Origin of the sequence: Roseomonas sp. CECT 9278 (assembly GCF_918698155.1) — a bacterium.
In the GTDB taxonomy this organism is placed as follows: Bacteria; Pseudomonadota; Alphaproteobacteria; order Acetobacterales; family Acetobacteraceae; genus Neoroseomonas.
The window spans coordinates 1-57,671 of record NZ_CAKKLX010000029.1; the positions used below are offsets into that span (position 1 = coordinate 1).

45 protein-coding genes and 1 pseudogene (1 of these 46 running past the window's edge) are annotated in these 57,671 nt (G+C 70.8%); 34 read left to right on the top strand and 12 right to left on the bottom strand.

The genetic code is table 11. The annotated features are described in order from the left end of the window. Positions 1–181: 181 nt before the first annotated feature. Complete coding sequence (gene lnt / locus LQ222_RS17460; RefSeq protein ID WP_230168119.1) at positions 182–1,768, top strand: apolipoprotein N-acyltransferase; 1,587 nt, start codon at positions 182–184, stop codon at positions 1,766–1,768. 118 nt (positions 1,769–1,886) lie between these two features. After that, positions 1,887–2,342 (top strand): helix-turn-helix domain-containing protein, encoded by a 456-nt coding sequence (locus tag LQ222_RS17465; RefSeq protein WP_230168120.1) that lies wholly within the window; start codon positions 1,887–1,889, stop codon positions 2,340–2,342. A 16-nt stretch (positions 2,343–2,358) separates the two neighbouring features. Here LQ222_RS17465 and LQ222_RS17470 read toward each other — a convergent pair whose 3' ends face one another. Both LQ222_RS17470 and secA read right to left on the bottom strand, forming a co-directional pair. Beyond that, a complete protein-coding gene (locus LQ222_RS17470; RefSeq protein ID WP_230168121.1) occupies positions 2,359–2,823 on the bottom strand; it encodes a hypothetical protein in 465 nt (154 codons plus the stop codon). Next, the gene (gene secA, locus LQ222_RS17475) at positions 2,823–5,567 is read right to left on the bottom strand and encodes a preprotein translocase subunit SecA (protein WP_230168122.1); all 2,745 of its coding nucleotides are present in this window, start codon (positions 5,565–5,567) and stop codon (positions 2,823–2,825) included. Before secA ends, LQ222_RS17470 begins: the two co-directional genes overlap by 1 nt. 235 nt (positions 5,568–5,802) lie before the next feature. Between secA and LQ222_RS17480 the strand changes: the two genes are divergently transcribed. Together LQ222_RS17480 and argJ are read left to right on the top strand one after the other, a co-directional pair. Then, on the top strand, positions 5,803–6,750 hold the full coding sequence (locus LQ222_RS17480) for a peptidylprolyl isomerase (RefSeq protein ID WP_230168123.1): 948 nt from the start codon (positions 5,803–5,805) through the stop codon (positions 6,748–6,750). Between the two features lie 107 nt (positions 6,751–6,857). Continuing rightward, on the top strand, positions 6,858–8,096 hold the full coding sequence (gene argJ / locus LQ222_RS17485) for a bifunctional glutamate N-acetyltransferase/amino-acid acetyltransferase ArgJ (protein WP_230168124.1): 1,239 nt from the start codon (positions 6,858–6,860) through the stop codon (positions 8,094–8,096). A 117-nt stretch (positions 8,097–8,213) separates the two neighbouring features. Here the strand turns inward: argJ and LQ222_RS17490 are convergent, their stop codons facing one another. Beyond that, positions 8,214–9,425, bottom strand: coding sequence for a CaiB/BaiF CoA-transferase family protein (locus LQ222_RS17490; RefSeq protein WP_230168125.1), 1,212 nt, complete (start codon positions 9,423–9,425; stop codon positions 8,214–8,216). 131 nt (positions 9,426–9,556) lie between these two features. Here LQ222_RS17490 and LQ222_RS17495 point away from each other — a divergent pair, with 131 nt between their 5' ends. Next, entirely contained in the window at positions 9,557–10,537 is a 981-nt protein-coding gene (locus LQ222_RS17495; protein WP_230168126.1) for a tripartite tricarboxylate transporter substrate binding protein, read from the top strand. A 36-nt stretch (positions 10,538–10,573) separates the two neighbouring features. Here LQ222_RS17495 and LQ222_RS17500 read toward each other — a convergent pair whose 3' ends face one another. From LQ222_RS17500 to LQ222_RS17520, 5 genes are read right to left on the bottom strand one after another with little or no spacing between them, the layout of a single operon-like run. Beyond that, positions 10,574–11,542 (bottom strand): ABC transporter ATP-binding protein, encoded by a 969-nt coding sequence (locus LQ222_RS17500; RefSeq protein ID WP_230168127.1) that lies wholly within the window; start codon positions 11,540–11,542, stop codon positions 10,574–10,576. Beyond that, positions 11,535–12,413 carry an ABC transporter permease gene (locus LQ222_RS17505; protein ID WP_230168128.1) on the bottom strand — a complete coding sequence of 293 codons (879 nt, stop codon included), beginning with the start codon at positions 12,411–12,413 and terminating at the stop codon, positions 11,535–11,537. The genes LQ222_RS17500 and LQ222_RS17505 overlap by 8 nt, the downstream gene beginning before the upstream one ends. Then, complete coding sequence (locus LQ222_RS17510; RefSeq protein WP_230168129.1) at positions 12,410–13,351, bottom strand: ABC transporter permease; 942 nt, start codon at positions 13,349–13,351, stop codon at positions 12,410–12,412. The genes LQ222_RS17505 and LQ222_RS17510 overlap by 4 nt, the downstream gene beginning before the upstream one ends. 19 nt (positions 13,352–13,370) lie before the next feature. Next, on the bottom strand, positions 13,371–14,912 hold the full coding sequence (locus LQ222_RS17515; RefSeq protein WP_230168130.1) for an ABC transporter substrate-binding protein: 1,542 nt from the start codon (positions 14,910–14,912) through the stop codon (positions 13,371–13,373). 22 nt (positions 14,913–14,934) lie between these two features. Then, positions 14,935–15,972, bottom strand: a complete 1,038-nt coding sequence (locus LQ222_RS17520) for an ABC transporter ATP-binding protein (protein ID WP_230168131.1) — start codon at positions 15,970–15,972, stop codon at positions 14,935–14,937. Positions 15,973–16,043: 71 nt separating this feature from the next. On the opposite strand from LQ222_RS17520, the gene LQ222_RS17525 reads away from it, so the two are divergent. Further along, on the top strand, positions 16,044–17,393 hold the full coding sequence (locus LQ222_RS17525; RefSeq protein ID WP_230168132.1) for a formimidoylglutamate deiminase: 1,350 nt from the start codon (positions 16,044–16,046) through the stop codon (positions 17,391–17,393). Between the two features lie 5 nt (positions 17,394–17,398). Here the strand turns inward: LQ222_RS17525 and LQ222_RS17530 are convergent, their stop codons facing one another. Continuing rightward, positions 17,399–18,202, bottom strand: coding sequence for an IclR family transcriptional regulator (locus LQ222_RS17530; protein ID WP_230168133.1), 804 nt, complete (start codon positions 18,200–18,202; stop codon positions 17,399–17,401). 159 nt (positions 18,203–18,361) lie between these two features. On the opposite strand from LQ222_RS17530, the gene LQ222_RS17535 reads away from it, so the two are divergent. From LQ222_RS17535 to LQ222_RS17630, 20 genes are all read left to right on the top strand, one after another. Continuing rightward, positions 18,362–20,431, top strand: a complete 2,070-nt coding sequence (locus LQ222_RS17535) for a hydantoinase/oxoprolinase family protein (RefSeq protein WP_230168134.1) — start codon at positions 18,362–18,364, stop codon at positions 20,429–20,431. Then, a complete protein-coding gene (locus LQ222_RS17540) occupies positions 20,428–22,071 on the top strand; it encodes a hydantoinase B/oxoprolinase family protein (RefSeq protein WP_230168135.1) in 1,644 nt (547 codons plus the stop codon). The genes LQ222_RS17535 and LQ222_RS17540 overlap by 4 nt, the downstream gene beginning before the upstream one ends. Positions 22,072–22,115: 44 nt before the next feature. Continuing rightward, entirely contained in the window at positions 22,116–23,636 is a 1,521-nt protein-coding gene (locus LQ222_RS17545) for an ABC transporter substrate-binding protein (protein ID WP_230168136.1), read from the top strand. Positions 23,637–23,640: 4 nt separating this feature from the next. Then, positions 23,641–24,594 carry an ABC transporter permease gene (locus LQ222_RS17550; protein WP_230168137.1) on the top strand — a complete coding sequence of 318 codons (954 nt, stop codon included), beginning with the start codon at positions 23,641–23,643 and terminating at the stop codon, positions 24,592–24,594. Beyond that, a complete protein-coding gene (locus LQ222_RS17555; protein WP_230168138.1) occupies positions 24,594–26,447 on the top strand; it encodes a dipeptide/oligopeptide/nickel ABC transporter permease/ATP-binding protein in 1,854 nt (617 codons plus the stop codon). The genes LQ222_RS17550 and LQ222_RS17555 overlap by 1 nt, the downstream gene beginning before the upstream one ends. Beyond that, a complete protein-coding gene (locus LQ222_RS17560) occupies positions 26,444–27,421 on the top strand; it encodes an ABC transporter ATP-binding protein (protein ID WP_230168139.1) in 978 nt (325 codons plus the stop codon). The genes LQ222_RS17555 and LQ222_RS17560 overlap by 4 nt, the downstream gene beginning before the upstream one ends. A gap of 22 nt (positions 27,422–27,443) precedes the next feature. Continuing rightward, the gene (locus LQ222_RS17565; protein ID WP_230168140.1) at positions 27,444–28,139 is read left to right on the top strand and encodes an SDR family NAD(P)-dependent oxidoreductase; all 696 of its coding nucleotides are present in this window, start codon (positions 27,444–27,446) and stop codon (positions 28,137–28,139) included. Then, complete coding sequence (locus tag LQ222_RS17570) at positions 28,136–28,411, top strand: (2Fe-2S)-binding protein (RefSeq protein ID WP_230168141.1); 276 nt, start codon at positions 28,136–28,138, stop codon at positions 28,409–28,411. The genes LQ222_RS17565 and LQ222_RS17570 overlap by 4 nt, the downstream gene beginning before the upstream one ends. Next, complete coding sequence (locus tag LQ222_RS17575; protein WP_230168142.1) at positions 28,408–29,790, top strand: FAD-dependent oxidoreductase; 1,383 nt, start codon at positions 28,408–28,410, stop codon at positions 29,788–29,790. Before LQ222_RS17570 ends, LQ222_RS17575 begins: the two co-directional genes overlap by 4 nt. After that, on the top strand, positions 29,787–30,905 hold the full coding sequence (locus LQ222_RS17580; RefSeq protein WP_230168143.1) for an FAD-binding oxidoreductase: 1,119 nt from the start codon (positions 29,787–29,789) through the stop codon (positions 30,903–30,905). Before LQ222_RS17575 ends, LQ222_RS17580 begins: the two co-directional genes overlap by 4 nt. 39 nt (positions 30,906–30,944) lie before the next feature. Continuing rightward, positions 30,945–31,823, top strand: a complete 879-nt coding sequence (locus LQ222_RS17585; protein ID WP_230168144.1) for an N-formylglutamate amidohydrolase — start codon at positions 30,945–30,947, stop codon at positions 31,821–31,823. Positions 31,824–31,978: 155 nt separating this feature from the next. Further along, entirely contained in the window at positions 31,979–33,232 is a 1,254-nt protein-coding gene (locus LQ222_RS17590) for a sarcosine oxidase subunit beta family protein (RefSeq protein ID WP_230168145.1), read from the top strand. A gap of 1 nt (position 33,233) precedes the next feature. Further along, a complete protein-coding gene (locus LQ222_RS17595; protein WP_230168146.1) occupies positions 33,234–33,509 on the top strand; it encodes a sarcosine oxidase subunit delta in 276 nt (91 codons plus the stop codon). Further along, complete coding sequence (locus LQ222_RS17600) at positions 33,506–36,442, top strand: sarcosine oxidase subunit alpha family protein (protein ID WP_230168147.1); 2,937 nt, start codon at positions 33,506–33,508, stop codon at positions 36,440–36,442. Before LQ222_RS17595 ends, LQ222_RS17600 begins: the two co-directional genes overlap by 4 nt. Next, positions 36,429–37,019, top strand: a complete 591-nt coding sequence (locus LQ222_RS17605) for a sarcosine oxidase subunit gamma (RefSeq protein WP_230168148.1) — start codon at positions 36,429–36,431, stop codon at positions 37,017–37,019. The genes LQ222_RS17600 and LQ222_RS17605 overlap by 14 nt, the downstream gene beginning before the upstream one ends. After that, complete coding sequence (locus LQ222_RS17610) at positions 37,016–38,029, top strand: ABC transporter ATP-binding protein (RefSeq protein ID WP_230168149.1); 1,014 nt, start codon at positions 37,016–37,018, stop codon at positions 38,027–38,029. The genes LQ222_RS17605 and LQ222_RS17610 overlap by 4 nt, the downstream gene beginning before the upstream one ends. After that, complete coding sequence (locus LQ222_RS17615; RefSeq protein ID WP_230168150.1) at positions 38,022–38,981, top strand: ABC transporter ATP-binding protein; 960 nt, start codon at positions 38,022–38,024, stop codon at positions 38,979–38,981. The genes LQ222_RS17610 and LQ222_RS17615 overlap by 8 nt, the downstream gene beginning before the upstream one ends. Beyond that, positions 38,978–39,931, top strand: coding sequence for an ABC transporter permease (locus LQ222_RS17620; protein ID WP_230168151.1), 954 nt, complete (start codon positions 38,978–38,980; stop codon positions 39,929–39,931). The genes LQ222_RS17615 and LQ222_RS17620 overlap by 4 nt, the downstream gene beginning before the upstream one ends. Further along, the gene (locus tag LQ222_RS17625) at positions 39,928–40,803 is read left to right on the top strand and encodes an ABC transporter permease (RefSeq protein WP_230168152.1); all 876 of its coding nucleotides are present in this window, start codon (positions 39,928–39,930) and stop codon (positions 40,801–40,803) included. The genes LQ222_RS17620 and LQ222_RS17625 overlap by 4 nt, the downstream gene beginning before the upstream one ends. A 27-nt stretch (positions 40,804–40,830) precedes the next feature. Further along, the gene (locus LQ222_RS17630) at positions 40,831–42,447 is read left to right on the top strand and encodes a peptide ABC transporter substrate-binding protein (protein WP_230168153.1); all 1,617 of its coding nucleotides are present in this window, start codon (positions 40,831–40,833) and stop codon (positions 42,445–42,447) included. 109 nt (positions 42,448–42,556) lie between these two features. Here the strand turns inward: LQ222_RS17630 and LQ222_RS17635 are convergent, their stop codons facing one another. Together LQ222_RS17635 and LQ222_RS17640 are read right to left on the bottom strand one after the other, a co-directional pair. Then, positions 42,557–43,684 carry an FAD-binding oxidoreductase gene (locus LQ222_RS17635; protein WP_230168154.1) on the bottom strand — a complete coding sequence of 376 codons (1,128 nt, stop codon included), beginning with the start codon at positions 43,682–43,684 and terminating at the stop codon, positions 42,557–42,559. Further along, complete coding sequence (locus LQ222_RS17640; protein WP_230168155.1) at positions 43,681–45,015, bottom strand: (2Fe-2S)-binding protein; 1,335 nt, start codon at positions 45,013–45,015, stop codon at positions 43,681–43,683. The genes LQ222_RS17635 and LQ222_RS17640 overlap by 4 nt, the downstream gene beginning before the upstream one ends. A gap of 230 nt (positions 45,016–45,245) precedes the next feature. Here LQ222_RS17640 and LQ222_RS17645 point away from each other — a divergent pair, with 230 nt between their 5' ends. The 8 genes and pseudogenes from LQ222_RS17645 (at position 45,246) to LQ222_RS17680 (ending at position 56,787) form a co-directional block, all read left to right on the top strand. After that, complete coding sequence (locus tag LQ222_RS17645; protein ID WP_230168156.1) at positions 45,246–49,157, top strand: hydantoinase B/oxoprolinase family protein; 3,912 nt, start codon at positions 45,246–45,248, stop codon at positions 49,155–49,157. Then, positions 49,154–50,746 (top strand): ABC transporter substrate-binding protein, encoded by a 1,593-nt coding sequence (locus tag LQ222_RS17650; protein ID WP_230168157.1) that lies wholly within the window; start codon positions 49,154–49,156, stop codon positions 50,744–50,746. The genes LQ222_RS17645 and LQ222_RS17650 overlap by 4 nt, the downstream gene beginning before the upstream one ends. Then, a complete protein-coding gene (locus LQ222_RS17655) occupies positions 50,743–51,750 on the top strand; it encodes an ABC transporter permease (protein WP_230168158.1) in 1,008 nt (335 codons plus the stop codon). Before LQ222_RS17650 ends, LQ222_RS17655 begins: the two co-directional genes overlap by 4 nt. Further along, on the top strand, positions 51,750–52,640 hold the full coding sequence (locus tag LQ222_RS17660) for an ABC transporter permease (protein WP_230168159.1): 891 nt from the start codon (positions 51,750–51,752) through the stop codon (positions 52,638–52,640). The genes LQ222_RS17655 and LQ222_RS17660 overlap by 1 nt, the downstream gene beginning before the upstream one ends. Beyond that, positions 52,637–53,623 (top strand): ABC transporter ATP-binding protein, encoded by a 987-nt coding sequence (locus LQ222_RS17665; RefSeq protein WP_230168160.1) that lies wholly within the window; start codon positions 52,637–52,639, stop codon positions 53,621–53,623. The genes LQ222_RS17660 and LQ222_RS17665 overlap by 4 nt, the downstream gene beginning before the upstream one ends. Next, positions 53,620–54,579 (top strand): ABC transporter ATP-binding protein, encoded by a 960-nt coding sequence (locus LQ222_RS17670; RefSeq protein ID WP_230168161.1) that lies wholly within the window; start codon positions 53,620–53,622, stop codon positions 54,577–54,579. The genes LQ222_RS17665 and LQ222_RS17670 overlap by 4 nt, the downstream gene beginning before the upstream one ends. A gap of 133 nt (positions 54,580–54,712) precedes the next feature. Next, the gene (locus LQ222_RS17675) at positions 54,713–55,954 is read left to right on the top strand and encodes an FAD-binding oxidoreductase (protein ID WP_230168162.1); all 1,242 of its coding nucleotides are present in this window, start codon (positions 54,713–54,715) and stop codon (positions 55,952–55,954) included. Between the two features lie 74 nt (positions 55,955–56,028). Continuing rightward, positions 56,029–56,787: pseudogene (locus tag LQ222_RS17680) on the top strand (IS5 family transposase). A 99-nt stretch (positions 56,788–56,886) separates the two neighbouring features. On the opposite strand, the gene LQ222_RS17685 reads toward LQ222_RS17680, so the two are convergent. Further along, positions 56,887–57,671, bottom strand: the 3' portion of a protein-coding gene (locus tag LQ222_RS17685; RefSeq protein ID WP_230168163.1) for an MFS transporter. Its footprint extends 388 nt past the window's final position; only the last 785 of its 1,173 coding nucleotides appear in the window; its start codon lies off the right edge, out of view — the gene reads right to left on this strand; its stop codon occupies positions 56,887–56,889.

Consider the following 57,671-nt stretch of genomic DNA (forward strand, 5'->3'; position numbering starts at 1 on the left):
GGCATGGTGCGCCCTTCCAACAGGTCCCACCCCTGAGCCCCTCCCCCCCACCAGCCCTTCACTCTCCGCGGGTCCGGGGGCACGTATGCCCCCGGCGGGTGGGTCCGGGAGGGCAGAGCCCTCCCGGTTCGCCCCGCGCCAAGCCGCCCCCACCCCTTCACGCCTGCTAGGACCGCCGCGCATGTGGGATCGTTTCCTGGGTCATCTCGCCGCGCGGCGGGGGTGGCGGATGTGGGTCACGGCGGTGGGGCTGGGGGCCTTGGCGGCGCTGGCCTTGCCGCCGGTGCATGCGGTGCCGGTCCTGTTCGTGGCGATCCCTGGATTGCTGGCGATGTGCGGCGCGCAGGGCGGGTCGCGCCGCGCCTTCTGGATAGGCTTTGCCTGGGGGTGGGGGTTTTTCGCCGCCGGGCTGTACTGGATCACCCATGCCATCCTGACCGAGGTGGATCGGTTCTGGTGGCTGGTGCCGATCGCGGTGCCCGCGCTGGCGCTTCCGCTGGCGGTGTTCGTGGCGCTGCCGGCGGCGGTGGCGGTGCGGGTGCCGGCCGGCTGGGCTCGCGTGCTGGTGTTCGGCGGCGCCTTCGTGCTGTGCGAATTGCTGCGCGGCTGGGTGTTCACCGGTTTCCCGTGGAACCTGCTGGGCACCGTCTGGGCCTTCGAGGCGCTGCCGGTGCAGGGGGCGGCCTGGGTCGGCGTGCATGGCTTGTCGCTGGTGACGGTGCTGGTCGCGGCGACCCCGCTGCTGGGCTGGCGGGCGATGGCAGGCGGGGCCGCCGTGCTGGCCGGCTTCGCGGTGTTCGGCGCGCTGCGCCTGTGGCCGGCGGAACCCGCACCGCAACCGGCCGGCATCCTGATCGTTCAAGGCAATGTGGCGCAGGAGGTGAAGTGGCGTGAGGACCAGCGCATCCCGATCCTGCGCCGCTACATCGAGGGCACCCGGGATGCCGCCCTGGCTGCGTTGCGCGAACTGCCCCCTGAATCTAACCTGATTGTAATATGGCCCGAGACTGCCGTTCCGTTCCTGCTCGCCGACGATCCCGAGGTGCGGCAGCTGGTCGCGGGGGCCTTGCCGCAGCGCGCCATGCTGCTGACCGGCACGGTGCGGGCGGAGCGTGGGTTCGACGGGCGGGCCCGGCGCGTGTTCAATTCCCTGGTCGCGATCGACCCGGCGGGGGAGGTCCGTGGCCTGCAGGACAAGATGCACCTGGTGCCCTTCGGCGAATACATGCCGCTGTCGGGCCTGCTGCCGGTGCGCCTGGTGCAGGGCGGCATGGATTTCACGCCGGGCGATTCGCGCCGCGCGGTGCGTGCGGGATGGGTGCCGGCCTTCGGTGCGCTGATCTGCTACGAGGTGATTTTTCCCGCAGCGGTTGTGCCGGCCGACCGTCCGGCCTGGTTGGTCAATGTCACCAACGACGCGTGGTTCGGGATCTCGGCGGGCCCGTGGCAGCACCTGGCGGCGGCGCGGTTGCGGTCGGTCGAGGAAGGGCTGCCGCTGGCACGCGCGGCACAGACGGGTGTCTCGGCGGTTTTCGATGCACGCGGGCGGGAGGTTGCGCGCACGGAACTGGGTGAAACCGCGGTGTTGCAGGCGCCATTGCCCGCCCCGCGCGAGGCGACGCCCTTCGCGCGGCTTGGTCTTGTGATCCCGATCACTTTTTCGATGGGCGTGATCGCTCTGGGGTGGTTGTCGGGGCGAAGGGCGTCGCGCGGTGGGCGAGGCGCTGTTGGTGATCCGCTGCCGGACCGTCTCAAAAAACGAGAATAAGAAAAAGAGTTGACGAAAGATGAAGCGCCGCCTATTCCTGTGACACTCCAGGGGCGTTAATCCCTGACTTACCGTTATGCGAAGGGCGCGTGTACAAATGCGGGCTGCGGAGGGCCGGATGGCGAGTGATGAGACCGTAGAGCGCGTCGAGCGCGAACACCGGGCCAGCCCGATCGACGTGCATGTCGGCACGCGTGTGCGCCTGCGCCGGACGCTCCTGGGCATGAGCCAGGAGAAGCTTGGCGAGGCGCTCGGCCTGACCTTCCAGCAGATCCAGAAGTATGAACGTGGGGTGAATCGTATCGGTGCCAGCCGGCTGTTCGACCTGGCGCGCGTGCTCGACGTGCCGATCGGCTTCTTCTTCGACGACATGTCGCCCGAGCTCGGCGGCAATGCCGCCAATCGTTCGCGCGGCGCCGCCTTCGGCTTCGCCGAGGGCCAGGAGGGCTTCGAGGACGATACGCTGCATCGCCGCGAGACGCTGGAGCTGGTGCGCGCCTATTACCGCATCACCGACCCGTCGGTCCGCAAGCGCGTCTTCGACCTGATCAAGACGCTGTCGCCGAACGAATAGCCTGGCGCGCCGCGGGTCACACCCCGCGCGCGCAATGCAGCACCACCGTCGGGCGGCCTGGGGTGATCTGCAGGTCGATCTCGTCCGGCCGTGTCCAGCCGAGCGTGATGGTGCCGCTGGCCGGGTCCAGCCCGCGTTCCTGGGGCGCGCCGAACAGGCGTTCGAGCCGTGCCCGCACCGCATCCGCCTGCGCCGGGTCGCCCTGCGCCGACACGCAGACCAGGCCGCCATTGCGTGCATCGAAGGCGAAGGCGACGGTCAGCCGCAAGGCGCCCGACGCGAATTCGCCCGAGGCGCGGTATTCCATGCGCGCATTCGGCACCGGCCGTCGTTCGGCCAGCGGCAGCGCCCGGACGGCCCCGCGGGAGGCGGCCAGCACCTGCTGCTGGGTCATGCCCCAGCGCGTGAATTCCCAATGCGCCGCGGCGGGCTGGACCAGGCCCAGGAGCAGGGCGCCCGCAAGCAGGCTCCGCCCCCGCATCACGCCCGCCCGTGGCAGACCTTGAACTTCTTGCCCGACCCGCAGGGGCAGGGGGCATTGCGCGCGGTGCGGTGCCAGGTCGTCGGATCGTTCGGGTCCACGCCCTCGGCGACCGGCCGCGGCGCCGCGGTCCCGATCGCCATCGGCACCGCTTCATAGGTCGTGCCGCCGGCGCCGGCCATCTCCAGCTCCGCCGCCGCCATGTCCGGGTCGGGGTGGCGCATGTCGAGGAAGCCGATGCCCTCCGGGGAGGGCGGCGGGGCATCGGGGCGGAGCTCGATGCGCAGCAGCAGCGATGTCACGCGCTCGCGCAGGTCGCCCAGCATGCCGTTGAACAGCGCGAAGGCCTCGGACTTGTATTCGTTCAGCGGGTCGCGCTGGCCGTACGCACGAAGCCCGATGCCCTGGCGCAGATGGTCGAGTGCGAGCAGGTGTTCCTTCCACACCTGGTCGAAGACCTGCAGCAGCAGCGACTTCTCGACCTGGCGCATGATCTCGGGGCCGACATTGGCGGCGCGCGCGGCATACGACCGGTCGGCCGCTTCCTCGAGCCGTTCGCGCACCGCGTCGTCGTCGATGCCTTCTTCCTTGGCCCAGTCGGCGACCGGGACATCGAGGTTCAGCACGTCCTGCACCTGGCGCTGCAGCGTCTCGAGGTCCCATTGCTCGGGATAGGCGTTCTCGGGGATGCAGCGGGCGACCAGGTCGCCGATCGTCTCGCGGCGCATCTCCTGCACCGTCTCGGCGACGTCGTCGGCCATCATGAAGGCGCGGCGCTGGGAATACACTTCCTTGCGCTGGTCGTTCATCACGTCGTCGTACTTCAGAAGGTTCTTGCGCATGTCGAAGTTGCGCGCCTCGACCTTCTTCTGCGCCTTCTCCAGCGCCTTGTTGATCCAGGGATGGACGATCGCCTCGCCTTCCTTCAGGCCGAGCCGGGTCAGCATCCCGCCCATGCGGTCGGAGCCGAAGATCCGCATCAGGTCGTCTTCGAGCGACAGGAAGAAGCGCGAGGCGCCGGGGTCGCCCTGGCGGCCCGACCGGCCGCGCAGCTGGTTGTCGATGCGCCGGCTCTCGTGGCGTTCCGTGCCGATCACGAACAGCCCGCCCGAGGCCTTCACGGCCGGGCGCACCGCCTCGACCTCGTTCTTGTGCTTGATGATGGCGGCATCGTAGGCCTCGCCCTCATTGGTGCCGGCCTCGTGGCGGGCCAGCATCTCGTAGTTGCCGCCGAGCTGGATGTCGGTGCCGCGGCCGGCCATGTTGGTCGCGATGGTCACCGCGCCCGGGCGGCCGGCCTGGGCGACGATGCCGGCCTCCTGCTCGTGGTAGCGGGCGTTCAGCACCTGGTGCGGCACGTTCTTCAGCTTGAGCAGCGAGGAGATCAGTTCCGACTTCTCGATGCTCGTGGTGCCGACCAGCACCGGCTGGCCGCGGTCGCGCGCCTCGGCGATCAGCGCGGCGACGGCCTCGTATTTCTCGGCGGCCGAACGATACACCTCGTCGTCGGAATCCTCGCGCGCCACCGGCACGTTGGTCGGGATCTCGACCACCTCGAGCTTGTAGATCTCGGCGAATTCGTCGGCCTCGGTCGATGCCGTGCCGGTCATGCCCGACAGCTTCGGGTACAGCCGGAAATAGTTCTGGAAGGTGATGGAGGCGAGCGTCTGGTTCTCCGGCTGGACGGTCACGTGCTCCTTGGCTTCCAGCGCCTGGTGCAGCCCGTCCGAATAGCGCCGGCCTTCCATCATGCGGCCGGTGAATTCGTCGATGATGACGATCTTGTCGTTGCGCACCACGTATTCGACGTCGCGCTTGAACAGCGTGTGGGCGCGCAGGCTCTGGTTCAGGTGGTGCACCACCGTGACGTTGCCGATGTCGTACAGGTCGCCCTCGGTCACCAGGCCGGCCTGCTTGAGCATTTCCTCGACGCGCTCGCTGCCGTCCTCGGTCAGCGTGACGGTGCGCTGCTTCTCGTCCTTCTCGTAGACCGCCGCGTCGCGCACCAGCTCCTTCACCACCTCGTCGACCTTGCGATACAGGTCGGAGGAATCCTCCGAAGGCCCGCTGATGATCAGCGGCGTGCGGGCCTCATCGACCAGGATGGAATCGACCTCGTCGACGATGCCATAGGCGAAGTCGCGCTGGACCATGTCCTCCAGCCGATACTTCATGTTGTCGCGCAGGTAGTCGAAGCCGTATTCGTTGTTGGTGCCGTAGGTGACGTCGCAGGCATAGGAATTGCGGCGCTCGTCATCGGTCAGCCCGTGCACGATGGTGCCGACCGTCAGCCCCAGGAACTTGTAGATCCGCCCCATCCACTCGGCGTCGCGGGTGGCCAGGTAGTCGTTCACCGTGACCACGTGGACGCCCTTGGCGGGCAGCGCGTTCAGGTAGACCGGCAGCGTCGCGACCAGGGTCTTGCCCTCGCCGGTCTTCATCTCGGCGATCTTGCCTTCGTGCAGCACCATGCCGCCGATCATCTGCACGTCGAAATGGCGCAGGCCGAGGACCCGCCGCGCGGCCTCGCGCACCGTGGCGAAGGCCTCGGGCAGCAGGTCGTCCAGGGTCTCGCCCTTGGCCAGGCGCTCGCGGAACAGCGCGGTCTGGTTGGCCAGCGCCTCGTCCGTCAGGGCCTGCATCTGCGGCTCGAGCGCGTTGATGGCCGGCACCCGCGCCTGGTAGCGCTTCAGCGCGCGGTCGTTGGAAGTACCGAAGATGGCGGCAGCGAGGCGGGCGAACATCGGGGGTGTCGGTCTCCGTCGGGCGGGCGGCCCGGGCGAGCATCGCCCCACGACAGGGGCATGGACTCGGATCGCGCCGCGCCCGGCCGGACCGAGCATGTCCAGGCGGGTCGCGGCGCGGCCCCGGCAGAGATAGGCGGGCACTCCCCCCGGGTCAACGCCGGCCGGGCTTTCCCTGCCTTGTGGCGCCGTGACGCTTCGGCCATCTTCGGGCCTTCCCCAGACCCGAGACCACATGATGCCGCCGCGCCGCCCTGCCCTTCCGCTCCGTGCGGCCCTTGCCCTGGCGATCACCGCCTGGGCCGTGCAGCCGGCGGGGGCGCAGCAACCGGCCCCGGCCCCGGCGGCATCGCCGGCCACCCCGGCCGATACCGTCGTCGCGCGGGTGGATGGCGAGGCGATCACGCTGGCGGACCTGGCCGCCGCGGCGCGCGACCTGCCCGAGGAAGTCCGCGGCGCACCGCCGCAGATGCTCTATCCCCTGCTGCTCGACCAGATGATCGCGGGCCGTTCCGTGACCGCCGCCGCACGCCGCGCGCGGCTGGACCAGGATGCCGAGGTGCGCGCCCGCATTCGCCGGGCCGAGGAACAGGAACTCCAGCAGGCCTGGCTGTCGCGCGAGATCGCGTCCCGCGTCAACGACGCCGCCATCCGCGCCCGCTACGACCGCGAGGTCGCCGGCCGCCCGGCCGAGGAAGAAGTCCGCGCCCGCCACATCCTGGTCCCCACCGAATCCGAGGCGCGCGCCGCGCTGGCCGAGGTGCGCGGCGGCGCCGACTTCATGGCGGTGGCGCAGCGCCGGTCCACCGGCCCGGGCGCGCGGGAGGGCGGCGACCTCGGCTTCTTCCGCCGCGCCGACATGGTGCCCGAATTCGCCGAGGCGGCGTTCCGGCTGCAGCCCGGCCAGGTCAGCGAGAACCCGGTGCAGTCCCCCTTCGGCTGGCATGTCATCAAGGTCGAGGAACGCCGCACCGCCGCCGCCCCGCCCTTCGAGGAAGTGGCCCAGGCGATCCGTCAGCAGCTGATGGAGGCCGAGGTCACCGCCGCCGTCGAGCGCGCCCGCGGCGAGGCGCGGGTCGAGCGCTTCAACCTGGATGGCTCCGCTCCGCGCGCCATCGACGCCGCCGAACCGCCCGCGCCGGCCGGCCCGCCCGCACGACCGGGTGCGCCGGCCCGGCGCTGAAGCGCCCTGGAGATTGCCGGCACCGGCCCGCGCCGGCGCCGCGTAGCGCAACGGCCGCTGGTTGCGGCCGCTGACCAAGACCACGACGCACGAAACGAGGAACCGCCATGGCTGGCCAGGCCCACCCCGTCTCCCCCCTCGCGCTGCCCATGCCCGAGATGCCGCCGGTGCCCGGCGTGCAGGTCGCCACCGGCATGGCCGAGATCCGCTACCGCGCGCGCGAGGACGTGATGGCCATGGCCTTCCCGGCCGGCACCACGGCGGCGGGGGTGTTCACCAAGAACCGCTGCCCGGGCGCGCCGGTCGAATGGTCGCGCGCCGCGCTGAAGGGCGGCCGCGCGCGCGGGCTGGTGGTGACCTCGGGCAATTCCAACGTCTTCACCGGCAAGGCCGGGCGCGAGACCTGCGCGCGCACCGCCGAGGAAGCCGCCCGCATCCTGGGCTGCAAGCCGAAGGAGATCTTCCTCGCCAGCACCGGCGTGATCGGCGAGCGCCTGCCGACCGAAAAGCTGGTCGGCGCGCTGCCGGCGGTGTTCGGCGCGGTGGCGGAGGCCGGCTTCGGCCACGCCGCGCGCGCCATCATGACCACCGACACCTTCCCCAAGGCCGCCACGCGCACCGCCATGATCGGCGAGACCAGCGTGACCATCGCCGGCATCGCCAAGGGGTCGGGCATGATCGCCCCCGACATGGCGACGATGCTGTCCTTCCTGGCGACCGACGCGAAGATTCCTGCCGCCGCCCTGCAGGCGCTGCTGAAGAAGGGCTGCGACAGGTCGTTCAACTGCGTGACGGTGGATTCCGACACCTCGACCTCCGACACCGTGATGCTGTTCGCCACCGGCGTGGCGAAGCACCCGCGCGTGCCGGCCGAGGGCGGCCCGGTGCTCAAGGACTTCGCCCGCGCACTGAACGAGGTGCTGATGGACCTCGCGCTGATGGTCGCGCGCGACGGCGAGGGCGCGCAGAAGCTGATCCGCATCGACGTGACCGGCGCCGTCACGGCGCGTTCCGCGCACCGCATCGGCATGTGCATCGCCAATTCGCCGCTGGTGAAGACCGCCATCGCCGGCGAGGACGCGAATTGGGGCCGCATCGTCATGGCCGTGGGCAAGGCCGGCGAGCCGGCCGATCGCGACAAGCTGTCGATCGCGGTCGGCGGCACCTGGATGGCGCGCGACGGCGGCGTGGTGGATGGCTACGACGAGACGCCCGTGGTGGCCCACATGAAGGGGCGCGAGGTCGAGATCACGGTCGATATCGGCCTCGGCCGCGGCAAGGCCACGGTGTGGACCTGCGACCTGACGCATGGGTACATCGACATCAACGGGTCGTACCGGAGCTGAGGCCGTCGCGCGCCGCGTCCCGCGCGGGCGGCGCGCTGCCATGGCGGATGCGGGCGCGCCGGATCGGCTGACCAGGCCCGGCAGCGCACGCCGCCGCCGCCGTGAACCCGGGCGCTGCTATTCCCCCTGTGCGATCCGCCCGGTCACGCCGAGCGCCGCGAGCTGCGCGATCTCCTCCGCCGTGTAGCCGGCCTCGTGCAGCACATCCGCGCCGTCGGCGCCAAGGCGTGGTGCCGGGCGGCGTTCGCCGGCCGGGCTGGCGGACCAGCGCGGACCGATCGCCGGCCGGCGCAGGCGGCCTTCCGTCGGGTGGTCTTCTGCCTCGAAGAAGCCGGTGGCGCGCAGGTGGGGGTCGTCGAACAGCGCGGCGATCTCGTTCACCGGCATGGCAGGGATGTCGGCCGCGATGAAGAAGTCCATCCACGCCGCCGTGTCGCGCTGCGCCATGATGCCGGCGACCATGTCGAGGATCTCGTCGATATGTGCGATGCGCGCGCCGTGGTCGGCGAAGCGCGGATCGGTCGCGACCAGGTCGGGCATGCCGAGCCCGGCGCAGAAGGCGCGCCAGTGCTTGTCGGTATAGACCATCGCGCAGATCCAGCCGTCCCGCGTGCGATAGGGCCGCCGGCCCGGCGAGAGCATGCGCGCATAGCCGCCCTGGTCGAGCGGCGGGTCGAAGCTCAGCCCGCCCAGGTGGTCGCCGAGCACGAAGGGCAGCATCGTCTCGAACATCGGCACGTCGACGCGCTGGCCCTGGCCGGTCTTCTCCCGGTGCAGCAGCGCGGCCGAGATCGCGCCGGCGGCCGCGAGCCCGACCACGCGGTCCACCAGGCCGAGAGGCACGTAGCCCGGCGTGCCGCCATGGATGCGCGCATTCAGCGCGGCGACGCCGACCGCGCCCTGCATCAGGTCGTCATAGGCGGACAGCGCGGCATAGGGTCCTTCCTGCGCGAAGCCATAGACGCCGGCATAGACGATGCGCGGATTGACGCGCGCCACCGCCGCGTAGCCCAGGCCGAGCCTTTCCATCGAATGCGGGCGCAGGTTGTAGACCAGCACGTCGGCGCGCTCCGCGAGCCGCAGCGCGGCCGCGAGGCCCTGAGGCTTCTTGAGGTCGAGCACCAGGCTGCGCTTGCCGCGATTGGTGTTGAGGAAGATCGGCCCCATCCCGGCATTCCGCGCCGGGCCGATGTGGCGGACGATGTCGCCCTCCGGCGGCTCGACCTTCACCACCTCGGCGCCCATGTCGGCCAGGGTCTGCGTCGCGTAGGGCCCCATCAGCGTCGAGGTGAGGTCGAGGACGCGGATCCCGGCGAGCGGACCAGCCATGGGCGTCAGGCTCCGGCCCGCGCTGGCGGCGGGCGATGTGTTCACGACAGTGGACAACAGGAACACGCAGGCGAAAACTTCGTCAAACGCGCCCGGCTGCCGGCCGGCGGGGAGGAGACGAGATGACAGCCATGCGGTTCGATCGGCGCGCGATGCTTGGTGTGGCGGCGGGCATGGTGGCAGCGCCCGCGCTGGCGCAGCCCGCCTGGCCGCGGCAGCCGGTCCGCATCATCGTTCCCGCCGCGGGCGGTGGTTCGTCCGACCCCGTCGCGCGCTTCGCCGCGCAGGACTTCCAGCGGCGCTTCGGCCAGCCCTTCGTGATCGAGAACCGCCCCGGCGCCTCCGGCAATGTCGGCATGATGGCGGCGGCACGCGCGCCGAATGACGGGCACACGCTGCTGTTCAGCTGGGCCGGGCCGCTCGCCACCAACATGGCGCTGTATCGCAACCTGACCTTCCATTCGCAGCGCGACTTCGACCCCATCGCGCGCTTCGGCGCGATCCCGAATGCGCTCGTGGTCGGGAAGAATTCGCCGGCGGCGACGCTGGCTGACCTGGTGGCCATGGCGCGGGCCAATCCGGGCGGCGTGAGCTACGGGTCGACGGGCAGCGGCAGCTCGATGCACCTGGCCGGCGCGATGCTGGCGGCGGCCACGGGCACGCAGTTGACGCATGTGCCCTATACCTCGCCTGCCGCCGCCACCACGGATGCCATTGCCGGGCGGCTGAGCGCGATGTTCCTCGGCGCGCCAGGGACAGTGCCGCTCAGCCGTGCGGGCGAGATCCGCGTGCTTGCCGTGCTGGCGGACAAGCGCGCGGATGTGCTGCCCGACGTGCCAACCGCCGCCGAACAGGGCTATCCGAGCGTGGTGATGGGCACCTGGTTCGCCTGGCTGGCGCCCAAGGGCGTACCGGCGGCGGTCGTCACGGCGTTGAACGGGGCGGTGAACGAGATGCTCGACGGCCCGGGGCGTGCGTGGCTGGTGCAGCAGGGCCTCGATGTCGCGGATGGCGCGGCGGGCGGGTCCCCGGCCGATCTGGAGCGCTTCCTGGCGACGGAGATCGAGCGCCATGCGGCGCTCGTGCGCTCGGCGAACATCACGGTCGACTGACCGTTGGCGCCTGCGCGTGGCGATGCGCGGCGCGGCTCAGCCGTGCAGGTGGCAGGCCACGCCGCCGCCGCCCGCCGCGGCGGTCCAGCGCGGCGCCGTGGTCGAGCACACCGGCATCGCCTGCACGCAGCGGGGATGGAAGGGGCAGCCCGGCGGCGGATTCGCCGCGGACGGAATTTCGCCGACGATGCGCGGCAGCACGCCACGCTGCGCTGGGTCCGGCACCGGCGAGGCCTCGCGCAGCATCTTCGCGTAGGGATGCAGCGGGTCGGCCAGCACGCGGGCCGAGGGCCCTTCCTCGACGATGCGGCCGAGATACATCACCGCGACGCGGTCGCAGAACCAGCGGATCACCGAGAGGTCGTGGCTGACGAACAGGAAGGACAGCCCGCGGCGTTCGCGCAACTGCTTCAGCAGCAGCAGCACCTGCGCCTGCACCGAGACATCGAGCGCGCTGACGGGTTCATCCGCGACGATCAGCTCAGGCTCCAGCGTGAGCGCGCGGGCGATGCCGATGCGCTGGCGCTGCCCGCCGGAGAATTCATGCGGCAGGCGATCGAGCGCGCCGGGCGGCAGGCCGACCTCATCGAGCAGCGCGGCGGCCCGGTCGCGTGCCTCGCGCCCGGTCGCGATGCCATGGACGCGCATCGGTTCCATCAATGCCGAACCGATGGTCTGCCGCGGATCGAGCGAGGAATAGGGGTCCTGGAAGACGATCTGCATCTTCCGCCGCAGCGCCTTCAGCGCGGCGCCGCGCGCGGCGCGCACATCCTCCCCGCGATACATGACCTGGCCGGCATCGGGTTCGATCAGGCGAAGCAGGGCGCGCGCCGCGGTGGACTTGCCGCAGCCGGATTCGCCGACCAGGCCGAAGGCCTCGCCCGGCGCGATGGTGAAGGAGACGTCCTCGACCGCGCGCACGGTCACGGTGCGCGGGCGCGGGAAGCCCTTGCGCTGCACGAAGTGCTTGCGCAGGCCCTGGACGGAGAGCAGCGGCTCACTCATTGCGCAGCTTCGGGTCGGTGGCGTCGCGCAGGCCGTCGCCCACCATGTTGAGGCCCAGCACCAGCAGCAGGATCGCGAAGCCCGGGAAGACAGCGAGCCAGGGACTGTCCAGGATGTTCTCGAACCCATCGCGGGTCATGCCGCCCCAGGTCGGCGTCGGCGGCTTCACGCCGAGGCCGATGAACGACAGCGAGGCCTCCACGCGCACCGCCGTCGCCATCCACAGCGAGGTCATCACCATCACCTCCGGCAGGATGTTCGGCAGGATGTGGCGGAACAGGATGCGCAGGTGGGAATAGCCGAGCGCGTGCCCGGCTTCGACGAAGGCGCGCTCCTTCAATGCCATGGTCGGCGCGCGGGCGATGCGCGCGAAGGGCGCGATGGCGGTCAGCGCGATCGCGACCACCAGGTTCACCAGGTCAGGCCCCAGCAGCGCCACCACGATCAGGCCGAGGATGAGCGAGGGGAAGGACAGCAGCACGTCCATCACCTGCATCACGAACAGGTCGAAGCGCCCGCCGATATAGCCCGAGACCATGCCGATGGTGCCGCCGATCACGCAGGCCACCGCGATGGCGCCGAGCGAGACTGTCAGCGAGATGCGCGCCCCCCACAGCAGGCGCGAGAGGATGTCGCGCCCGAACTGGTCGGTGCCGAGCGGATACTCGCCGCCCGGCGGCGCGAGCCGGCTGATGATGTCCTGCTCGGCCGGGTCATGCGGCGCGATCCAGGGGGCGAGGATCGCGGCCGCGAGGATCAGCAGGCAGATCACCGCGCCGACCAGCGTGGTGGGGTTGCTGCGCGCCTTGCCCAGCGCCTTGCGCCAGCCGGGCACGCGCGGGGCGGTGGGGGCTTCGGCGGTCGCGCTCATGCCTGCTTCACCCGCGGGTCCATCACGCCGTAGAGCAGGTCGGTGACCAGGTTCACCACCACGATCAGGAAGCAGTAGATCACCATCAGCCCCTGCAGCATGGAATAGTCGCGCTGGTTCAGCGCGCCGACGATGATCTTGCCGAGGCCGGGCCGGTTGAAGACGATCTCGGTCAGCACCGAATTGCCGATCAGGATGCCGACATACAGGCCGACCACGGTGACGACGGGCAGCGAGGCATTGCGCAAGCCGTGCACCCACACCACGCGCCGCCACGGCACGCCCTTGGCGCGCGCCGTGCGGATGTAGTCCTCGCCCAGCGAATGCAGCATCGCGCTGCGCGTCACGCGCGTGATGTAGGCCGCCATGGTCAGGCCCAGCGCCACGGCCGGCAGCACCACCTTGTGCAGCCGGTCGAGCGGGTCCGAGAGGTCGGCATTGCCGATCACCGGGAACAGCCGCCAATGCAGCCCGAACAGCAGCAGCAGGTAGATGCCCGACACGAAGACCGGGAAGGACAGCCCGATCAGCGACAGCAGCCGCGCCACGACATCGATCGTGCGGTTGCGATAGAGCGCCGCCCAGATGCCCACGGGCACGCCGACCACGACGCCGAGCACCATCGATGCCAGCGTCAGGTCGATGGTGTGCGGCAGCACCGCGCTCACTTCCTCGAGGATGGGGCGGCCGGTGACGAGCGAGGCCCCGAAATTCCCCATCAGCGCATTGCTCACGAAGGTCCAGTACTGGACCCACATCGGCTGGTCGAGGCCGAGCCGCGTGCGCAGCGCGGCGGCGGCTTCGGCCGTCGCCTGGTCGCCCAGGATCACCAATGCCGGATCGCCGGGCACGATGCGGACGATGATGAACACCACCGTCAGCACCGCGAGCAGCGTCGGCACCGCCGCGAGCAGCCGCTTGGCGACGAACCAGATCATCGGCTGGCGGCGCTGCCCGTCACCGCAGCCGCGAGGCTTCGGTGATCTGCGGGCCGAGGCTCAGCGAGCCACGCAGCGGGTAGCCGTAGTCGACGCTGTCGCGGCGGGCGAAGACCAGCAGCGTCTCGATCAACGGGATGCCGCAGACACTCTCCACCAGCTTGCGCTGCGCCGTGGCCCAGAGGCGGAGCTGCTCCGCCCGGTCGGTCGCGACGCGCGCCGCGTCGATCTCGGCATCGGCCATGCCGCAATGCGAGAAGTTGGTCACCGCGGTCGGCGTGCCGACGATGCTGCGCGAATGGAAGAACTGCGACAGGTAGATGTCCGCGATCGGGAAGCGCGCCGCCGAATAATAGACCAGCGGCGACAGGTTCTGCCGGATCTGCTGGTGGAAGGTCGCGTGTTCCACCACCTGCAGGTCGAGCGTGATGCCGGCACGGCGCAGCTGCTGCTGGATCACCTGCATCGCCGCCAGCATCTCGGGCAGCTGGGTGTGCACGACGCGCACGGTGATGCCGTTCGGGTGGCCGGCCTCGGCCAGCAGGGCGCGGGCGCGCGCCGGGTCGTGCGGCAGCAGGCCATTGTCGGCGGAGAAGCCGAGGTAGCCGCGCGGCACCAATGACTGGCCCTCGCGGCTGGTATCCTGGCCGCGCCAGCGCACCAGCTCCGCGCGGTTCACGGCATGCGCCAGCGCCCGGCGCACGCGGATGTCGTTGAACGGCGGCTGGGTGATGTTGACGTTGATGATGGCGAGCTCGGCCGGTTCGAAGACATCGACCGTCACACCCTGCTGCTGGCGCACGCGGTTGACCCAGGTCTGGTCCGACCGCCCGTAGTTCAGGTCGAGCTCGCGATTCTGGAAGGCCAGGTCGCGCGAGGCATCGGAGGGGATGAAGCGGTAGGAAATGCGCGCGATCTGCGGCGCGCCGCGGAAGTACGCGGGGTTGGCGACGAATTCGGCGCTCTGGTTCGGCGTCACGCGCTCCAGCGCGAAGGGGCCGGTGCCGATCGGCGCGCGGTTGAAGCCTTCGCCGCGCTCCTCGACCGCGCGGCGCGAGACGATGAAGCCGCCGGCATAGTTGGTCAGCACGCCGAGCAGGTTCGGCACATTCTCGCGCAGCACGATGCGGACGGTGTGCGGGTCCACCGCCTCGACCGTCTGGATCGCGCGCAGGTCGGCGCTGAAGGCGCTGGTCTGGGCATTCGCGGCCTTGCGCAGGCTGAACACCACGTCGTCCGCGGTCAGCTCGCCGAAATTGCCGTGGAAGCGCACGCCGCGGCGCAGGTGGAAGGTCCAGGTGCGGCCATCCGCGCTGGTCTCCCAGCGTTCGGCCAGGTCGGGCTCGATGGCGGCGGCGTCGATCGACCCCGGGGGGAAGCGCACCAGGCCATTGAACATCCAGGGCATCGGCACGCGGTCGATGGTCGAGACCGCGAAGTGCGGATCGAGCCGCCCCATGTCCTGCGCCGCCATGCCGACGCGCAGCGTGCCCTGCTGCGCCATCGCGGCCGGCGCGACCATGGCGAAGGCCGCCGCCAGCAATCCCGCGCGAAGCTTCATTGTCCAGTCTCCCTGCTTTTCATCATGCATCCTGCGTCGCGACGGCGGTTGCAGCTGTCGCGACATGGCAGCGCGCGCGATGCGCGGTGCCGACATGCGCCAGGACCTGCGGTGCCTCGCAGCCCGCCCGCCTGTCGGCGCAGCGCGAGGCGAAGGCGCAGCCGACCGGCATGGCATCGAGCGGCGGCACGCGCCCCGGGATCGCCGCCAGCGCCTGGTGCGGCTGATCGAGCCGCGGGATCGCGGCGAACAGCGCGCGGGTATACGGATGCGCCGGGGCTGCGAAGATGTTCCCGACCGGCCCTTCCTCGACGATCTGGCCGGCATACATCACCGCGACCCGGTCCGCGATCTGCGCCACCACGCCGAGGTTGTGGGTGATGAACAGCACCGCCATCCCGTGCCGTTCGCGCAGGTCCGCGAGCAGGCCGAGCACTTGCGCCTGGATGGTGACGTCCAGCGCCGTGGTGGGTTCGTCCGCCAGCAGCACCGCGGGTTCGCAGGCCAGCGCCATGGCGATCATCACGCGCTGCCGCATCCCGCCGGAGAACTGGTGCGGGTATTCGCGCAGCCGCGTCGCCGCCGAGGGGATCTTCACTTCGTCGAACAGGGTGCGCGCCTTGTCCAGCGCAGCGGCGCGCGACAGTCCCTTGTGGATGACCAGCGCCTCGGCGACCTGGTCGCCGACCGTCATCACCGGGTTCAGCGATGTCATCGGCTCCTGGAAGATCATGCCGATGCGGTCGCCGCGCAGGCTCTCCCACTGCTTCTCCGGCAGGCCGGCGACGTTGCGCCCATCGAGCATGATGCGCCCGCCGGCGACGCGCCCGAGCGGCGGCTGCACCAGCCCCATGATCGACAGCGCGGTGACCGATTTGCCGCAGCCGCTCTCGCCGACCAGCGCCAGGGTCTCGTTGCGCGACAGGCTGAAGGACACGCCGCGCACGGCCTGGCGCCAGGTTCCGGCGATGCGGAACTCGGTGCGCAGGTCCTCGACCTCCAATGCAGCGGCGGCATGCATCACGGCAGCGTGGCCGCGCGGCGCTGCGCTGTCCAGCATCGTCGTGCCGCGTTGCGCCCGGGGCGGCGCAAGGCTAGCCATGGCGACCGCATGCCGGGGGGACGTGTCCGATGCGCAGCATGGTCTTCGCCGAGGCGTTGCTGCCCGAGGGTTGGCGCCGCGACGTGCGCGTCGAGGTGGATGCCGACGGCCGCATCGCAACCGTCACGGCGGATGCCGGCGCCGGGCGCCTGATCGCTCTGCCCGGCATGCCCGACCTGCATTCGCATGCCTTCCAGCGCGGCATGGCAGGCCTCACGGAACATGCCGGTGCCAGCGACGATTCGTTCTGGACCTGGCGTGCGCTCATGTACCGCTTTCTCGAACACCTCACGCCCGAGGATGTCGAGTCGATCGCGACGCTTGCCTACGCGGAGATGCTGGAGGGCGGCTTCACCCGCGTCGGCGAATTTCACTACCTGCACCACGCGGCGGACGGCACGCCCCATGCCGACCGTGCCGAGATGGCGTTCCGCATCGCCGCGGCGGCGCAAGCGACGGGCATCAACCTGACCCTGCTGCCCACCTTCTACGCGCATGGCGAGATCGGCGGCGCGCCGCCAGCACCGGGGCAGCGGCGCTTCGTCAACGACCTCGATGGCTTCGCGATGCTGGTCGAAGGCAGCCGCCGTGCCATTGCGCGCCTTCCCGGTGCCAATCTGGGCCTCGCCCCGCATTCCCTGCGCGCCGCGACGATCGAGGAGATCCGCGCCGTGGCGATGATGGCGCAGCCGGGCGAACCGCTGCACATCCATGCCGCCGAGCAGGTGAGGGAGGTCGAGGCCGCGATCCGCATCCTCGGTCTGCCGCCGATCGCCGCGTTGATCGAGGCCGGGCTGCTCTCCGATCGCTGGTGCCTGATCCACGCGACGCACGGCACGGCGGACGAACTGGCGCGCGTCGCGCAGCTCGGCGGCGTGGCGGGGCTGTGTCCGGTGACCGAGAGCAACCTCGGCGACGGCATCTTCCCGGCATCTGGCTTCCGCGACGTCGGCGGCCTGTTCGGCGTGGGGACGGATTCCAACGTGCTGATCTCGGCGGCGATGGAACTGCGCACGCTGGAATATTCCCAGCGGCTTGGGCTGCGCTCGCGCAACGTGCTGGCGCCGCGCGGCGGGTCGACCGGGCGCGCGCTGTGGCAGGCGGCGGTCGAGGGCGGCAGCCGCGCGCTCGCCGCCGGGCCGGCCGGCATCGCGCCTGGCGGCTGGGCGGACCTGGTGCTGCTGGACCCCGCGGCGCCCGCCTTCGCGGCGCGCTCCGGCGACCGTGTGCTCGACAGCCTGGTCTTCGCCGCGCGCGACGGCGCCATCCGCGAGGTCTGGGTGCGCGGCACGCGCGTCGTCGCGGACGGTGTGCATCCGTTGCGCGTCGATGCCGAGCGGCACGTCGCCGCGATCCTCGCGCGCATCCTGGCGGCGTAGCGCCTTCACATCGCGGCCGCGGCGCGGCGCAGAGTCGGGTCGAAGGGATTTACCTGGCGGCTGATCGCCGTCGCCTCCTGCCGCAGCATGCCGGCGATGATCGCCTTGCGATCCGGCGTCAGGCGGTCGGTGGTGGTGCCGATGGACAGCGCCGCGACAGCGCGCCCCTCGGCATCCAGAATGGGCACGCCGACGCCGGCCATGCCCGGGATCAGCCCGCTGGCGCCGCCGCAGAAACCATCGCGCCGCACCTGCAGCAGTTCGGCGCGCAACGATGCCTCGTCCGGCCCGCCGTAGTCGCGCATGCGCGGCAGGTTGTGGCGGATCGCCTCGTCCTGCTCGGCCGGCGGCAGGAAGGCGAGGATCGCCACCGAGCCCTGGCCGATGCCGAGCGGCACGCGCCCGCCAATATCCCCGGTAAAGGAACGGATCGGCAGCGGCCCCGCGCTGCGCTCGATGCACACCGCGTCGTAGCCGTTGTGGACGAGGAGGAAGAGTGTCTCCCCCAGCGACGCGGTCAGCCGCAGCAGGGTCGGCCGCGCCAGGTCGCGCAGCCCCACCACGTTGCCGGCCCTCGCCGCCAGCAGAAAGAGATCGAGCCCGAGCGTGTAGCGCTTGCTGCGCGCATCGAAGGCGACGATGGCCTCGGCGCCCAGCGCGCGCAGGATGCGATGCGTCGTGGGCCGCGGCAGCGCCGCACGCTCGGCCAGGTCGGTGAGGCGGATGCCGCCGGAACCGGCGCTGCCGATCAGCCGCAGCAGGCTGAAAACGCGCCCGACGCTGCCGGCGGCGCTTGTCTCGTGTTCCATCTGTCGTGCACCCAGCGCCCGATATCGCACATGAAATTCCGTTGAATGGAATTTTCGATCGCCGATTGCCATTGACTGAAATTGACACTTGCCCGCCACCAAAACGCAACGGGATAGTCACGACCGACCGAAGTTTCTTCCGCGAGAGGGGCGAGCAGCATGGCCCGTTGGCGTGTCGGCGTGGATTCCGGCGGAACCTTCACGGATGTCTGCCTGTTTGACGAGGAGGCTGGCCGCGTCGAGGTGTGGAAGGTTTCCTCGACACCCGACGATCCGTCGCGCGGCATCGCGCAGGGCGTCGAGGAAGGGATGCGGCGCGTCGAGCCCGATGCCGCGCAGCCCGGCTCGCCGGTCGCGTATTTCGGCCACGGCACCACGGTCGCGACCAATGCGCTGATCCAGCATCGCGGCGTGAAGACCGGCCTGGTCACCACCGATGGCTTCCGCGACCTGCTGGAGATCGGTCGACAGAAGCGACCCGACCTGTACGACATGCAGGCGGATAAGCCACCGACCCTCGTCTCGCGCGACCTGCGCCACGAGGTCCCGGAGCGTGTGCGCCATGACGGCCGCATTGACCTGGCGCTCGACGAGGACCGCATGCGCGCCGCGGCGAAGGCGCTCAAGCAGGCCGGCGTGAAGGCGATCGCCGTCTCCTTCCTGTACGGTTTCATCCGGCCCGAGCACGAGAAGCGCGCCGTCGAGATCCTGCGCGCCGAGATGCCCGATGTCTTCATCAGCGCCGGCCACGAGATCGCCCCCGAATTCCGCGAGTTCGAGCGCCTGTCGACCGTGGTGCTGAACGCCTATCTCGGCCCGGTCATGCGCAACTACATCGAGCGCCTGACGCCGCGGCTGCGCGACCTCGGCATGACCGCGACGCCGCACCTCACGCAGTCCAATGGCGGCGTCATCGGCTTCGGCACGGCGGCCGAGATGCCGGTCCGCGCGGTGCTCTCCGGTCCCTCCACGGGCGTGGTCGGCGCCCAGGCGATCGGCGCGGTCGCGGGCTTCGAGGATCTCATCACCTTTGACATGGGCGGTACGTCGACCGACGTGGCGCTGCTGAATGGCGGGGCCTGCAAGCTGACCTCGGAGGCCATCGTGCATGGCTATCCGATCAAGGCGCCGATGCTGGACATCCACACGGTCGGCGCCGGTGGCGGGTCGATCGCGCATATCGATGCCGGCGGCCTGCTGAAGGTCGGCCCGCGCAGCGCCGGCGCCGATCCCGGGCCGGTCTGCTACGGCCGCGGCAATGCCGAGCCCGCCACCACCGATGCCAATGTCGTGCTGCAGACGCTGAACCCGCACTACCTGCTCGCTGGCCGCATGAAGGTCGACCAGGGGCTGGCGAAGGACGCCATCGGGCGGCTCGCCGCGCAGCTCGGCCTCGGCTTGATGGAGACGGCGCAGGGCATCATCTCGGTCGTCACCGCCAACATGGCGCGGGCGATCCGGGTGATTTCCGTGCAGCGCGGCTACGACCCGCGCGACTACACGCTGATGGCCTTCGGCGGCGCCGGCCCGCTGCACGCGGCGCGCCTGGCGCGCGAGCTCGACATGAAGCGTGTGCTGGTGCCGCCCTATCCCGGCATCCTGTGCGCCATGGGGCTGCTGCTGACCGACCTGCGCGCCGACTTCGCCGCGACCAAGCTGCTGCCGGCGACGGCGGGGTCGGTGGGCGAGGTGGCCGCGGCCTTCGATGGCCTGGCCAAGCGCGCGACCGAGTGGTTCGCGCATGAGGAGATCGCCGCGGGCGACCGCCACCTCAGCCGTACCGCGGACATGCGCTACGCCGGGCAGAACTACGAGCTTGCGGTGCCGCTGCCGGACGGCCCGGTGTGCGCCGCGACCATCGCGACGCTGGCCGAGGGCTTCGCGGAGTCCCACAAGCAGCGCTACGGCTTCGTCGCGGAGGGCGAGCCGGTGCAGCTCGTGACCCTGCGCCTGGAAGCGACCGGGCGCGTGAAGAAGGCGGAGCTGAAATCCTACCCCGAGGCAGGCCCCGACGCCGCCGGCGCCATCATCGGAGAGCGCGACGTGTGGTTCCCCGAGGCCGGGGCCTTCGTCGCCACGCCGATCTATGCGCGCGAGGCGCTCAAGCCTGGCAATACCTTCACCGGCCCGGCCATCGTCGAGCAGATGGACACCACCACGGTCGTCCTGCCCCGTATGACCGCGCGGGTGGATGCGTACCTGAACCTGATCCTGGAGGTGGCGGCATGAATGACGCAGCCCACGCCCCGGTGCTCGACCCCATCACGGTCGAGGTGATCGGCGCCGCGCTCTCCTCCATCGTCGAGGAGACCGGCGAGGCGCTGATCCGCGCCTCCTACTCCACCAACATCAAGGAGCGGCGGGACTGCTCCACCGCGCTGTTCGACACCAGCGGGAATACGCTGTGCCAGGCGGAGCACATCCCGATCCACCTGGGGTCCTTCATCGGCATCGTGCCGCATATCCTGAAGCTGCACGATGCGGCGCAGATGCAGCCCGGCGACGTCTTCGTCGGCAACGACGCCTATGAAGGCGGCGGCACCCACCTGCCCGACATCGTGCTGGCCGAACCGATCTTCGTCGATGGTGCGATCGTCGCCTGGACGGTGAACCTGGCGCATCATTCCGACTTCGCCGATCGCGGGCATGCGCACATCTACCAGGAAGGGCTGCGCATCCCGCCGGTGCGCCTGTATCGCGCGGGCGAGCTGCAGAAGGATGTCCTCGACCTCATCCTGCTGAACTGCCAGGTGCCGCGGGAACGCCTGTCGGACCTGCGCGCGCAGATGGCGGCGAACCGCGTGGGCGTGCAGCGTTTCCAGGCGCTCTGCACGAAGTACGGCACAGCGGTGGTGATGGCGGCCGGTGCCGCGCTGCTCGACTACGCCGAACGCAAGATGCGCGCCGGCATCGCCGCCATGCCCGACGGCAGCTGGACCTTCGAGGACGTCTTCGAAAGCACGGAGGTCACGGAGCACCTGCCCTTGCATGTGCGCGTCACCGTGCAGGGCGATGCGATGTCGCTGCATTTCGACAGCCCAAAGCAGCTCCGCGCCGGGTTGAACATGACCTGGACCGCGCTCGCCGCCACCGCCTACTACGTGGTGAAGTCGGTGGTCGATCCGACCATCCTGCCCAATGCCGGCCTGGCGCGGCCGCTGACCGTCACGGCGCCGAGCGGGACGGTGCTGAATTGCAGCCATCCCGCCGCGGTGAACGGGCGCGTGCAGACCTGCCAGCGTGTCTCGGACCTGATCCTGGGCGCGCTGGCGCAGGCGGTGCCGGACCGCGTGACGGCCTGCTCCAATTCCGTCTGCACCGTCGCGACCTTCATCGGCCAGCGCGAGGATGACGGCGCGATCTGGGTCTACCTCGAGACCATGGGCGGTGGCGCCGGCGCGCGTGCGACCAAGGATGGGCTGGATGGCGTGCATGTCCATGTCACCAACACCTCCAACCTGCCGGTCGAGGCGCTGGAGATCGAATACCCGCTGACGCTGATGCGCTATGAGCTGGTGGATGATTCCGGCGGCGTCGGCCAGTTCCGCGGTGGCATGGGGCTGCGCCGTGTCTACCGCGCCGATGCCGATTGCCGCGTGCGCGTGGACGTGTCGCGCCTGACGTCGAAATCCTGGGGGCTGTTCGGGGGCGGTGCCGGCGGGCATGGCGCGATCGAATGCGGGCCTGGCGTGACCTTCGACAGGGACAACGCGGTGCTCAAGGCCGGCCAGTGGTTCGCTGTCGTCAGTCCCGGCGCCGGCGGCTACGGCGCGCCCGACAAGCGCGACGCCGCCGCCGTGGCCCGCGACCTGGCCGAAGGCGCGATCGGGCAGAAGACGGCACGCGACATCTACCGCTACGCTGGGTGAACCAAGGCTTCGTCTGGGCAACAACGAAACAGGAGAGCTTCGCAATGGGTCCGACCGTATCCCGCCGCGCCGTCATGGCCGGCGCCGCAAGCCTGCCCTTCCTGCGCGCCGCTGGGGCCCGCGCCGCCACGCCAGGTGTGCTGACCTTCGGCCTCTCCTCCTTCCCACCCAGCATCCAGCCCTGGGCGAATACCGGCACCGCCGCGGCGACGGTGAAGCTGATGATCTATCGCGGCCTGACCTCCTATGGCCCCGATGGCGCGCTGCGCGGAGAGCTGGCGGAATCCTGGCAACCGATCGGCACGCAGGGCTGGGAATTCAAGCTGCGCGACGCGCGCTTCCAGAACGGCGAGAAGGTGACCTCGGCGGATGTGAAGTGGACGATCGAGCAGATCGCCGCGGAACGCTCCACCGCCTATTTCCGCGCCGAGATGCAGGGCGTCGAGCGCGTCGAGACGCCGGACGACCGCACGGTGCGCATCATGCTGAGGAACCCGGTGGCGACGCTGCCGATCATGATGGCGTCCTATCACCTGCCGATCATCTCGCGGAACTCTCCACGCGGTCAGTTCATCGGTGCCGGCCCGTTCACCATCAAGGCGCAGGAGCGCGGTGTCTCGATCGAGCTCGAGCCCTTCGCGGGCTTCTTCCGGCCGGGCCTGCCGAAGCTGAAGCGCATCCGCGCCATCGCCTATGCCGACGAGAACCTGCGCGTCGCCGCGCTGCGGTCGGGTGACGTGGACCTGATCGAGTACGTGCCCTGGCAGTCGATGGACGCCATCAGCGCCGACCCGGCCCTGAAGCTCGACACCGTCGATGGCGCCTTCATGTTCCTGGTGTTCAACGGCACGCGCGCGCCCTTCAACGACGCCCGCGTACGCCGCGCCGTCGCGCACGCCATCAAGCGCGACGAGCTGGTGCGCGCCGCCTTCTTCGGCCGCGGCTCCGCGCTCATGCAGCTGCCGGTCGCTGAATCCAGCCCCTTCTACAACGCCGAGTTCAAGGAAGGCTGGAAGTACGACCCGGACCTGTCGAAGCGCCTGCTGGCCGAGGCCGGGCATGGTGGCGGCATTTCCTGCTCGCTGCTGTCCACCGCGCAATACGGCATGCACAAGGACACCGCCGAGGTCGTGCAGCAGCACCTCGCTGCCGTCGGCATCCGCGCGGAGCTGAACCTGCCGGACTGGGCGACGCGCGTCGCGATCGGCAATCGCGGCCAGTACGACATCGGCGTGATGGGCACCGCGGCGGATTCCAACGATCCGGACGGCATCGCGAACTTCATCGACGGTTCGCTCTCGCCATCCTACGTGCGCAGCTTCGGCCTCAAGGTCGACCGCATCACCGAGTTGCTGGCCGCCGGGCGCGCCGAATTCGACCAGGCCAAGCGTCGCGACATCTATCGCGAGATGGAACGCGTCGCGATCGAGCAGGCGCCGATGGTCGGCCTCACCTGGCGCAGCCAGGGCTATGCGATGCGCCGCCAGGTCACCGGCTTCACCAACCTGCCTGGCGCGCTGACCTTCTATTCCGGCCTGACCTTCGAGACGACCGACGTGGCCTGACGCCATGCTCGCCTTCGCTGCGCGCCGGCTGCTGGTGTCGCTTGGGCTCGTCTGGGTGGTGGCGTCGCTGGTCTTCCTGGTGATCCACCTGATCCCGGGCGACCCGGCGGAGCTGCTGCTCTCCCAGGGCGGCATCGCGCCGGACCCGGCGGCGGTGGAGGAACTGCGCGAGCGCCTCGGCCTCAACGCACCGCTCTGGGCGCAATACCTCAGCTACATGGGCGGGTTGCTGCGCGGCGATTTCGGCCTGTCGCTGCAGGATGAGCACCCGATCGCCGAGGAGATCGCGCTGCGCCTGCCGCGCACGCTTGAACTGGTGGGCATGGCGGGGTTGCTGGCGACGCTGTTCGGCGTGCCGCTCGGCATCGCGGCGGCGCTGCGCGCGGGTGGTGCGCTGGACCGGGTGCTGTCCGCCTGGGCGGGGTTTGCGCTGTCGGTGCCGGTCTTCGTGGTGGGCACGCTGGCCGTGCTGTTGCTGGCGCAGCAGCTGAAGCTGGTTTCCGCCGGCGGCTACGTGCCGCTGGCGCGCGACCCGGGGCGGCACCTCGCCCTGCTCATGATGCCGGCGACGACCATCGCGGTCGGCCTCGGCGCCGTGGTCTTCCGTGTCATGCGATCATCGGTGCTGGAAGTGCTCGAACGCGAGCATGTGCGCGCCGCCCAGGCGCGCGGCCTGGCGCCCGGCGCCATCATCCGCCGCCATGTGCTGCGCAATGCGCTGACGCCGGTCGTGACGGTGGTGGCGCTGCATCTCGGCGCGCTGCTCGGCGGCACGGTGCTGGTCGAATTCGTGTTCAACTGGCCCGGCCTGTCGGGCTACCTGGTCCGCGCCGTCGAGGCGCGCGACTACCCGGAGGTGCTGGGCATCGTCCTGGTGATCTCGATCATCTTCGTGCTGCTGAACTTCCTGGTGGACCTGCTCTATGCGGTGATCGACCCGCGGGTCAGGCACGGCTGATGCGGCCATCCTCGATCCGGGGGCTCGCGGGGCCGGGCGCGCTGGTGCTGCTGGTCGCGCTGGTCGCCGTCGCGGCGCCGATCCTGCCGCTGTTCGACCCGGTGCGCCAGGACGTGGCGAATCGCCTCGCCGGGCCATCCGCCCTGCATTGGCTCGGCCAGGACGAATACGGGCGGGACGTGCTGTCGCGCATCATCTGGGGTGCGCGGGTGTCGCTGACCGTCGCCGTGGTGGCGGCGGCGCTCGCGGCGGTAGTGGGCACGCTGCTGGGCGTGCTGGGCGGGTATTTCCGCGGCCTGGTGGAACTGTTCACGGTGCGCGTCGCCGAGATCGTGCTGTGTTTCCCGCCCCTGTTGCTGGCGCTGCTGGTGGTGACGTTGCTGGGTCCCGGCGCCACGACGCTGGTCTTCTCCCTCGCGATCCTGTTCGCGCCGGGCTTCGCCCGCGTTGCGTATGCCGAGACGCTGTCCGCCCGCGCGCTGGACTACGTGACGGCGCAGCAGGCGCTGGGCGCGCGCACGCCGCGCATCCTGTTCGTCACGCTGCTGCCCAACATCGCGCCGCCGCTCATCGTGCAGTTCTCGCTGACCGTCGCCTCCGCGATGGTGCTGGAAAGCGGGCTGTCCTTCCTCGGCCTTGGCGTGGTGCCGCCGTCGCCATCGTGGGGCCTGATGATCCGCGGCGCGCGGGCGAGCATGGAGCTGGCGCCGCTGCTGCTGTTCTGGCCGTGCCTGGCGCTCACCGGCACGGTGCTGGTGCTGAACCTGCTCTGCGACCGCTTGCGGGACGTGCTGGATCCGCGTGGGAAGGCAGCGGGGCGGCCCGGCTTCCTCGGCCGGCTCATCGCCCTGCCGCCGGCGCCGGAACCGCGCCAGGCGCCGGGCCTGCTGAGCGTTCAGGGACTCACCCTGGCGGTGCAGAGCGCGCATGGACCGATCGAGGTGGTCCGCGATGTCGGCTTCACGCTGGCGGCCGGCGAGACGCTCGCGATTGTCGGCGAGAGCGGTTCGGGCAAGACGCTGACGGGCCTCGCCGTGATGGGCCTGCTGCCCGCCGCCGTCACGCCGGTCGCCGGCAGCATCCTTCTCACCGGCCGAGAGGGGCGCGTTCGCGACCTGTTGCGGCTGCCGGAGCGCGAGATGCGCGGCCTGCGCGGCCGCGAGCTCGCGATGATCTTCCAGGACCCGTCGAGCAGCCTGAACCCGCTGTTGCGGATCGGGTCGCAGCTTGGGGAGACGCTGCGCGCCCATGGTGTGCGCGACGGCGTGCGCGAACGCGTCGTCGCGTTGTTGCGCCAGGTCGGCCTGCCTGATCCGGAACGTGCCGCGGAGGCCTATCCGCACGAGGTCTCCGGCGGCCAGCGCCAGCGCGTCATGATCGCGGCGGCCATCGCCAACCATCCGCGCCTGCTGATCGCGGATGAGCCCACCACGGCGCTCGACGTCACGGTGCAGGCGCAGATCCTCGCGCTGCTGGCCGAGCTGAAGCGCGCCGAAGGCGGCATGGGCATGGTCTTCGTCACCCACAACCTGGCGGTGGTCAGCGACATCGCCGACCGCGTGCTGGTGATGTACGCCGGCGAAGTGGTCGAGGAAGGCCGCGTCGAGGACGTCTTCGCCGTCCCGCGCCATCCCTACACCGCGGCGTTGATCGCCTCGATGCCGGAAGGCGATGCCGAGCGGCTGACCGCGATCCCCGGCACCGTGCCGCAGCCCTGGGCCATGCCCGCGGGCTGCCGCTTCGCGCCGCGTTGCGAGATGGCGATCGACGCCTGCCGCGCCGCCGCGCCGCCGCTGGCCGAACTCGCTGCCGGGCGCCTCTCCCGCTGCCTCCGGTGGAAGGAGATGGCATGACCGGCGCGCTGGTCCGCGGCGAAGGCATCACCCGCGCCTTCCATCGGCGCGGCGGGCTGCTGTCGCGCGGAACCTCCATGCTGGCGCTGCGTGGGGTGGACATCGCGGTGCACCGCGGGGAGGCGGTCGGCGTCGTCGGCGAATCGGGTTGCGGCAAAAGCACCCTAGGTCGCGTCCTGCTGCGCCTGTTGCCGCCGACCGATGGCCGCGTGCTGTTCGAAGGGGAGGATCTGGACAGCCTGCCCGCCGCACGTTTGCGCGCGTTGCGGCGCCGGATGCAGCTGGTTTTCCAGGATCCCTATGGCAGCCTCGATCCCCGCCGCACGGTCGGTGCGCAGATCGCCGACGGGATGGTGATCCATGGCCTGGCGCGCGGCACCGAAGCGGCCGGTCGCGTGGCGGCGCTGCTGCGCCAGGTCGGCCTTGATCCCGACCAAGCGAAGCGGCTGCCCCATGAATTCTCCGGCGGGCAGCGCCAGCGGATCGCGGTCGCGCGCGCCTTGTCGACGCAGCCGGACTTCATCGTGGCGGACGAACCCGTCTCGGCGCTCGACGTCTCGATCCAGGCGCAGGTGGTGAACCTGCTGGCGGATCTGCGCGCCGAACTCGGCCTCGCGCTGATGTTCATCAGCCACGACCTGCACGTGGTTCGGCACCTGTGTGACCGGGTGGTGGTGATGTATCTCGGCCGCGTCATGGAGGAAGGCAGCGCCGCCGAGATCTTCCGCGCGCCGGCGCATCCCTACACGCGCGCGCTGCTCGCCGCGACGCCCTCGCTGCGCCATCGCGGCGCGACCGCCGCGCCGCTTGCCGGCGAGGTGCCGAGCATCGCGCGCCCGCCCTCCGGCTGCGTGTTCCGTACGCGCTGCATCTTCGCACAGCCGCGCTGCGCCGAGACCGTGCCGGCGCTGGAACCCCTGCCGGGCGCCGGCATGCGCCGCCTCGCCTGCCTCCGCGCCACGGAACTGCCATGAACGAACGACAGGAGCGCGCCGCATGATGGACCCGGCGGGCCGGGTGGCCATGATCTCGGGTGCGGCGCGTGGCATCGGGCGCGCCGTGGTGCAACGCCTGCTGGCCGCCGGCTACACGGTCAGCGCCGGCGTGCGCGATCCGTCGCGCCTGCCCGCGCATCCGGCCCTGGCGGGCCATCGCTTCGACGCCGCCGAGCCCGGCAGCGCGGATGCCTGGGTCGCCGCCACCATCGCCCGGCACGGCCGCATCGACGCGCTGGTGAACGCCGCCGGCATCAATCCGAAGGCGCGGATGCTGGATGTGGACGAGGCGAATTTCGACGCCATGTGGACGGTCAACGCCAAGGGGCCGATGCGCGTCATCCGCGCCGCCTGGCCGCATCTGATCGCCGCCGGGGAGGGGCGCGTCGTCAACATCTCCTCGCTGTCAGGCAAGCGTGTGCGCAACGAGAACCTCGGCTACGCCATGAGCAAGTTTGCCGTCATGGCGCTGACCCAGGAGGTCCGCCGCCAGGGCTGGGAGCACGGCATCCGCGCGACCGCCGTGTGCCCTGGCTTCGTCGACACCGACATGACCGCGCATGTGACGAAGGTGACACGCGATGCCATGTCGCGGCCGGAGGACATCGCCGCGCTGATCGAAGCCGTGCTGCGCCTGCCCAATACCGCCACGGTCGCGGAACTTCTGGTGAACTGCCGCCACGAGGATACGCTGTGAAGCTTGTTCGCCTGCGCGATGCGTCGCGCGCCCGCATCACCCTGACGCTCGATGGACAGCCGATCGCGGCGCAGCAGGGCGACACGCTGCTGACCGCGCTGCTCGCTTCCGGCGCCGGGCATCTGCGCGAGAGCGAGTTCGGCGACGGCCCGCGCGCCGGCTTCTGCCTGATGGGCGCCTGCCAGGATTGCTGGGTGGTGGTCGAGGGCGCCGGGCGGGTGCGCGCCTGCGCGACGCTGGCGGCCCAGGGCATGGAGGTGCGGCGCGGATGAAGGTCGCGGTGGTCGGCGCCGGCCCCGCCGGGGTGCGCGCGATGGAACGGCTGGTCGCGGCCGGCCTTTCGCCGGTCTGGATCGACGAGGCGCCCGACGGCGGCGGCCGCATCTACCAGCGCCCGCCCGCGGGCCTCGCGCATGACGCGCGCACGCTCTATGGCTTCGAGGCGAAGCGCGCGACGGCCGTGCACGACACGCTCGACGCGCTGAAGCCGAAGGTGGATTGGCGGCCCGACACGCTGGTCTGGCACATCCGGCCGGAGGCGCGAACGCTGCACACCCTGTCGCGCGGCCGCCAGGCCGAGGTCGGCTACGACGCCGCCATCCTGTGCACCGGCGCGATGGACCGGGTGATCCCGGTGCCGGGCTGGACGCGGCCCGGCGTCACGACGCTCGGTGCGGCGCAGATCGCGCTCAAGACGCAGGGCTGCGGCATCGGCCAGCGCGTCGCCCTCATCGGCACCGGGCCGTTGCTCGTGCTTGTTGCCTACCAGTATGCGAAGGCGGGTGCGGAGGTCGTCGCGGTGCTCGACACCACGCCCTTCGCGACCAAGCTGCGCGCCGCGCCCGGCCTGCTGCTGGGGGGGGCGACCTTCGCCAAGGGCCTGTACTACACCGCCTGGCTGCGCCGCCGCGGCATCCGCATCGCCGAGGGCATCACGTCGATCGCCATCGACGGCGACGAGAACGGCGTGAGCGGCATCACCTGGCGCGACGCGACCGGCCGCGCGCATCGCATCGGCTGCGATGCCGTTGGCATGGGCTGGGGCCTGAAGCCCGAGGCGCAGCTCGCCGACCTCGCCCGCGTGCCCTTCTGCCACGACCCCGTGCAGGCGAACTGGGTGCCGGTGCGCGATGGGGCGGGACGCACATCGGTCGAGGGCATCTACCTCGCCGGCGATGGTGCCGGCATCGGCGGGGCGGAGGTCGCCGAGATCGCAGGCGCGCGCGCCGCGCTGGCGCTGCTGGTCGATGCGGGTCACCGGGTCGACCCGATCGACACGATCACGCTCGACCGTCGGCTTGCCATGCAGGCGCGCTTCCGTGCTGCGCTGGAACGCGCCTTTCCCTTCCCCGCACATCTCGCGCGAGGCATCGCCGACGACACGCTGCTGTGCCGCTGCGAGGGACTGCGCGCGGGCGAGCTCCGCGCCGCCGCGCGTGCCGAGGCCGCGACCGGCCCCGCGAGTGAGGTCAACCGCGCGAAATCCTTCACCCGCATCGGCATGGGCCGCTGCCAGGGCCGCGTCTGCGGGCCCGCGGCCGCCGAGGTGCTGGCCGCGGAGCTCGGTTGCGATGTCGCCGCGATCGGGCGGCTGCGCGGGCAGCCCCCGGTCAAGCCGATCCCCATTCCCGCCCCGGTGGATACGCCATGACGACCGACTGCGACGTGCTGATCCAGGGTGGCGGCGGCGCCGGTTGCTCGGCGGCGCTGCATCTGGCGCAGCGTGGCGCGCGTGTCATCCTGCTGGAACGCGGCCTGGTCGGCAGCCAGGCCTCCGGCGTGAACTACGGCGGCGTGCGCCAGCAGGGCCGTCACCCGGCGGAGCTGCCCATCGCGCGCCGGTCGCGCGAGCTTTGGGGTCGCCTCAAGGAGATCGCCGGCACCGATGCGGAGTTCGTCGTCACCGGCCACCTGAAGCTCGCCCGCAATGACGAGGAGGAGGCGGACCTCCTGGCCTATCTCGATGTCGCGAAGCTGCACGACCTGCCGCTTCGGATGGTGGGACGCAACGCGATCCACCAGGATTATCCCTGGCTCGGGCCGAAGGTGGTGGCGGGATCCTTCGCGCCGGAGGACGGGTCGGCCAATCCGCGGCTGCTCTCGCCGGCACTTGCCAATGCGGCGCGTGCGGCGGGCGCCGATATCCGCGAACATGCCGAGGTGGTCGCGCATGGCCATGACGGCGCGCGCTTCCAGCTGCGGACCGCCGGGGGCGAGGATTTCAGCGCCCCCGTCCTGCTCAACATGGCGGGGTACTGGGGCGGCCGGGTCGCCGAGGCCTTCGGCGAGCCGGTGCCGGTCGAACCACTGAACCCCAACATGCTGGTGACCGAACCCATCCGCTACTTCATCGAGCCGAACCTCGGTGTCGTCGGCGGCAATGTCTATCTGCGCCAGATCCCGCGCGGCAACGTGATCATCGGGGGCGGGCATGGCGAGTCCGATCCGGCGGTGCCGTGGTCGCGGCCATTGCCCGACACGTCGCTGCGCGCCATGGCGCGCGCGGTGGAGCTGGTTCCCGCCATCGCGGGCACGCAGGTCATCCGAAGCTGGTCGGGGATCGACGGGCGCATGCCCGACCGCATCCCGGTGATCGGGCCGAGCCGCACCACGCCGGGCCTGTTCCACGCCTTCGGCTTCTCGGGCCACGGCTTCCAGCTCGGCCCGGCGATCGGCGCGATCATGGCGGAGCTGGTGCTCGACGGGCGCACCGACATCCCGCTCGAGGCCTTCCGCATCGATCGGTTCGGTGCCGCTTCCGCGTGAAGGACATTCGCGCGCCGATCGTGTCCACGGAGACTCATCATGGCTGATTCCGCGACGCCGATGCATGTCCGCCCCGGCGTCTTCCTGCGCCGCGATCCGGCCGGTGCCGCGGCACCGGTGGTCTTCGACATCCCGCGCAGCGGTGCGGAATACCCGCGCTCCTTCCGTCCCTCCGCGCCCTTTGCCGACGTGCAGCGATCCATCTCGATGTATGTCGAGGAAGCCTATGCCGGCGTGAGCGAGGCCGGCGCGACCTGGCTCTACGCCAGCTTCCCGAATGTCTTCATCGACCCGAACCGCAACGAGCTCGACATCGACCCCGACGCGCTCGATGGCGAATGGCCCGAAGCCTTGCGCCCCGGCGACAAGACCAGGATGGGCATCGGCCTGATCCCGATGGTCTGCGCCGGCACCACGCGGCTGTATCCCGACAGGTTGCCGGTCGCGGAGGTGCGGGCGCGCCTCGACGACTGCTACTGGCCCTACCATCACGAGCTCGGTCGCCTGCTCGCGGGCTTCCGCGACAGCCACGGCATCGCGCTGCACATGAGCTGCCATTCGATGCCCGCCATCGCCGCCGCCGGGCAGGCCGATGCCGGCCAGCGGCGGTCCGACTTCGACCTTGGTGATCGCCATGGCACGACCTGCGGGCCTGCCGTGCGGGACCTGGTCGGCTCCGTCCTCGGCGGCTTCGGCTACAACGTCACCAACAACAAGCATTTCGTCGGCGCCGAATGCGTCCGCAAGCATGGCGACCCGGCGAATGGCATCCACAGCCTGCAGATCGAGATGAATCGCGGCCTGTACATGGATGAGGCCGCGCGCACGCGCAGCGAGGGACTCGCGCGCGTGCGCGGCCACCTGGCGGAGCTCGCGCGGCAGTTGGCGGCCTTCGCGCGGGCCGCGTCACGCGGGTAGCGCAGCGCCGCCCGCGAAAGCGCCTCCAGCCTGCCCCGGCATGGCGCCATCCGAGGCAGTGCATGCGCGCGTGCGCGACATCCGTCGCATTGACGGCTTGTCAAAGCGCGAGACTCGCTCCCTACTTCCGGAGAATTCTGGGCAGAAGGATCCCGATGGCACGCTACTCGGCCTTCCGCATCCTGACCGAGGGGCTGCGCGGCAACAGCGGATGGCAGCCGGCCTGGCGCAAGGCGGCGCCGAAGCCGTCCTACGATGTGATCGTCGTCGGCGGAGGCGGGCACGGCCTGGCGACGGCGTTCTACCTGGCCAGCGTCCATGGCATCACCAACGTGGCGGTGGTCGAGCGCGGCCTGGTCGGGCAAGGCAATACCGGGCGCAATACCACCATCGTGCGGTCGAACTACCTGCTGCCGGAGAACAACCATTTCTACGAGCACTCGCTCAAGCTCTGGGAAGGGCTGGAGCAGTCGCTCAACTACAACGTCATGATGAGCCAGCGCGGCGTCATCAACCTGTTCCACAACGACGCGCAGCGGAACGCGGCGCTGCGCCGCGGCAATTCGATGCGCCTCAACGGCATCGATGCGGAACTGCTGGACCGCGAGGGCGTCAGGGCGATGTGCCCGATCGTCGACCTCGACAATGGCCGCTACCCGGTGATGGGCGGGCTGCTGCAACGCCGCGGCGGCACGGCGCGGCACGACGCGGTCGCCTGGGGCTTCGCCCATGCCGCGGATGCGCGCGGCGTCGACATCATCGAACACTGCGAAGTCACCGGCATGATCGTCGAGGGCGGCGCGATCCGGGGCGTGCGCACGAATCGCGGGGAGATCCGCGCGCCCAAGGTCGGCCTCGCGGTGGCGGGATCGACCAGCACCCTCACCGCCATGGCCGGCTTCGACGTGCCGATCGAGACGCACCTGCTGCAGGCCTTCGTCAGCGAGGCGCTGAAGCCGCTGATCGACTGCGTGGTGACCTTCGGCGCAGGGCACTTCTACGTCAGCCAGTCCGACAAGGGCGGGCTGGTCTTCGGCGGTGGTCTGGATGGCTACCCTTCCTACGGCCAGCGCGGCACGCTGCCGACCGCCGAGCATGTCTATGCCGCCGGCGTCAGCATGATCCCGGCGCTGGGACGGCTGCGCGGGTTGCGCAGCTGGGCGGGCGTGATGGACATGACCCCGGATGGCTCGGCCTATATCTGCAAGACGCCGGTGCAGGGCCTCTATATGACCGCGGGCTGGTGCTACGGCGGCTTCAAGGCGACGCCCGGCTCGGGCTGGTGCCATGCCTGGACCATCGCGAAGGACGCGCCGCACCGGCTCAATGCCGCGCATACGCTGGATCGTTTCCGCGAGGGCCGCATGCTCGACGAGCGGGGCAACGGCCCCTTCTTCTGGGCCCAGTAGCATGCTCATGATCCCATGCCCGCATTGCGGCGCGCGCGACGAGGTCGAGTTCACCTATCGCGGCGACGCGACCGTGGTGCGGCCGGCAGCCGACGCCGGCATCGAGGCGTTCCACGACTACCTGTATCTGCGGCGCAATCCGCGCGGCTGGCAGGTCGAGTGGTGGCAGCACAATGGCGGCTGCCGCGCCTTCCTCAAGGTGCTGCGCCACACCGTGACGCATGAGGTGCGCGGCGTGGTCACGGCGACCGAGGCGCTGGAGGTCCCGCCGGCATGACGCAGCGCCATCGCCTCGCGACCGGTGGGCATGTTGACCGCGCGCAGCGTCTCGGCTTCAGCTTCGACGGGCGCCGCCATGAAGGGCATGCGGGCGATACGCTCGCCTCCGCGCTGCTGGCGAACGGCGTACGGCTGGTGGGGCGATCATTCAAATACCATCGGCCCCGCGGCATTTTTTCGGCGGGCGTCGAGGAGCCCAATGCGCTCGTCGAACTGCGCAGCGGCGCGCGGCGCGAACCCAATACGCGCGCGACGGTCGCCGAGCTCTTCGAGGGCCTGGCCGCCACCAGCCAGAACCGCCGCGGGTCGCTGGCCTTCGACTGGATGGCGGTGAACGGGCTGCTCGCGCCGTGGCTCGGCGCGGGCTTCTACTACAAGACCTTCATGTGGCCTGCCTCCTTCTGGGAACGGGTCTATGAGCCGGCGGTCCGCAAGGCTGCCGGGCTTGGCCGCGCATCGGGCCTGCCCGATCCCGACCACTACGAGGCCGCGCACGCGCATTGCGACGTGCTGGTGGTCGGCGCCGGCGTGGCGGGGCTGGCGGCGGCTTTGGCGGCAGGGTCGGCAGGTGCGCGGGTGATGCTGCTGGAGCAGGACTTCCTGCTGGGCGGCGACCTGCTGAACGACCCCGCGCAGGAAGCCTGGCGGAGCACGACCATCGCCGCGCTCGCGGCCATGCCCGGCGTCACGATCATGCCGCGCACGATGGCCTTCGGCTTCTATGACGGCAGGGTGATCGGCGCCGTCGAGCAGGTGGCCGACCACCTGCCCGAGCCGCCACCGCATGCGCCGCGCCAGCGATACTGGACAATCCGCGCGCAGGAGGTCGTGCTCGCCACCGGGGCGCATGAACGGCTGATCGCCTTTCCGGGCAATGACCGGCCAGGCGTCATGTTGGCGGGCGCGGCGCGGACCTACGCCCGGCGCTATGCGGTGCGGGCCGGCGAGACCGCGGTGCTGTTTGCCACCCACGATGCCGCCTACGACGCGGCGCTTGCGCTGGCCGAGGCCGGCACGCGCATCGCCGCCATCATCGACCCGCGATCCGACAGCGCGGCGATGCAGCGCGCGCGGGAGGCCGGCTTCACGGTGCGCGCCGGCAGCGTGGTCACCGGCACCGTCGGTGGCACGGTGCTGCGCGGGGTGGAGATCGGCGCGCTCGGCAGCGGGTCGCGCGGGGATGCGCTGCCGGCCGACCTGCTGATGATCTCGGGCGGCTGGAATCCGGCGGTGCACCTCGCGAGCATGGCCGGCACGCCGTTGCGCTGGGACGACGCGCTGCGGGCCTTCCTGCCGGGCGACAGCGCCTGGCAGCGCAGCGCCGGCGCCTGCCGCGGCGTGCATGGCATCGGCGCGGCGGCGCAGGATGGGGCCGCCGAAGGGCGCGCCGCGGCACGCGCCGCCGGGTTCGCCGCCGCCGCCGCCGCGGTGCCGCTGCCCGAGGGGCCGGCCGCCGACCACCGCCCGTTCGAACTCTGGGAGGTGCAGGCGCGCGGCAAGGCCTTCGTGGACCTCCAGGACGACGTCACCGCGGACGACATCCGCCTCGCGCATCGCGAGGGCTTCATCCATATCGAGCACGCCAAGCGCTACACCACCCACGCCATGGGCACCGACCAGGGCAAGGTCGGCGGGCTGGTCGGCGCCGCGGTGCTGGCGGCGGCGCGGGGCGAACCCGTCGCGACGGTCGGCATGCCGCGCTACCGGCCCTATGCCGCGCCGGTCGCCTGGGGCGCGATGGCGGGCGGGGAGGTCGGCAAGCACTTCCAGCCGGTGCGCCGCACGTCGCTGCATGGCGAACATGATCGGCTCGGCGCGGTCTGGATGGATGCGGGGCTGTGGAAGCGCCCCGCCTATTATCCGAAAGCCACCGACGCCGATGCCTGGGCCAGCGTGAAGCGCGAGGCGCACGCGGTGCGCGAACGCGTCGGCGTCTGCGACGTCTCCACCCTCGGCAAGATCGCGGTGGAAGGGCCGGATGCGGCGACCTTCCTCGATCGCGTCTATGCCAATACCTTCTCGACGCTGGCGATCGGTCGCGCGCGCTACGGGCTGATGCTGCGCGAGGACGGCATCGTCTTCGACGACGGCACCACCACGCGGCTCGGGCCGGATCGCTTCTTCGTCACCACCACGACGGCGCAGGCCGGGCCGGTGATGCAGCATCTGGAATTCCACCTGGCCAGCGCCTGGCCCCACCTCGATGTCAGCTTGGCGAGCGTGACCGACCACTGGGCGGCGATGTCGATCGCCGGGCCCAAGGCGCGCGACGTGGTGGCCGCGGTGGTGCAGGGCATCGATGTCGCGAACGAGGCGTTTCCCTTCATGGCGGTGGCGGATTGCACCGCCGCGGGCGTGCCTGCGCGGCTGTTCCGCATCTCCTTCTCCGGTGAGCTCGCCTACGAGATCGCCATGCCGGCGGGCTACGCCACGCATGTCTGGCAGGCCGTGCTGGCGGCCGGCGCGCCGCATGGCATCGAGCCCTATGGCGTCGAGGCGCTCGGCCTGCTGCGGATCGAGAAGGGCCATGTCGCGGGCGCCGAGCTCAATGGGCAGACCACGGCCCATGACCTCGGGCTGGGGCGGATGCTGAAGAAGAAGGGCGACTTCATCGGGCGCGTGCTGGCGCAGCGCCCGGGGCTGACGGATCCGTCGCGGCCGCACCTGGTCGGCCTGCGCAGCGTCGATCCCAACCGCCAGATCCGCGCCGGCAGCCACCTTCTGGTGGACGGGCAGGACCAGGGCTGGATCAGCAGCGCCACGCAGTCGGTCGTTGATCCCGGCTGGATCGGGCTGGGCATGTTGCGCGACGGCGCGGCGCGCATCGGCCGCGAGATCGTCGCCGCCAATCCGCTGATGGGCGAGGAGGTGCCGGTGAAGGTCGTCACGCCGCACGGCTATGACGCGGAGAACCTCCGTGTCCGCGCCTGAACCGACGCATCCCCTGGCGGCCGCGGCGCGCGGCCATCACGGGGCGACCGGCGGCGCCGCGCTGCACGTGACCTTCCCGGCGCGCGAGATCGTCCAGGTCATGCTGCGGCGCGGCCAGGACAACGCGCTGGCCGCCGCGATGCGCGCCGCCTTCGGGATCGACCCGCCAGGACCGGGCGCGACGGCGACGGGCAGCGGCGTCACCGCCATCTGGGTGCAGCCCGGCCAGTGGCTGCTGACGGCACCGCGCAGCAGCGAAGGCGCGCTGGCGACGCAGGCGGCGCGCGCCTTCGTCGGGCTTGCCGCCGTGGCGGACCAGAGCCATGGGCGCACCACCATCGCCCTGTCCGGTGCGGCGGCGCGCGAGGTGCTGTCGCGCGGATGCCGGCTCGATCTTCACCAGGCCGCCTTCGGTCCCGGCCGTGCCGCCAACACCCCGATCGCGCAGATCGGCTGCCTGGTCCACCAGACCGACGCCACGCCATGCTTCGAGCTCACCGTCTTCTCGACGCTGGCAGACCCTTTCCTGCACTGGCTGATCGAGGCCGCGGCGCCCCTTGGGGTGGACATCGCGTGAGCGCGGCGGCGAGCGTTCCGGACGACGCCGGCACGAGCGCCCCGCTCCTCAGCGTCCGCGACCTCGCGCTGCATATCCCGGTGCCGCCGCATGTGCTGCGCGCGGTGGACGGGGTCTCCTTCGACCTGCGGCGCGGCGAGACGCTCGGCCTGGTCGGCGAGAGCGGCAGCGGCAAGACGCTGACCGCGCTGATGCTGATGCGCCTGCTGGAACCGCCGCTCGATTCGCTGCCGCAGGGCCAGGTGATGCTGGACGGCATCGACCTGATGACGTTGAGCGAGGCGCGCATGTCCGCGCTGCGCGGGCGCACCGTGTCGATGGTGTTCCAGGAACCGATGACGTCGCTGAACCCGGTGATGACGGTGGGGCGGCAGATCGCGGAACCGCTGATGCGGCATCTGGGCCTGTCGGCACGCGAGGCGGCTGCGCGCGCCGAGGAGATGCTGCGCCTGGTGCATATTCCCGATCCAAGGCGCGTGGCGGGCGCCTATCCGCACCTGCTCTCCGGCGGGATGCGGCAGCGCGCGATGATCGCCATCGCGCTGGCCTGCCGGCCGGCGGTGCTGGTGGCTGACGAGCCGACCACCGCGCTCGACGTCACGGTGCAGGCGCAGATCCTCGAACTGCTCGGCGAATTGCAGCGCGAGATGGGCAGCGCCATCCTGCTCATCACCCACGACCTCGCGGTGATCGCCGAGACGGCGCACCGCGTCGCCGTCATGTATGCCGGGCGTATCGTCGAGGAAGCACCCGTCGCGCTGCTCTTTGCCGCGCCGCGCCATCCCTACACGCGCGGGCTCCTGGCCTCGATTCCGCGGATCGAGCGCGTGCCGGCGGCGACCCTGCCCGAGATCCCGGGCATGGTGCCGGGACCGGCGGATCGGCCGGCCGGCTGCGCTTTCACGCCCCGTTGCGCGCGCGCCTTGCCACGCTGCGCCGACGCGGCGCCGCCGCTGGCCGACCTTGCCAGCGGCCATCGCGTCGCCTGCTGGAATCCCGCCGATGGCTGAGCCGCTGCTCAAGGTCTCGGGGCTCGAGGTCCATTTCCCGATCCGCTCGCCCTTCCTGCAGCGACGCATCGGCACGGTGCGCGCGGTGGATGGCATCGATCTCGACGTGGCGCGCGGCGAGACGCTGGCCATCGTGGGCGAAAGCGGTTGCGGCAAGACCACCACGGGCAAGGCGATCCTGCGGCTGATCGATTCCACCGCCGGGTCGATCCACTTCGGCGGCGAGGACATCGCGCGGCATGGCGCCGCCGCGCTGGCGCCGTTCCGTCGACGCATGCAGATCGTGTTCCAGGATCCTTATGCCAGCCTCAATCCGCGCATGACCGTGGGCGGCATCCTGGCGGCGCCGTTCGACATCCATCGCATCGGCGTGGCGCAGGACCGCGCCGAGCGTGTCGCTGCCCTGCTGCGCACCGTCGGCCTGCCGCCCGAGGCCGCGCGGCGCTACCCGCATGAATTCAGCGGCGGGCAGCGGCAGCGCATCGGCATCGCAAGGGCCCTCGCGCTCGAGCCGGAGCTGATCATCGGGGACGAGCCGGTCAGCGCGCTCGACGTGTCGATCCAGGCGCAGATCATCAACCTGATGAAGCGGCTGCAGGCCGACCGTGGCCTCGCCTACATCATGATCTCGCACAACCTCGCGGTGGTCAGCCATGTCGCGGACCGGGTGGCGGTGATGTATCTCGGCCGGGTGGTGGAGACGGCACCGCGCGAGGAGCTGTTCTTCCGCGCACAGCATCCCTACACCCAGGCGCTGCTCTCCGCCGTGCCGGGGCGCGGCCGCAGCCGCCAGGTGCTGCAGGGCGATGTCCCGAGCCCGGCCAGGCCGCCCACGGGCTGCCATTTCCACCCGCGCTGCCCAATCGCCCAGACGCGGTGTGCCGAGGAAGCGCCGGCCTCGCGAATCCTCGCGCCCGGCCATGCGGTGGCGTGCCACATGGTGTCGCCATGATCGGCTTCATCGCCTGGCGGCTGCTGCAGGCCATCCCGCTGCTGATCGGCGTGTCGCTGATCGGCTTCGGCCTGATGCACCTGGCCCCGGGTGGGCCGCTGGCGGTCTACACCCTGAACCCGACCATCCAGGCGCAGGATATCGAGCGCATCAAGATCATCTTCGGCCTCGATCAGCCGATCCACGTGCAGTACGTCAAATGGGCCAGCGGCCTGGCCTCCGGCCATTGGGGCTACACCTTCTTCGGCGGCCGGCCGGTGCTCGACGTGATCCTGGAGCGCCTGCCGGCGACGCTGCTGCTGATGGGGTCCGCCCTGTCGGTGGCGATCGTGCTCGGCCTGTCGATCGGCGTGCTGGGCGCGGTGCGGCGATATTCGGTCTTCGACGTGCTGGCGACCACCGGCGCGCTGTTCGCGCTGTCCTTCCCGACCTTCTGGTTCGGCCTGATGGCGATCTTTGTCTTCGCCATCGAACTGCGCTGGCTGCCCTCCGGCGGCATGTGGGAGCTAGGGGAGGAAGGCAACATCCTGTCGCTGCTGCGGCACCTGGTGCTGCCCACCATGGTGCTGGCCCTGGTCATCACGGCGACCTGGAGCCGCTATTCGCGCTCGGCCTTCCTGGAAGTGATGCAGCAGGACTTCATGCGCACCGCGCGCGCGAAGGGGGAGCCGCCGGCGGCCAGGCTGATGCGCCACGCACTGCCGAACGCCGCCAAGCCGCTGATCGCGCTGCTCGGCGTCGAGCTGCCCTTCCTGTTCTCCGGCGCGCTGGTGACCGAGACGATCTTCGGCTGGCCGGGCATGGGCCGCCTGTTCGTCGATGCGCTGAACATGAAGGAATATCCGGTGCTGATGGGCCTGATGATGTTCACGGCGGTCTTCGTCGTGATCGGCAACCTGCTCGCCGACATCGCGATCGCCGCCATCGATCCGCGGGTGCGCCTGCGATGAGCGCCGCCGCGGCCCCGCCGGAAGGCCAGGTCGGGCGCATCTGGGCGCGCTTCCGGCGCCACCGCCTGGCGTTGGCCGGCGGCATCGTGGTGGCGCTGCTGCTGGCCTCGGCGCTGTTCGCGCCGGTCTTCGCGCCGCAGGATCCGACGCTGCTCGATACCGCCCTGCGGTTCCGCACGCCCTTCGCCGACTGGGCGCATCCGCTCGGCACGGATGAACTCGGGCGCGATACCTTGTCGCGGCTGCTGCATGGTGGTCGGGTCTCGTTGACGGTCGGGCTGGTGGCGATGATCACGACGGTCGCGACCGGCGCCTTCATTGGCATCACCGCGGGGTTCCTCGGCGGCTGGGTCGACACGCTGCTGATGCGCTTCGTCGATACCATGCTGTGCTTCCCGCAGGTCTTCCTGCTGCTGGTGGTCGCGGCCTTCGTGCCGCCGACGCTGCTGTCGATTTCCCTGGTGATCGGCCTGACCTCCTGGATGGAGGTGAGCCGCATCGTCCGCGCCGAGATCCTGCACCTGAAGGAACAGGATTTCGTCGCGGCCGCACGGGCGCTGGGCGCTTCCCGCGCACGCATCATGTTCCGCGAATTGCTGCCCAACGCCGCCGCGCCGATCCTGGTGGCGGCGACGCTGAAGGTCGCCTCGGCCGTGCTGATGGAGAGCTACATCTCCTACCTTGGCTATGGCGTGCAGCCGCCGCTGGCGTCGTGGGGCAACATGCTGACCAATGCGCAGGGGTATTTCGATACGGTACCCTGGCTCGCCATCCTGCCCGGGGCGGCGATCACGCTGACGGTGATGGGCTTCAACTTCCTGGGCGACGGGCTGCGCGACGCGCTCGACCCCCGCCTGCGCATGGATCCGTGAACCACAAGAACCAAGGAGGCTTGCGACATGACCATCCGGATTTCGCGCCGCGGCATTCTCGCCGGATCCGCGACGCTGCTGGCCGCGCCCACGGTCTGGGGGCAGTCGATCAACCGGGATCGCATCATCCTGGCGATGACGCAGGAACCGGTGCAGTTCAATCCGCTGCTCTATGTCAATGCCGGCACCGAGAACGTGCCCGAGGCCTGCCTGTTCGACGCGCTGTGGGACGTGAACGACAAGGGCGACTTCATCCCCAACCTCGCGGTCGAGGTGCCGTCGCGCCAGAATGGCGGCATCTCTGCCGATGGCCTGACCTGGACGGTGAAACTGAAGCCCGGCGTGAAGTGGTCCGACGGTCAGCCTTTCACCGCGAAGGATGTCGAGTTCACCTACCAGACCATCATGAGCCCGGCCGTCGCCGTGCGCAGCCGGTCGGGCTTCGACCTGATCAGGGCCTTCCGCGTGAAGGACGACCTGACGGTCGAGATGGCGCTGTCGCGTCCCTTCCTGCCGTTCCTGTGGGCCTGGCAGAACATGCACATCGTCCCGCAGCACATCCTGTCGCGGGAAGCGAACATCCAGACCTCGGGCTTCAACAGCCAGCCGATCGGCACCGGTGCGTTCATCCTGCGCAGCCGCACCGCGGGCAGCCACATGATCTATGAGCGCAACCCGAATTATCACCGTGGCCCGGCCAAGGTGCGCCAGTTCATCCACAAGTTCGTGCCCGACCAGATGGCCGCCTATGGCCAGGCGCGGACCGGCGAGGTGGATTACTTCGCGCTCGGCGGCGTTCCGCCGGACCGCTTCCGGGAGGCGCGCGGCTTCGCCGATCGCGACTTCCTGCTGAACCCGACGCCCAACGTGCAGTTCATCTACTACAATTGCGGCAAGCCCCAGTTCAGCGACCCGCGCGTGCGTCGTGCGCTGACCATGGCGACGCAGATGCAGAAGTCGATCGACGACATCTATTTCGGCACCTGGCCGCGCACCCTGTCCTACCTGCAGCCGACGCACTGGGCCTACAACAACGACCTTCGCGACTACACCAACGACGCCGCCGGCGCGGAACGCCTGCTGGACGAGGCCGGCTGGCGCAAGGGGCCGGACGGCATCCGCGCGAAGGACGGCGTGCAGCTGAAGTTCACCATGTCCACCACCGCGGGCAATGTCGCGCGGCAGGGCTGCCAGGCGCTGTTCCAGCAGAACTGGAAGGCGATCGGCGTGGAGATGGAAATCCGCAACATGCCGGCCTCGGTGGTGTGGGGCGAGTTCACCACGCAGTCGCGCTTCGACACGCTGCTGGTGGCCTGGGATCCGACGGTGGGCCTCGACCCCGACTACACGGCGCGCTGCCATTCCAGGATGATCCCGGTGAAGCACCGCCAGGGGTCGAACTACGTGCAGTACGAGAATGCCGAGGTGGATCGGCTGCTCGAACTGGGCGTGACGCAGACCGAGCAGGCTGACCGCGTCAGGACTTATCGGCAGATACAGGCCATCCTGCACGAGGAAGTGCCCTTCGCCGCGCAGGGCGGGTCGGTGCAGGGGCACCTGAAGCGCAAGCAGCTCCAGGGGCCGACGCCGAACCAGTACGTCACGGACATCACCTGGAACGTCTACGACTGGGCCTGGGCATAGCGACGCATCGCGTACGGCGTGCCGATCATCGGCACGCCGAGCGCCCGAACGGGAGTCGCGCGAAGCCAAGCGGCCGGCGGCCGCGCCCGGTGTCTGAGGGCGCAAAAACCTACGCCGGCAGGGCATCCCAACCCTGCCGGCTGCGCCAATCCAGCGGCAGGTTGCCGAAGCGCGACAGCTTCAGCTGCGACAGGTCCGCGAAGTCGCAGGCGCCCTGCGTGACGAGCTGCGCCAGCGCCCGGCCCGTCGCCGGCGACAGGCCGAAGCCGACGGACGACATGCTCGCGACCACCACATTGCCCGGGTCCTCCAGGCGGTCGAGGATCGGCCGGCCATCCGGCGTGTTCTCGACGATGCCGCCCCAGGACCGGATGACTCGCACATGGCCCAGGCGCGGGAACATCTCGTGCAGCCGGCGTGCGAGGCCGCCGATGACGGGCGAGTTCACCGGCCGCGGCGTGGCTTCGCCGTCGATGTCGATCCATTCATGCGGCCCGCCGCCATAGGCCAGGTTCCCGCGCAAGGTCTGCCGACCGTACAGCCCGTTGCCATCCACGCCGCCATGGGCGATCGGCGGGAGCGGTTCGGTCACGATCATCTCGACGCGTGCGGGCGCCATCGGCACGCGATGGCCGAGCGGTTCCGCCAGCGCCGCGGTGTGCGGCCCGGCGGCGATCACCACGGCATCGCAGCCGATCTCGCCGGCGCTCGTCTCCACCGCCACAGCGCGGCCGGCGCGCGTGCGGATGCCGCGCACGGCGGTGTGCTGCAGGATGCGCCCGCCATGGCGCTCCACTGCCCAGGCATAGGCCTGGCTGGTGCGCTGCGGATTGGCGTGGCCGCCATACTGCCAGTGGATCCCGCCGATCGCGTTGTCGCCGACCCAGGGCACCAGCGCGCGCAGTTCCGCGCGATCGAGCGGCGCCGCCGCGAAGCCCTGGTCCGTCGCGAGCTTCGTCGACTTCCACATGCGGTCGAGCTGGCCTTCATCCAACGCGACCTTCAGCCGGTGGCCCCGCCATTCGGTCGGATGGCCGAGCAGCTCGTCCATCATCGGCCACAAGCGCTGCTCCTCCTGGAACAGCGGCGAATAGGGGTGGGTGCAGCCGCCGCCGTTGCGCCCGCTGGCCTCCCAGCCGACGATCCCCTTCTCGACCACCGTGACCGGATGGCCTGCCCGCGCCAGCCAGAAGGCCGTGGACAGGCCGGTGACGCCGCCGCCGACGATGACGATCACTTCACCACATCCCCGCCGCTGAGGCGCCCGCCGATGAATTCGGGATTCTCCGGCACCGGATCCCAATGCGGCAGCCATTGCGCGGCGATGCCGAACCAGCCGGTCCAATTGGCGCGCAGCGCCGGGTCCTCCTCCAGCGCCGCAAGCACCGCGAGCGGCAGCGGCCGCAGCGGCGCGCGGTAGGATGCCGGCGGCGCCGGGCGGTCGCGCGACAGCAGAGCATGCACGCTCTCGCGGCAGCGGCGCCCCTGGCACGGGCCCATGCCGGCGCGGGTCAGGCGCTTCACCTGGTCCTGGTTCGGCGGACCGAGCGCGGCCAGGCCCGCCGCCGGCCCCGCGGCATCGAGGTAGCGCGGCGGGCGCAGCGCCCGCAGGTCGCCGGCCGTGACATCCTCGCAGGCACAGACGACCGCGTGATCCTCCGCCATGGCCAGGTCGAGCCAGGCGCCACGCTGCGCCGGCGCGGTGCCCGCCGCATCGCCCACCACGACCACCGGCGCGCGGCCGGCCGCGACGAAGCCGCCGCGCGCCGCATCCCAGGTGATCGGGCAGCCAAGCAGGTCCGCCAGGTCGACCATCGGGACCGTGTCGACCGCCATGACCACCGTGTCGCAGGCGACCTCCTGCCAGGTCGTGTCGTCGCGCCAGCTGACGCCGGAGACGGCGTCGCGCCCCTCGATGCGCACGCTGGTCGGTGTCGCGATGTGGCCCGCGATGGCGAGGCCGGCCGCGCGCGCGGCGGCCAGCGCGTCATCGGCCATGGCGCCGCCGCCGATCACCACGACGCGCCGGCCGGAGAAGGCGCCATAGAGCCGTAGCAGCGCATCGAATCCCTGCGCGCCCATGACGCCAGGCAGGGCCCAGCCCGCGAAGGGCAGGACCACGTCGCGCGCACCGAGCGCGAGGGTGATGCGGTCGCAGCTGACCAGCGAGGCCGCTTCGCGATCCGCCAGCCCGACGACCGGCTTCGGGAAGACGCGGCTGGCCGGCCCCTTCGCGAAGCCGCCCCAGGCGGCTGTCCCGAGCCGCACCTCGACGCCTTCCTCCATGGCATCGAGCAGCCCCGGCCGCGCGGCGACGATGCGTTCCTCCATGCGGGCGGCCGTGCCGATGCCCGCATCGAAGCGCGCGCCGAACAGATACGGGATGTCGAGGCCGAACAGCCCGGGATCGAGCGGATGTTCGTCCACCAGCAAGGTCTTCGCGCCAGATGCCGCGGCCGCGCGCGCCGCGGCGATGCCGGCCGCGCCGGCGCCGACGACCAGGTGGTCGAAGTGCCCCTGCAGCGGAAACGCCTTGCCGGCGATGGAGGTCGGGTCTGCGCTCGCCATGCCGGAAGGTTAGGCGGAAATCCGCGGCGGGTCATGGCGTGAATTCAGGCGAGCGCACTGGCCTGCGCGTCGCGCGGGCACTGTCGCAGCGGTATGCCGAAGAATTGGATGGATCGCGTCCGCGCCTGGAATTCGCGCGCCACGCACGCCCTGGACAGGTGCGTCGCCCTTGCCGCACATGATGGCGCTCGATAGCCTCGCGGCGAGGTGAACAGATGGAACGGGCCACGGTGACCAGTCCTTCCCCGCGCTACCGCCTGGGTTTCGATATCGGCGGCACCTTCACCGACTTCGTGCTGCTCGATGCCGCGACGGGCGGCATCACGCTGCACAAGTGCCTGACCACGCCGGCCGACCCGGCGGAGGGCGCGCTGGCGGGCATTCGCGCCATCACGGCGCATGCCGGCATCGCGGTGTCGGCGCTGTCTGAGGTGCTGCACGGCACCACGCTGGTGACCAATGCGCTGATCGAGCGTCGTGGCGCGACCACCGGCCTGCTGACCACGCGCGGCTTTCGCGACGTGCTCGAACTGGGGATCGAGCAGCGCTACGACATCTACGACCTGTTCCTGAAGTTCCCCGACCCGATCGTGCCGCGACGGCGCCGGATCGAGATCACCGAGCGCGTGACGCATGACGGGCAGACCGTCGCGCCGCTCGATGCGGCGGAGGTCCGCGCCGCGGGGGCGCAGCTGGTGGCCGAAGGCTGCACGGCGATCGCGATCTGCTTCCTGCACGCCTACGCCAATCCGGCGCATGAACAGGCTGCCGCGGCGGTTCTGCGCGCCGCCTTCCCCAATGTCTCGATCAGCCTGTCGAGCGAGGTCGCGCCCGAGATCCGCGAATACGAACGCAGCGTGACCACCTGCGCCAATGCCTTCGTGCAGCCGCTGATGGACCGCTACCTCGGCCGCCTGATCCACGAGATGGAGGCGCTGGGCTTCGCCGGAACGCTGCGGCTGATGCAGTCCGATGGCGGGCTCTGCGCGCCGGAGGTGGCGCGCGCCCTGCCGATCCGGCTGCTCGAATCCGGGCCGGCGGGCGGTGCTCTCGCGACCGTGCTGTTCGCGCGCGCGGCGGGGTTGCCCGATGCGCTGGCCTTCGACATGGGCGGCACCACCGCCAAGGCATGCCTGATCGAGAACGGTCGCGCCGAGGTAGCGCCGATGATGGAAGCCGCGCGCGTCCATCGCTTCAAGCGGGGTTCCGGGCTGCCGATCCGCGCCCCCGTGGTGGACATGATCGAGATCGGCGCCGGCGGCGGCTCCATCGCCGGCGTGGATGAGACCGGGCTCATCAAGGTCGGGCCGCATTCCGCGGGCGCCGACCCGGGGCCCGCCTGCTACGGGCGAGGCGGGCAACAGGCCACCGTGACCGACGCCAACCTGCTGCTGGGTTACTACGATCCCGGCTTCTTCCTGGGCGGGGCCATGGCGCTCGATCGCGCAGCGGCGGAAGCGGCGCTCGCGAGGCTCGGTGCCACGCTCGGCCTGCCAGCGATCGAGGCCGCCTGGGGCGTGCATGCCGTGGTGTGCGAAGCGATGGCCGGCGCGGCGCGCGTGCATCTGGTGGAGAAGGGGCGCGATCCGCGTCGCTACGCGATGGTCGCCTTCGGTGGCGCGGGGCCGGCGCATGCGGCGCGCGTCGCGCGCATCCTCGGCATCACGGAAGTGCTGGTGCCGCCGGCCTCGGGGGCGGCCTCGGCGCTCGGCTTCCTCGCCGCCCCGCTGGCCTTCGAGACGTCGCGCAGCCTGATCGCGCCTCTCGGCGCCGGGGCGGATTTCGCGGCGATCGCGACGGCCCTCGCGACGCTGGAGAGCGATGCCCGCGCGCGCCTGCGCAGCGCCGGCATCGACGACGGCGCGATGCGCGTGGAGCGCACGGCGGAGATGCGGATGGCTGGCCAGCTGCACCAGATCATGGTGCCGCTGCCGCAGGGCGCGATCGATGCCGGCAGCCTGCCCGCGATCCGCGCCCATTTCGTCGAGACCTACCAGCGGCTCTATACCCGCGTGGTCGAGGATGCCGAGATCGAGTTGCTGTCGCTGCGCGTGCGCGTCGTCTCACCCGAGCCCCCGATCGCCGTGTCCGGCGCGGTCGGCGCCGCGGCAGGCGAGGGCGCGGCCCTGAAAGGAAGCCGCCCGGCCTGGTTCGACGGCCGCTTCCACGACACGCCGGTCTATGACCGCTATCGGCTGACGCCGGGAACGCGCGTGCCGGGTCCCGCCATCATCGAGGAGCGCGAGGCAACCACCATCATCGCGCCCGGCGACACGCTCAGCATCGATGCCGTGCTGAACCTGCGGATCACGGTCGGGTCGGCCGCGAAGGCGGAGGCGCTGGTGACGCCCGGCATGGCGATCGAGCAGGCCGTGGCGCGCATCGAGGCCGACCCGATCGGCCTCGAGATCATGTGGTCGCGCCTGATCTCCATCGTGGAGGAGATGTGGCAGACGGTCTGCCGCACCGCGTATTCGCTGATCATCGCCGAGGCGCAGGACTTCGCGAACGAGATCCTGGACGCGCAGGGCAACCCGCTGGCGCATTCGCCACGCGCCATGCCGCTCTTCAACCTGACGCTGACCCGTTGCGTGAAGGCGCTGCTGGAGCACTTCCCGGCGGAGACACTGAAGCCCGGCGACGTCCTGGTGACCAACGATCCGTGGCTGTGCGCGGGGCACCTGTTCGACATCGCGCTGGTCACGCCGGTCTTCCACCATGGCCGCGTCGTCGCGCTGATGGGCACGGTCGGCCATGTCAGCGATATCGGCGGCGTGAAGGATCCGCTGGCGGCGCGCGAGATCTATGACGAAGGCTTCCAGATTCCGCCGATGAAGCTCTATGCGGCGGGCATGCCGGACCGGTCGCTGCTGCGCCTGATGGCGCAGAACATCCGCAACAGCGACCAGGTGCTGGGCGATGTCGAATCCATGGTGACCGCGAATGCGCTGGGCGCGCAGCGGCTGGTCGCCTTCATGGAGGAATACGGTCTGCAGGACCTGGCCGCGCTGGCCGCCGTCGTGCAGGGGCGCAGCGAGGCCGCGACGCGCGCCGCCATCCGCGCCGTGCCGGACGGCGTGTACGAAAGCGAGATCGAGAATCGTCCGCTCGGCGAGCCGCTGCGCTACCGCGTGCGCGTCCACAAGGCCGGCGACACCGTGCATGTCGAGCATGTCGAGGCGCCGCCGACGCTGCCGCGCGGCGGGCTGAACTGCACGATGAACGTGACGGCGGCGCATTCCTCCTATCCGCTGAAATGCATGCTGACACCTGGCGTGCGCGGCAATGCGGGCTGCTACGCGCCGATCAGCGTCGTGGCGCCGGAGGGTTCCGCGCTGAACTGCAAGCCGCCGGCGGCGGTCGCGTATCGCACGCGCCTGTCCTGGTTCATCGGGCCCAACCTGTATCGCGCCCTGGCCCCCGCGATCCCGGACAGGGTGCAGGCCTTCACAGGGTTACCGAAATCATTCGGCTTCTACGGGCGCAACAAGCAGGGGCGCATCGCGTCCGACCACTTCTTCATGGGGGGCGGGCAGGGAGCGTCGTCGAAGGCAGACGGCAAGTCGGGGCTGCTGTTCCCGACCTCCGCGGCGAATACGCCGGTCGAACTGCTGGAATCGCGCATGCCCGTGCTGGTGCTCGAGAAAGGGCTGGTCGCCGATACCGGCGGTGCCGGGCGGCAGCGCGGCGGGCTGGGCCAGCGCATGCGCGCGCGGCGGCTGCTCGATGGTCCCGAGCCGATCATGGTCGGGCTGTATCCCGAGGGCGTTGGGCTGAAGCCCGAAGGGCTGTTCGGCGGGCGGCCGGGCGCGCCGGGTCGCGGCGCGGTGAAGGCGTCCGGCGACGCCGATGCGCGCGACGTCGGCGCCGGCGAGATGGTGGCGCTGCATGACCCGGCCACTGAGATCGAGGGACGGATCGCCGGCGGCTCCGGCTTTGGCGAACCGCGCGACCGCCCGATCGAAGCCGTACAGGCCGACCTGGACGACGGCTACGTCACGGCCGAAGGTGCCGAGCGCGATTATGGTGTCGTGCTCGGACCGGATGGCCGCATCGACCCGGTCGCCACGGCGCGGCGACGGGCGCAACCGGACGCCGGCGCGGACCGGGCCATGGCAGCAACGACCGGGGGTTCAGCATGAACGATCATCCTTCCCGCCGCGGATTCCTCGCGGCTGCCGCAACACTCGGCGTGACCGCACCGGGCATCTCCTGGGCCTTCGAGCGCGACGGCAACCGCAAGGTGCTGGTCTTCTCCGGCAACCAGCAGGTGCCGGTGCTCGACCCGCATGTGCGCTACGACTGGTCGACGCGCATGATCCAGCAGTCGGTCTACGACGCACTGCTGAAGTACGAGGGCGACCCACCGCGCATCGTGCCCTGGCTCGCGGAACGGCACGAGGTCTCGGCCGATGGCCTGACCTATACCTTCCACCTGGTCGGCAACGCGAAGTTCCACAATGGCGATGCGGTGGACGCCGAGGCCGTCCGCTTCTCCTTCGAGCGCGGCTTGCGGCTGAACGCCGGCATCGCCTGGATGCTGAAGGACTTCCTCAAGCCGGAGAACATCGCGGCGGTCGATGCGCGCACCGTGCGCTTCACGCTGGACCGGCCTTTCGCGCCGTTCCTGTCCTATGTGCCGTGGTGGTACATCGTGAATCCGCGCCAGGTGATGGCGAACCAGGACGGCACGGATCTCGGCCGCAAATGGCTGACCGAGAACGCCGCCGGCTCCGGCCCGTTCCGCCTGCGCCGCTTCGATGCCAATACGCTGATCCACCTCGATGCCGTGCCGGCCTATTGGAAGGGCTGGCCGATGGCGGAGAGTGACCGGCTGTCCGGCATCATCTACCGCATCATCCGCGAGGCGGCGCCGCGCCGCGCCGCGCTGCAGCGGCGCGAGGCGGACATCATCACCAACCTCACGCCCGACGACATCGACCAGCTCGCGCGCCTGCCTGGCGTCGCGGTGGAGAACCACAAGGGCTCCACCACCTTCGGCATCAAGTTCAATTGCCAGCAGGGTCCGACCGCGGACATCAACCTGCGCAAGGCGATCGCTCATGCCTTCGACTATGATTCGCTGCTGGCCATCCACAATGGTGCGGCGACGCTGATGACCAGCCCGTTCCCCGCATCGATGGCCGGGCACATCGACGTGCCGGGAATCCCGCGCCGCGACCTCGACAAGGCGCGCGACTTCCTGCGCCGCAGCGGCACGCCCAATGGCGGGATCGAGCTGGAATACGTGCATGTGCAGGGGCTGGAGGATGCGCGGCGCATCGGCCTGGCGCTGCTCGACAGCCTGCGCGCCCTCGACATCCGCGTGAACATCGTGGGCCAGCCCTGGCCGACCATGACCAGCCGCGGGTCGAAGCCCGATACATCGCCGGCCATGATGTCGATCTATGTCACGCCCGTGGGCACCGACCCGGACACGGTCGCCTACCAGTACCACCGTTCCTCCTGGGGCCTGTACTACGGTACCGCGCATTACGAGAATGCCGAGGTGTCGCGCATGATCGACGAAGCGCGGGCCGAGACCGACCACGCCAAGCGCATGGCGCTGTATGCACGCATCCAGACGCAGATCGTCGCCGACCAGCCGGAGATCTTCGGCATGGTGGCGAACCGCATCTGGGCACGGCGCGACTATGTGCGCGGCTTCGCCTTCAGCCCGGTGCGCTTCACCGGGGAGATCGATCTCTACCCGCTCTGGGCCGTCGGTTGATCGGCTACGTCCTTCGTCGCATCGGCCTTGCGGGGCTGATGCTGTTCGGGCTGGTCTGCCTCACCTTCGTCATCGCCAATGTCGCGCCGTCCGACCCGGCGGCGTTGGCGGCGGGGCCCGATGCGGGGCGGTCGCAGATCGAACGGGTGCGCCGCGACTACGGGCTGGATCGGCCGCTGCCCGAGCAGTTCCTGCGCTACCTTTCAGACTTGGCGCGGGGCGATTTCGGCCGCTCCATCACGACCGGGCGATCGGTCGGGACGGATCTCTCGCGGTACTTCCCCGCGACGCTGGAACTCGTGATCCTGGCGATGCTGCTGGGTGTGCTGTTCGGCGTGCCGCTCGGCGTTCTATCCGCGTTGCGCAAGGACGGACCGGCGGATCAGGTGACGCGCATCTTTGCCGTCTCGGGCATCGCTCTGCCGCCCTTCTGGTTCGGGCTGCTGCTGCAATTGGCCTTCGCCACCTGGCTTGGCCTGCTGCCGACCAGCGGACGCATCTCGGTGTTCACGGAACCCCCGCCAGCCATCACCGGCCTGCTGCTGGTCGACAGCCTGCTGCGCGGCAACTGGGCGCTGTTCCACGAGGCGCTGTCGCACATCATCCTGCCGGCGATCGTGCTGTCGCTGCCCTGCATGGCCTCCATCCTGCGGGTGAACCGCAGCGAGATGGTGGAGGCGCTGCGCACCGACTACGTCACGGCGGCGCGCGCGCATGGCGTGACACCCTGGCGCATCGTCATGGTGCACGCGCTGAAGAACGCGATGCTGCCCACGCTCGCCATCATCGGCCTGCGCTGGGGCTGGATGATGAGCAGCACGGTGCTGGTGGAGACCGTGTTCGACTGGCCGGGCATCGGCCTCTACGCCGTCTCCTCCGCCATTGCCGGCGACTTCAAGCCGGTGATGGGCGTGACCTTGATCGTCGGGCTGAACTTCATGGTCGCGAACCTGATCGTGGACCTGCTCTATGGCGTGCTCGACCCGCGCCTGCGACGGGCCTGATGTCCGCCGCCGCCGAGGAGACCGTCGCCGCCCCGCCACGCCGCCGGTTGCGCCTGGCTCTATGGCTGCTCACGCGCTCCTTTTCCTCGATGCTTGGGCTGTTCCTGGTCACCGGGATCGTCGTGCTGGCGCTGATCGGGCCGTGGATCGTGCCGTACCCGGACGACGTGGCGGGTGGCGTGAACCTGGCGAACAAGCTGCAGCCGCCATCGCGCGCGCATTGGTTCGGCACGGACGAGGTCGGCAACGACATCCTGACGCGGGTGATCGTGGGCGCGCGGGTGTCGCTGCTGGTCGGTATCGGCATCACCTTCGCGGCGGCGGCGATCGGCGTGCCGCTCGGCATCCTGGCCGGGCTGGCGGGCGGCCGCCTGCGCGAAGCCATCATGCGCTTCACCGACCTGTTCCTGTCGGTGCCCGGCCTGGTGCTGGCCATCGCGCTGGTCGCCGCACTCGGCCCCGGCATCGGCAACGCGATGGTGGCGCTGATCCTGGTGTGGTGGCCGGGCTATGTGCGGCTTGCGGAATCCAAGGCGCTGTCGATCCGCGAGGAACCCTTCATCGAGGCCGCGCGCGTCGCCGGCGCCTCGCGCGCGCGGATCCTGCGCCGACATGTCCTGCCCAACAGCATCTCCCCGCTGATCGTGAAGATGAGCATGGATATCGGCCAGGCGATCCTTGCCGTCGCCTCGCTCGGCTTCATCGGGCTCGGCGCCAAGCCGCCGACGCCGGAATGGGGCGCGATGATCTCGATCGCGCGCGGCTACCTGCCGGAATGGTGGTGGTATGCGATGGCGCCGGGGGTGTTCATCTACCTGGCCGTGCTCGGCTTCAACCTGCTCGGCGACGGGCTGCGCGACATCCTCGACCCACGGAGCAACCGCGGATGACCGCGCTGGTCGAGATCCGCGACTTTCGCCTGTCCTTCGACACCTTCGACGGCACGGCGCAGGTGCTGGACGGCATCAACCTGACGCTGAATGCCGGCGACACGCTCGGCATCGTGGGGGAGACGGGCTGCGGCAAGTCGGTGCTGGCGCGCAGCCTGCTCGCGCTCAATCCGTCGCCGCCGGCGCGCATCGTCTCCGGCGAGATCCGCTTCCGCGGCGACGACATCCTGCGCCTGCCCGAACGCGGCATGCGGAAGCTGCGCGGCCGCGCCATCTCGATGGTGTTTCAGGACCCGGCCTCCTACCTCAACCCGCTGCTGTCGGTCGGCACGCAGATGGAGGACGCAATCCGCGGCCAGGATGCCGCCGCCGGTGCGCGCGCGCGGCCGCGCCACGCGGCGCGGGCGCTGGCGGCGGTACTGCTGGCCGCGGTCGGCTTGCCCGAACCTGCGCGGCTGCTGGACAGCCATCCGCACCAGCTCTCCGGCGGCATGCGCCAGCGCGTGCTGATCGCGATGGCGCTGGCGGGCGAACCTGCGCTGCTGGTGGCGGACGAACCGACCACGGCTCTCGACGTCACGGTGCAGGCGCAGGTGCTGGCGCTGATCGCGCGGCTGGTGGCGGATCGCGGATTGGCGCTGATGCTGATCAGCCACGACCTTGGCGTGGTCGCGGCAAGCTGCGCGCGCGTCGCGGTGATGTATGCCGGCACCGTGGTGGAGGAGGCGCCGACCACCGAATTGCTGGCGCGGCCGCTGCACCCCTATGCGCGTGGCCTGATCGCGGCGGTGCCGGATCTCGACAGGCCGGATCATCGCCCGCAAGGCATCCCCGGCAGCATCCCGGGCCTCATCGCGCCGCCCACGGGCTGCCGCTTCCATCCGCGCTGCCCCGCCGCGACCCACCGCTGCCGCACCGAGAAGCCCCTGCCGCGCGCCCTGCTGCCAGGCCGCGCCGTCGCCTGCCACCACGCCGTGCCATGACGGATGCGCTGCTGCACGCGCAGGGGCTCGCAAAGACCTTCGAAGGCAGGCGCGGCCTGTTCCAGCCTGCGTCGCGCATCCAGGCGGTGGCGGATGTGGACATCGTGCTGGCACGCGGCGCGGCGCTCGGCATCGTCGGCGAGAGCGGCTGCGGCAAGTCGACGCTCGCGCGGCTGCTGCTGCGGCTGATCCCGCCCAGCGCCGGGACCATCCGCTTCGACGGGCAGGACATCACGGCGCTGGAGGAACACGCCATGCGCCCACTGCGGCGGCGCATGCAGCTGATCCACCAGAACCCTTCGGCGGCGCTCGATCCGCGCCTGTCGGCCGAGGATGCCGTGGCCGAGCCGCTGCGGATCCACGGCGTCGCATCGGGGCGTGCGCTGCGCGATCGCGTCGCGGCGCTGCTGGCCGAGGTCGGCCTGCCCTCCGCCTTCCTGCACCGCTTTCCGCACGAACTCTCCGGCGGGCAGAAGCAGCGCGTGTGCATCGCGCGGGCGCTGGCGCTGCAGCCCGAGTTGCTGGTGCTGGACGAGCCGACCTCGGCGCTCGATGTCTCAGTGCAGGCGCAGATCCTCGATGTGCTTGAGGAACTGCGCGCGCGGCGCGGCCTCGCCTATCTGTTCATCAGCCACAACCTGGCTGTGGTGCGCCAGGTCTGCGAGCGCGTGGCGGTGATGTATCTTGGCCGCGTGGTCGAGGAAGGGACGGCGGCGGCGGTCCTGGGCGCGCCGCGGCATCCCTACACGCGCGCGCTGCTTGGGTCCGTGCCGCGGCTGGGCGCGCGCGGGATGGCACCGGCGGCCGCGGGCGAACCACCGAACCCGGCCGCACCGCCGCAGGGCTGCGCCTTCCACCCGCGCTGCGCGATCGCGGTCGATGCGTGCAGGTCCTCCATCCCCCCGCTGCTGGCGGTCGGGGACGGGCACCATGTGCGCTGCCCGCTCAGTCTCTGAGCCGCCGCGCAAGGACCGCATCGGGTCGCATGATCCGCGCGGCGCGATGCGCAGGGAGATCGCCGTCGCGTCTTGATCGACAGCGTGGCGCGCCTGCACACTCACCATCGACAACCACAAGGACCATGCGGGAATGCCCCCATCGGCGATCGTGCTTGGCGCGGGAATGGTCGGTGTTTCGGTGGCGCTGCACCTGCGCCGGCGCGGCTACGATGTGGTGCTGGCGGACCGCCAGGCCCCGGGGCTCGGCGCGTCCTTCGGCAATGGCGGGCTGATCCAGCGCGAAGCCGTCTATCCGCACCCCTTTCCGCGCGCCATGGCGGAGATCCTGCGCATCGCGAAGAACCAGTCGATCGACGCCGTGTACCACCCGCTGGCGCTGCCGGGCTTCGTGTCGCCGCTGCTGCGCTACTGGTGGCATTCCGAACCGGCGCGCTACCTCGATGCGGTGCAGGCTTACTCGCGGCTGATCGTCACCAGCCTCGACGAACACCTGGCCTGCGCGCGCGGCACGGAGGCGATGCCGTTGCTGCGGCCGATCGGCTGGATGCGGCTGTTCGGCGACCAGCGGCGGCTGGATGCCGCCGTGGCGCAGGCCGAGGTCGCGCGGCGCGACTACGACGTCAACTTCGCGGTCCTGGACGGCCGCGCCCTGGCCGCGGCCGAGCCGCATCTGCTGGCCGAGCGCGTCGGGGCGATCCACTGGACCGATCCTGTCTCGGTCAGCGACCCGCATGCGCTGACCCTCGCCTATGCCGGGCAATTCGCCGCGGCAGGCGGCAGCATCGTGCTTGGTGACGCCGCCACACTGCAGCGGACCGGGTCTGGCTGGCGTGTGCAGGGCGCCGATGGGCCGATCGACGCCGCGGAAGTCGTCATCGCGCTCGGCGTCGCGGCGGGCGAGGTGACGCAGCGCTTCGGGTATGCACCGCCGCTGTTCGGCAAGCGCGGCTACCACATGCATTATGGGTTGCGGGGGAATGCGGTGCTGAACCGCCCGATCCTCGACACCGACAGCGGGTTCCTCCTGGCCCCGATGCGCGCGGGCATCCGGCTGACCACCGGCGCCGAGTTCGCCCGTGTCGACGCAGCGCCGACGCCGGTACAGCTGGACCGCGCCGAACCGGTCGCCCGCGGGTTGCTGCCGCTGGCGGAGCGCGTGGACGATGCGCCATGGATGGGCATCCGCCCCTGCACGCCCGACATGCTGCCCATCATCGGTCCGCTGCCCGGGCAGCCGGGCGCCTGGTGCGCTTTTGGCCACGCCCACCAAGGCTTCACGCTGGGGCCGACGACGGGACGTTTGCTGGCGGAGATGATGACCGGCGATCAACCCTTCACCGATCCCAGGCCGTATCGCGCCGAACGCTTCTAGGCTCCAAACCCAGTCAGTTCTGGGAGCGGCGCGGCGGTTTGCGATTCAAGCTTCGGGGCTTTGGAGCGTGGATCATGGCGGGAGAGTTCTGGCTGTCGGACCGGCAGTGGGCGGTGATCTCGCCACTGCTGCCGACGAACCAGCCTGGCGCGCGGCGAGTGGACGACCGGCGCGTCATCAGCGGCATCGTGCACATGCTCAGGAACGGCGGGCGATGGCAGGGCTGCCCAGCCTGCTACGGCCCCTCGACCACCATATATAACCGCTACCACCGCTGGTCGGGGCGCGGCATCTGGGCCGGCATGCTTGCCGCGCTCGTCGAGGCCACACCAGGCGGGCGGCAGTTGATCGACAGCACGACAGCCAAGGCACACCGTTCGGCAGCAGGCGGAAAAGGGGGGCCGACTTCCAGGCCATAGGCCGCTCGCGCGGCGGGCGCGGCACCAAGATCCACCTGGTCGTGGACGGCGCAGGCCGCGTCCTCGCCTTCGCCGTCACGCCAGGTCAGATGGGCGATCTACGGCCTGCTGGCCGGCCTGCCGGTGCCCGACCAGGTGTTCGCCGATACCGCCTACGACAGCAACGGCATGCGACACTTCCTGATCGGGCGCGGCACCACGCCCGTCATCCCGAACAACCCATCCCGCAAGAAGCCGCAGCCGTTCGACGCGCGCGCCTCCACGGCGCGCAACATCATCGAACGCACCATCGGGCGGCTGAAGGACGGGCGCCGCATCCACACACGCTACGACAAGCACGCCGCCAACTTCGCCGCGGCCATCACCATCGCCGCCATGCTCATTCAGTTGGACGTGAATGAGTCTGGAGCCTAGAGCGGATCGCGTTCAGAACGCGTGAAGCTGCTCTGAAAACAACAGGCTGGAGCCTGCGACGTGAGCGCGAGCGAACGCAGCCAGCTCTGACCGCGGCCGCTATCGCCTGGCGGCCACCGCGTAGCCCGCCGCGCCGACCAGCCCCACCGCCACCAGCAGCCAGGGCACCAGGCCGTAGCCGCCCAGCCCCTCCCACAGCAGCGCCAGCAGCAGCGGCGCCCCGGTGCGCGGCGGCATCGAGATCACCGCGAGCGCGCCGGTCACCGTGCCGTAGCCCTCGCGCCCCAGGATCTCGGCGGTGCCGGCGGCGCGGATGATGGTCATCAGCCCGTCGGCGATCGCCCAGGCCAGCAGGAACACGATGGTCAGCGCCAGGCTGGCGGGCCCGGCCGCCAGCGCCAGCATCCCGACCGGCACCAGGCCGGCCGCCCAAAGCCCCACCCGGCGCAGGCTGGCGCGCCGGCCCGCCGCGAACAGCACGGCGCGCGCGACCACCTGGGCCGGCCCATGGGCGGCGGCGATCAGCAGCACCGTCGCCTCGGGCCAGCCGCGTTCGCGCAGCAACGGGATCAGGTGCGCGCCGAGCCCGGTGGCGATGAAGGCATGCGCCGCGAAGCACACCGCCAGGCCGAGGAAGGCGCGCTGCCGCAGCCGGGCCAGCAGCGGCACGCGCGGCGCCGGCGGGGCGGCGCCGGGCGTCGGGCGCCGTTCGTGGCGCAGCATCAGCACCGTGATCAGCACCGAGCCGAGTTGCAGCACCGCCAGCGCCTGCAAGGCGCCGCGCCAGCCCAGGGCGCCGATCAGCGCATCGGTCAGCGGCAGGAACACCGTGCCGGTGAAGCCGGTGACCAGGCTGATGATGGTGATGCTGCGCGTGGCGTCGC

Bases quoted from the DNA above. Each gene is read 5' to 3' on its own strand.
- LQ222_RS17600 (WP_230168147.1), top strand. From the start codon at position 33,506: ATGACGCAGCGCCATCGCCTCGCGACCGGTGGGCATGTTGACCGCGCG.
- LQ222_RS17630 (WP_230168153.1), top strand. From the start codon at position 40,831: ATGACCATCCGGATTTCGCGCCGCGGCATTCTCGCCGGATCCGCGACG.
- lnt (WP_230168119.1), top strand. From the start codon at position 182: ATGTGGGATCGTTTCCTGGGTCATCTCGCCGCGCGGCGGGGGTGGCGG.
- LQ222_RS17525 (WP_230168132.1), top strand. From the start codon at position 16,044: ATGCGCAGCATGGTCTTCGCCGAGGCGTTGCTGCCCGAGGGTTGGCGC.
- LQ222_RS17465 (WP_230168120.1), top strand. From the start codon at position 1,887: ATGGCGAGTGATGAGACCGTAGAGCGCGTCGAGCGCGAACACCGGGCC.
- LQ222_RS17675 (WP_230168162.1), top strand. From the start codon at position 54,713: ATGCCCCCATCGGCGATCGTGCTTGGCGCGGGAATGGTCGGTGTTTCG.
- LQ222_RS17590 (WP_230168145.1), top strand. From the start codon at position 31,979: ATGGCACGCTACTCGGCCTTCCGCATCCTGACCGAGGGGCTGCGCGGC.
- LQ222_RS17505 (WP_230168128.1), bottom strand. From the start codon at position 12,413: ATGAGCGCGACCGCCGAAGCCCCCACCGCCCCGCGCGTGCCCGGCTGG.
- LQ222_RS17580 (WP_230168143.1), top strand. From the start codon at position 29,787: ATGACGACCGACTGCGACGTGCTGATCCAGGGTGGCGGCGGCGCCGGT.
- LQ222_RS17670 (WP_230168161.1), top strand. From the start codon at position 53,620: ATGACGGATGCGCTGCTGCACGCGCAGGGGCTCGCAAAGACCTTCGAA.
- LQ222_RS17640 (WP_230168155.1), bottom strand. From the start codon at position 45,015: ATGGCGAGCGCAGACCCGACCTCCATCGCCGGCAAGGCGTTTCCGCTG.
- LQ222_RS17540 (WP_230168135.1), top strand. From the start codon at position 20,428: ATGAATGACGCAGCCCACGCCCCGGTGCTCGACCCCATCACGGTCGAG.
- LQ222_RS17470 (WP_230168121.1), bottom strand. From the start codon at position 2,823: ATGCGGGGGCGGAGCCTGCTTGCGGGCGCCCTGCTCCTGGGCCTGGTC.
- LQ222_RS17585 (WP_230168144.1), top strand. From the start codon at position 30,945: ATGGCTGATTCCGCGACGCCGATGCATGTCCGCCCCGGCGTCTTCCTG.
- argJ (WP_230168124.1), top strand. From the start codon at position 6,858: ATGGCTGGCCAGGCCCACCCCGTCTCCCCCCTCGCGCTGCCCATGCCC.
- LQ222_RS17565 (WP_230168140.1), top strand. From the start codon at position 27,444: ATGATGGACCCGGCGGGCCGGGTGGCCATGATCTCGGGTGCGGCGCGT.
- LQ222_RS17595 (WP_230168146.1), top strand. From the start codon at position 33,234: ATGCTCATGATCCCATGCCCGCATTGCGGCGCGCGCGACGAGGTCGAG.
- LQ222_RS17650 (WP_230168157.1), top strand. From the start codon at position 49,154: ATGAACGATCATCCTTCCCGCCGCGGATTCCTCGCGGCTGCCGCAACA.
- LQ222_RS17495 (WP_230168126.1), top strand. From the start codon at position 9,557: ATGCGGTTCGATCGGCGCGCGATGCTTGGTGTGGCGGCGGGCATGGTG.
- LQ222_RS17615 (WP_230168150.1), top strand. From the start codon at position 38,022: ATGGCTGAGCCGCTGCTCAAGGTCTCGGGGCTCGAGGTCCATTTCCCG.
- LQ222_RS17620 (WP_230168151.1), top strand. From the start codon at position 38,978: ATGATCGGCTTCATCGCCTGGCGGCTGCTGCAGGCCATCCCGCTGCTG.
- LQ222_RS17625 (WP_230168152.1), top strand. From the start codon at position 39,928: ATGAGCGCCGCCGCGGCCCCGCCGGAAGGCCAGGTCGGGCGCATCTGG.
- LQ222_RS17555 (WP_230168138.1), top strand. From the start codon at position 24,594: ATGCGGCCATCCTCGATCCGGGGGCTCGCGGGGCCGGGCGCGCTGGTG.
- LQ222_RS17500 (WP_230168127.1), bottom strand. From the start codon at position 11,542: ATGAGTGAGCCGCTGCTCTCCGTCCAGGGCCTGCGCAAGCACTTCGTG.
- LQ222_RS17665 (WP_230168160.1), top strand. From the start codon at position 52,637: ATGACCGCGCTGGTCGAGATCCGCGACTTTCGCCTGTCCTTCGACACC.
- LQ222_RS17480 (WP_230168123.1), top strand. From the start codon at position 5,803: ATGATGCCGCCGCGCCGCCCTGCCCTTCCGCTCCGTGCGGCCCTTGCC.
- LQ222_RS17545 (WP_230168136.1), top strand. From the start codon at position 22,116: ATGGGTCCGACCGTATCCCGCCGCGCCGTCATGGCCGGCGCCGCAAGC.
- secA (WP_230168122.1), bottom strand. From the start codon at position 5,567: ATGTTCGCCCGCCTCGCTGCCGCCATCTTCGGTACTTCCAACGACCGC.
- LQ222_RS17660 (WP_230168159.1), top strand. From the start codon at position 51,750: ATGTCCGCCGCCGCCGAGGAGACCGTCGCCGCCCCGCCACGCCGCCGG.
- LQ222_RS17560 (WP_230168139.1), top strand. From the start codon at position 26,444: ATGACCGGCGCGCTGGTCCGCGGCGAAGGCATCACCCGCGCCTTCCAT.
- LQ222_RS17490 (WP_230168125.1), bottom strand. From the start codon at position 9,425: ATGGCTGGTCCGCTCGCCGGGATCCGCGTCCTCGACCTCACCTCGACG.
- LQ222_RS17510 (WP_230168129.1), bottom strand. From the start codon at position 13,351: ATGATCTGGTTCGTCGCCAAGCGGCTGCTCGCGGCGGTGCCGACGCTG.
- LQ222_RS17535 (WP_230168134.1), top strand. From the start codon at position 18,362: ATGGCCCGTTGGCGTGTCGGCGTGGATTCCGGCGGAACCTTCACGGAT.
- LQ222_RS17575 (WP_230168142.1), top strand. From the start codon at position 28,408: ATGAAGGTCGCGGTGGTCGGCGCCGGCCCCGCCGGGGTGCGCGCGATG.
- LQ222_RS17530 (WP_230168133.1), bottom strand. From the start codon at position 18,202: ATGGAACACGAGACAAGCGCCGCCGGCAGCGTCGGGCGCGTTTTCAGC.
- LQ222_RS17515 (WP_230168130.1), bottom strand. From the start codon at position 14,912: ATGAAGCTTCGCGCGGGATTGCTGGCGGCGGCCTTCGCCATGGTCGCG.
- LQ222_RS17520 (WP_230168131.1), bottom strand. From the start codon at position 15,972: ATGCTGGACAGCGCAGCGCCGCGCGGCCACGCTGCCGTGATGCATGCC.
- LQ222_RS17550 (WP_230168137.1), top strand. From the start codon at position 23,641: ATGCTCGCCTTCGCTGCGCGCCGGCTGCTGGTGTCGCTTGGGCTCGTC.